Source organism: Flavobacterium sp. PLA-1-15 (genome assembly GCF_049060005.1).
Lineage (GTDB): Bacteria > Bacteroidota > Bacteroidia > Flavobacteriales > Flavobacteriaceae > Flavobacterium.
In genome coordinates this window covers 57,672-108,595 of record NZ_JBMGQS010000009.1, presented here as the reverse complement: position 1 = coordinate 108,595, position 50,924 = coordinate 57,672, and the positions used below count along the sequence as shown (strand labels likewise).

The 50,924-nt window shown below is 38.0% G+C and carries 35 protein-coding genes and 2 tRNA genes (1 of these 37 only partly in view); 7 read left to right on the top strand and 30 right to left on the bottom strand.

Annotation, left to right across the window (positions count from 1 at the left end; translation table 11 throughout):
* Nucleotides 1-203: 203 nt before the first annotated feature.
* Entirely contained in the window at nucleotides 204-992 is a 789-nt protein-coding gene (locus ACI6PS_RS08060) for an alpha/beta fold hydrolase (RefSeq protein WP_421012040.1), read from the top strand.
* Between the two features lies 1 nt (nucleotide 993).
* On the opposite strand, the gene ACI6PS_RS08055 is transcribed toward ACI6PS_RS08060, so the two are convergent.
* The 4 genes from ACI6PS_RS08055 to ACI6PS_RS08040 all read right to left on the bottom strand — a co-directional run bounded on the left by ACI6PS_RS08055 (nucleotide 994) and on the right by ACI6PS_RS08040 (nucleotide 9,772).
* Nucleotides 994-3,753 (bottom strand): PD-(D/E)XK nuclease family protein, encoded by a 2,760-nt coding sequence (locus tag ACI6PS_RS08055; protein WP_421012039.1) that lies wholly within the window; start codon nucleotides 3,751-3,753, stop codon nucleotides 994-996.
* A gap of 64 nt (nucleotides 3,754-3,817) precedes the next feature.
* On the bottom strand, nucleotides 3,818-5,221 hold the full coding sequence (locus ACI6PS_RS08050; protein WP_421012038.1) for an OmpA family protein: 1,404 nt from the start codon (nucleotides 5,219-5,221) through the stop codon (nucleotides 3,818-3,820).
* 104 nt (nucleotides 5,222-5,325) lie between these two features.
* A complete protein-coding gene (gene kbl, locus ACI6PS_RS08045; protein WP_421012037.1) occupies nucleotides 5,326-6,525 on the bottom strand; it encodes a glycine C-acetyltransferase in 1,200 nt (399 codons plus the stop codon).
* A 73-nt stretch (nucleotides 6,526-6,598) separates the two neighbouring features.
* Entirely contained in the window at nucleotides 6,599-9,772 is a 3,174-nt protein-coding gene (locus ACI6PS_RS08040) for a UvrD-helicase domain-containing protein (RefSeq protein WP_421012036.1), read from the bottom strand.
* Between the two features lie 348 nt (nucleotides 9,773-10,120).
* Between ACI6PS_RS08040 and ACI6PS_RS08035 the strand changes: the two genes are divergently transcribed.
* On the top strand, nucleotides 10,121-10,729 hold the full coding sequence (locus ACI6PS_RS08035) for a superoxide dismutase (protein ID WP_421012035.1): 609 nt from the start codon (nucleotides 10,121-10,123) through the stop codon (nucleotides 10,727-10,729).
* Nucleotides 10,730-10,881: 152 nt separating this feature from the next.
* On the opposite strand, the gene ACI6PS_RS08030 is transcribed toward ACI6PS_RS08035, so the two are convergent.
* On the bottom strand, nucleotides 10,882-12,081 hold the full coding sequence (locus tag ACI6PS_RS08030) for an ABC transporter permease (protein ID WP_421012034.1): 1,200 nt from the start codon (nucleotides 12,079-12,081) through the stop codon (nucleotides 10,882-10,884).
* 1 nt (nucleotide 12,082) lies between these two features.
* The gene (gene rbfA / locus ACI6PS_RS08025) at nucleotides 12,083-12,475 is read right to left on the bottom strand and encodes a 30S ribosome-binding factor RbfA (RefSeq protein ID WP_421012033.1); all 393 of its coding nucleotides are present in this window, start codon (nucleotides 12,473-12,475) and stop codon (nucleotides 12,083-12,085) included.
* Between the two features lie 304 nt (nucleotides 12,476-12,779).
* Between rbfA and mce the strand changes: the two genes are divergently transcribed.
* Nucleotides 12,780-13,181, top strand: a complete 402-nt coding sequence (gene mce / locus ACI6PS_RS08020; RefSeq protein ID WP_421012032.1) for a methylmalonyl-CoA epimerase — start codon at nucleotides 12,780-12,782, stop codon at nucleotides 13,179-13,181.
* 128 nt (nucleotides 13,182-13,309) lie between these two features.
* Nucleotides 13,310-13,383 (top strand) — tRNA-Ile (locus tag ACI6PS_RS08015).
* Nucleotides 13,384-13,431: 48 nt separating this feature from the next.
* Here ACI6PS_RS08015 and ACI6PS_RS08010 read toward each other — a convergent pair.
* Together ACI6PS_RS08010 and ACI6PS_RS08005 are read right to left on the bottom strand one after the other, a co-directional pair.
* Entirely contained in the window at nucleotides 13,432-14,202 is a 771-nt protein-coding gene (locus ACI6PS_RS08010) for a TIGR03915 family putative DNA repair protein (RefSeq protein WP_421012031.1), read from the bottom strand.
* Nucleotides 14,202-15,461, bottom strand: coding sequence for a putative DNA modification/repair radical SAM protein (locus ACI6PS_RS08005; protein WP_421012042.1), 1,260 nt, complete (start codon nucleotides 15,459-15,461; stop codon nucleotides 14,202-14,204). The genes ACI6PS_RS08010 and ACI6PS_RS08005 overlap by 1 nt, the downstream gene beginning before the upstream one ends.
* 174 nt (nucleotides 15,462-15,635) lie before the next feature.
* Between ACI6PS_RS08005 and ACI6PS_RS08000 the strand changes: the two genes are divergently transcribed.
* Both ACI6PS_RS08000 and ACI6PS_RS07995 read left to right on the top strand, forming a co-directional pair.
* Nucleotides 15,636-16,208: a helix-turn-helix domain-containing protein gene (locus tag ACI6PS_RS08000; protein WP_421012030.1), complete on the top strand. Its 573-nt coding sequence runs from the start codon at nucleotides 15,636-15,638 to the stop codon at nucleotides 16,206-16,208.
* A 325-nt stretch (nucleotides 16,209-16,533) separates the two neighbouring features.
* Entirely contained in the window at nucleotides 16,534-17,007 is a 474-nt protein-coding gene (locus tag ACI6PS_RS07995) for a hypothetical protein (protein ID WP_421012043.1), read from the top strand.
* A 57-nt stretch (nucleotides 17,008-17,064) separates the two neighbouring features.
* On the opposite strand, the gene ACI6PS_RS07990 is transcribed toward ACI6PS_RS07995, so the two are convergent.
* The 22 genes from ACI6PS_RS07990 to ACI6PS_RS07885 all read right to left on the bottom strand — a co-directional run bounded on the left by ACI6PS_RS07990 (nucleotide 17,065) and on the right by ACI6PS_RS07885 (nucleotide 50,527).
* A tRNA-Ala gene (locus ACI6PS_RS07990) sits at nucleotides 17,065-17,138 on the bottom strand.
* A gap of 298 nt (nucleotides 17,139-17,436) precedes the next feature.
* On the bottom strand, nucleotides 17,437-17,685 hold the full coding sequence (locus ACI6PS_RS07985) for a hypothetical protein (RefSeq protein ID WP_421012029.1): 249 nt from the start codon (nucleotides 17,683-17,685) through the stop codon (nucleotides 17,437-17,439).
* Nucleotides 17,686-17,696: 11 nt separating this feature from the next.
* The gene (locus tag ACI6PS_RS07980) at nucleotides 17,697-18,092 is read right to left on the bottom strand and encodes a DUF5675 family protein (protein WP_421012028.1); all 396 of its coding nucleotides are present in this window, start codon (nucleotides 18,090-18,092) and stop codon (nucleotides 17,697-17,699) included.
* Nucleotides 18,092-18,850 carry a hypothetical protein gene (locus ACI6PS_RS07975; protein ID WP_421012027.1) on the bottom strand — a complete coding sequence of 253 codons (759 nt, stop codon included), beginning with the start codon at nucleotides 18,848-18,850 and terminating at the stop codon, nucleotides 18,092-18,094. Before ACI6PS_RS07975 ends, ACI6PS_RS07980 begins: the two co-directional genes overlap by 1 nt.
* Nucleotides 18,851-19,491: 641 nt before the next feature.
* Nucleotides 19,492-20,628, bottom strand: coding sequence for a type II secretion system F family protein (locus tag ACI6PS_RS07970; RefSeq protein ID WP_421012026.1), 1,137 nt, complete (start codon nucleotides 20,626-20,628; stop codon nucleotides 19,492-19,494).
* Nucleotides 20,618-21,088 carry a PulJ/GspJ family protein gene (locus ACI6PS_RS07965; protein WP_421012025.1) on the bottom strand — a complete coding sequence of 157 codons (471 nt, stop codon included), beginning with the start codon at nucleotides 21,086-21,088 and terminating at the stop codon, nucleotides 20,618-20,620. The genes ACI6PS_RS07970 and ACI6PS_RS07965 overlap by 11 nt, the downstream gene beginning before the upstream one ends.
* Nucleotides 21,078-21,404: a hypothetical protein gene (locus ACI6PS_RS07960; protein WP_421012024.1), complete on the bottom strand. Its 327-nt coding sequence runs from the start codon at nucleotides 21,402-21,404 to the stop codon at nucleotides 21,078-21,080. Before ACI6PS_RS07960 ends, ACI6PS_RS07965 begins: the two co-directional genes overlap by 11 nt.
* Complete coding sequence (locus tag ACI6PS_RS07955; RefSeq protein WP_421012023.1) at nucleotides 21,392-22,666, bottom strand: hypothetical protein; 1,275 nt, start codon at nucleotides 22,664-22,666, stop codon at nucleotides 21,392-21,394. The genes ACI6PS_RS07960 and ACI6PS_RS07955 overlap by 13 nt, the downstream gene beginning before the upstream one ends.
* Complete coding sequence (locus ACI6PS_RS07950) at nucleotides 22,663-23,142, bottom strand: hypothetical protein (protein ID WP_421012022.1); 480 nt, start codon at nucleotides 23,140-23,142, stop codon at nucleotides 22,663-22,665. Before ACI6PS_RS07950 ends, ACI6PS_RS07955 begins: the two co-directional genes overlap by 4 nt.
* A gap of 4 nt (nucleotides 23,143-23,146) precedes the next feature.
* Entirely contained in the window at nucleotides 23,147-24,076 is a 930-nt protein-coding gene (locus tag ACI6PS_RS07945) for a hypothetical protein (protein WP_421012021.1), read from the bottom strand.
* Nucleotides 24,077-24,183: 107 nt separating this feature from the next.
* On the bottom strand, nucleotides 24,184-28,014 hold the full coding sequence (locus ACI6PS_RS07940; RefSeq protein WP_421012020.1) for a hypothetical protein: 3,831 nt from the start codon (nucleotides 28,012-28,014) through the stop codon (nucleotides 24,184-24,186).
* Between the two features lie 151 nt (nucleotides 28,015-28,165).
* Nucleotides 28,166-28,420 carry a hypothetical protein gene (locus ACI6PS_RS07935; RefSeq protein ID WP_421012019.1) on the bottom strand — a complete coding sequence of 85 codons (255 nt, stop codon included), beginning with the start codon at nucleotides 28,418-28,420 and terminating at the stop codon, nucleotides 28,166-28,168.
* 5 nt (nucleotides 28,421-28,425) lie between these two features.
* The gene (locus ACI6PS_RS07930; RefSeq protein ID WP_421012018.1) at nucleotides 28,426-32,529 is read right to left on the bottom strand and encodes a DUF6443 domain-containing protein; all 4,104 of its coding nucleotides are present in this window, start codon (nucleotides 32,527-32,529) and stop codon (nucleotides 28,426-28,428) included.
* Nucleotides 32,530-32,594: 65 nt separating this feature from the next.
* On the bottom strand, nucleotides 32,595-33,320 hold the full coding sequence (locus ACI6PS_RS07925; RefSeq protein WP_421012017.1) for a hypothetical protein: 726 nt from the start codon (nucleotides 33,318-33,320) through the stop codon (nucleotides 32,595-32,597).
* A gap of 274 nt (nucleotides 33,321-33,594) precedes the next feature.
* Nucleotides 33,595-37,062 carry a T9SS type B sorting domain-containing protein gene (locus ACI6PS_RS07920; RefSeq protein WP_421012016.1) on the bottom strand — a complete coding sequence of 1,156 codons (3,468 nt, stop codon included), beginning with the start codon at nucleotides 37,060-37,062 and terminating at the stop codon, nucleotides 33,595-33,597.
* Nucleotides 37,063-37,549: 487 nt separating this feature from the next.
* On the bottom strand, nucleotides 37,550-37,975 hold the full coding sequence (locus ACI6PS_RS07915) for a hypothetical protein (RefSeq protein ID WP_421012015.1): 426 nt from the start codon (nucleotides 37,973-37,975) through the stop codon (nucleotides 37,550-37,552).
* Between the two features lie 22 nt (nucleotides 37,976-37,997).
* On the bottom strand, nucleotides 37,998-38,381 hold the full coding sequence (locus ACI6PS_RS07910; protein WP_421012014.1) for a hypothetical protein: 384 nt from the start codon (nucleotides 38,379-38,381) through the stop codon (nucleotides 37,998-38,000).
* 5 nt (nucleotides 38,382-38,386) lie between these two features.
* Nucleotides 38,387-42,853: a lamin tail domain-containing protein gene (locus ACI6PS_RS07905; protein ID WP_421012013.1), complete on the bottom strand. Its 4,467-nt coding sequence runs from the start codon at nucleotides 42,851-42,853 to the stop codon at nucleotides 38,387-38,389.
* Nucleotides 42,854-42,859: 6 nt separating this feature from the next.
* A complete protein-coding gene (locus ACI6PS_RS07900) occupies nucleotides 42,860-44,359 on the bottom strand; it encodes a hypothetical protein (protein WP_421012012.1) in 1,500 nt (499 codons plus the stop codon).
* Nucleotides 44,360-44,505: 146 nt separating this feature from the next.
* Nucleotides 44,506-49,395 (bottom strand): hypothetical protein, encoded by a 4,890-nt coding sequence (locus ACI6PS_RS07895; RefSeq protein WP_421012011.1) that lies wholly within the window; start codon nucleotides 49,393-49,395, stop codon nucleotides 44,506-44,508.
* A gap of 9 nt (nucleotides 49,396-49,404) precedes the next feature.
* Entirely contained in the window at nucleotides 49,405-50,007 is a 603-nt protein-coding gene (locus ACI6PS_RS07890) for a hypothetical protein (protein ID WP_421012010.1), read from the bottom strand.
* The gene (locus ACI6PS_RS07885; RefSeq protein WP_421012009.1) at nucleotides 49,994-50,527 is read right to left on the bottom strand and encodes an OmpH family outer membrane protein; all 534 of its coding nucleotides are present in this window, start codon (nucleotides 50,525-50,527) and stop codon (nucleotides 49,994-49,996) included. Before ACI6PS_RS07885 ends, ACI6PS_RS07890 begins: the two co-directional genes overlap by 14 nt.
* A 115-nt stretch (nucleotides 50,528-50,642) precedes the next feature.
* On the opposite strand from ACI6PS_RS07885, the gene ACI6PS_RS07880 reads away from it, so the two are divergent.
* Nucleotides 50,643-50,924, top strand: partial view of a prepilin-type N-terminal cleavage/methylation domain-containing protein gene (locus ACI6PS_RS07880; protein WP_421012008.1) — the 5' portion only. 129 nt of this gene lie beyond the right edge of the window; the window shows 282 of its 411 coding nt (coding positions 1-282); its start codon is at nucleotides 50,643-50,645; the stop codon falls past the right edge of the window.

The window sequence follows — 50,924 nt, the reverse complement described above, 5'->3', positions numbered from 1 at the left end:
ATTCCTTATCGTCAAGTAATTACAATGCAATCAAATAATAAAAAGCCCTTCCAATACGGAAGGGCTTTTTTATGATATTACGTTTACAACACTAAGCCAACTATTAGACAATGATATATAAACGAAATAAAAGCTTAAAACATTAGTTATTAGTTTGTATCAAATATTTGTAAATTTGTTGATTAAAACACCGTAAAAAGACTTTGGCAGATAAATTCATTACCCACAGAGGTACACAAGTTTTCTTTTCTGAAAGCGGCAAGGGAACAGCTATCGTATTATTGCATGGTTTTTTGGAAAATCAAACTATGTGGGACGCTTATATAGCTGATTTTTCTAAGAAATATCGTGTTGTTACAATTGATTTGTTAGGTCACGGCAAAACACAACCCCTGGGATACGTGCATTCTATGGAAGACAATGCCGATGTGGTGCACGCCGTTTTATCAGAACTAAAAATCAGGAAAGCAGTTCTTGTGGGGCACTCGATGGGCGGTTATGTGGCTTTGGCTTTCGCCGAATTATACGCAGACAATGTGAAAGGGATTGTGCTTTTGAACTCTACTTCTCGCGCCGATAGCGACGAGCGAAAGGCCAATCGCGACCGTGCAATCAAGGCGGTAAAACAAAGTTACAGTAACTTCGTTAGGCTTTCTATCGCAAATTTATTCAGCGAAAACAATAGGGAAAGACTAGAAGAAGAAATTGAAAATGTAAAAATAGAAGCCCTAAAAACGCCTTTACAGGGAATTGTAGCTTCTCTCGAAGGGATGAAGATCCGCAAGGACAGAGAGGTGATTTTGCATTTTGCTCCCTATCCTATAGTATTGATTTTAGGCAAAAATGATCCCGTCTTGAACTACGAAGAAAGCCTCGAACAGCTGGACGGAACGGCTGTGAAGCTCCTCACTTTTCCAGACGGACACATGAGCCATATTGAAAATCGAGATGATTTAAAGAAAAATCTGCTGGATTTTTTTAAGCAAGTCTAACTTATATTTTTTCTTCAAAAGGAATCGTCACGTCTAGTATTTCCTTCAAAAGCAAGACCAATTGCTCGGTATAATTTTCGGAAATTTCATCGTTTATGATAGACATCGCTTGCTTTTCTTCTACAAAATTAAACGGAAGAAATCCCGATTTTAAATTCTTAAAAGAGATAATACCCACTTCCATTTCATGTCCTTCCAAATGCGGAGCATACATAAAAGCGTATGCCAAAACCTGGATACTCTTGTCGGATTTTATGTCTTCCGTAAGCTTGTGCCAATGTTTTAGGGTAACATCCCGGCCTTCTACTTTTCCAGTTTTATAATCGATGATACGAATTTTGCCGTTTCGGTATTCAATTCGGTCTACATTTCCTTTGATGAGCACCGGATAGGGCAAGGCAGGATGCTCCAACGTTCTTTCATAGGTTTTCTCCAGTGCAATAATCTTTACAGCATCGCCTTCTTCAAGATTTTGAAGTTCAAGCTTTAGGAAATTATAGACATTCCGTTTGGCCACTTCAAAGGCAAGAAGGTTTCTTCCTTTCTTGATTTCGCCCTCTTTATAGATTTCTTTAAACTGTTTTAAAACTTCAGCGTCAATCTCCCTGATGCAGTTTTTGATGTCTTCAATCGTCAGGAATTTATCGATTAGAGGCGTGTACAATGCTTCCAAAGTACCGTGAATGATGGTTCCAAGAGTATTGAGGGCGATGTTTTCCTCCACTTCTTCCACTTCGCTTATGCGTAATATTTTCTGGAAATAGAACTGAATCGGATTTCGGATATAACTCGTCAATGCCGACGGCGAGAAGCCTTTTTCGGCAATTTCTTTCAATCGTTCCATTACCTTATCGGATTTCGGAATTACGATTGGTTCATAGGCAATCAGAGGGACATCACTGCTACGGATTTCGTGTGTAAGAGTATGATTAGGTTGTTTTTCGACCTCGAGTTGGGTAATAAAACGGCTTTTTTCTCCACCGTCGAGACCTTCGCTCTCGGTATTGTAGAGCAGATAAATGTTCTTAGCTCGTTGCAAAAGGTGGTAAAAGTGATAGGTATAGATGGCATCCTTTTCTTTAAAAGTAGGCAATCCCAACTCCCGTTTTACATCATACGGAATAAACGAATTCATCGATTTTCCTGCCGGAAATTTCCCTTCATTCATCGATGTTACAATCACCGTTTCAAAATCCAACACACGGCTTTCAAGCACACCCATAATCTGCAAACCATTCAACGGTTCGCCTTCAAAAGAAACCTCAGCCAGGTCGATTATCTGCTTATAAATGGCATACAACGTTTCGATTTTATCAATATGATGATGCTGTGAATAATAATTAATAAGCTTATTGATGATTTTAAAGACCGAATATACAAAGGCTTTTGCAATTTTTTCTTCCTGATTGTCGTTGCTTAAATTTGACTTTATAATAAGTAACAACTTTGATAACGTTTCGAGAACCGCTACAGAACCATTTTCCCATTTCTGAAACAGTAAAAGAAATAGTTCCGATGGATTTTCGTTCAGCTCGTGTACACGCTTGTGTGTGATAAAAGTATAATTGTTTTGATTGATTAGGTTGACAAGTTTGGAAGTATTGGCATAGGGTTCCACCAACGGATGCGTCAGAATATCCAAAACATCTTTGTAATACAACACATAGCTTTCTCCTTTTCTGGAAACAGCATTGGTGTGCATTTTGAACAATTTGGCAATTAAAATCTGTGCAGGATTGTTCTTTCCTGAGTAGCCCATAGTAATATTCAATGCACCAACGGATGAAGGCAAGGCATATAAAAGTGGAATAAGCAAGCTTTCCTCGCCCAAAACAATGGCCGTTTTATTGAGCGAAACGGTATCGTTTTGAATATGTTTTTCAATAATACTACCCGCAATTTTGGCTTGCCCAATTGTTTTGGGTGTCCCAATGATCTGAATGTTTTTGGATTGCGAAAAGTCGTTTACAATCCATTCAAATGGATTTGACTTGTAGTATTTCCAATTTTCCTTGAATCGTCTGACAAACAAACCTGCATCGTGAAAAGGATCGTTGAGGAAAACTGTATCAACATCCCAATATATCTTAGCAGAGTCGGAAGCGATTAAATGCTGTACTATCTTTTCTTCGGAAGCATTCAGAGCATTAAATCCGGCAAAAAGAAACTGATTCTCTCCAATTGAATTTGAAAAATGATTCAGATTTTCGACTGCCTGTCTGTAAATTAACCCTTGATAACCGAGTCCTTTATTCAACAAATGGCTATAAAGTGATTCGTAATAGTTGGGTAGAAGTTTCCAAAAGTCGATATAATTTTCGAGTAAAGTGGTTTTATTTTCAATCTCAATTCCCCATTTTTTTATGTCTTCAATATCTTTTAAATACGATAAAACATGTTTTGGATCGAGAAGATATCGGTCGATTTCATTAAAGTCCTGAAGCAACGTTTTCGCCCAATTCGCAAAAAGCTCGAAAGTTTGCTGCTGTTGTTTATCTGTGACTGATAAATATACCTCATAAAATTCAAATAAAAGCTCTACACTGTCGATCGAACGTATGCCTGCTATTTCCTGTATAAAATCTTCTATACTTATAATTTGAGGCGAAAAAATGGTGTTTTCTACTTTGCTTTTAAGTGCTTCGATCAAGAACACTTTTGCCCTTTTATTTGGAAGAACTACAACTAAATCAGATAGATTTTCTTTGTAAGAATCTAGTATCGTTTGGGCAATCTTTTCTAAAAAAGTATCATTTGTCATTTTATAAAAATAAAAAAACGCCCCGATAAATCGAGGCGTTTCTTAGATTATTTAAAGGAAGAAATTATTTAACCAATTTCACTTCAACTCTTCTGTTGTTAGCTTTTCCTTTAGCTGTTTTATTAGTATCGATTGGTTTGCTTTCTCCAAAACCTGAAGAAGTCAATCTGTCAGAAGCAATACCATTTTCGATTAGGTAGTTCTTAACTGCACCAGCTCTGTCTTCAGATAATTTTTGGTTCATTGCATCTTTACCATCGCTATCAGTGTGTCCTTCAATACTGAATTTAGAAGAAGGATATTCTTTCAAGATTGCAGTGATTGATTGAAGTACTGCGAAAGTTTCTTGTTTGAAAGTAGATTTACCACTGTTGAACAAGATTGTTTTAGCGTAAGCATTCAATTTTGTGATTTGCTCCTGAGTAATTTCTGGACATCCGTTGTTAGCAACAGTACCTTTTACAGAAGGACATTTGTCATCTTTGTCAAGTACTCCGTCTCCGTCAGTATCTGGCCATGGGCAACCACCGTTTTCTTTAGGACCTGCAACAGTAGGACATTTATCGTTTTTATCTTGAACACCGTCTCCGTCAGTATCAGGACAACCTTGGAATTCTTTCAATCCAGCAACTTCTGGACAAGCATCAGCGCTATCTTGAATACCATCTCCGTCAGTATCAGGACAACCTTGGAATTCAACTAGACCAGCTACGTCAACACAAGCGTCATCTTTGTCAAGTACTCCGTCACCGTCAGTATCAGGACAACCGTTTAATTCTTTAGGACCAGCAACTTCTGGACAAGCGTCGTCTTTATCGTATACACCATCTCCGTCAGTATCTTTTCCTCCAAATTTGAAAGTAAGACCTGCAAAATGTTGAACATGTGAACGAACTCCAGTATTGTTCTTGTCTTCATCAAATGTTTTCTTGTAAGTAGATTGTAGAGACAAACCAACGTTTTCAGTAAACCATAATGTTAAACCTATACCTCCGTTAACGCTACCTGCGCTAGCATCTCCCCACCAAGTGTAACCTCCACCAATATGTGCAGATGGATCAATTACTTTAGAACCTAACATTTCCATGAAGCTATATTTGATGATAGCATCAGCTCCATAATAAGTCAAATCTCCAGGGTTTCTAACTTCATATTCACCACCTTCAGAAAATTGCTGAACTACTTTAGTGATTTTGTTCACAGATCCTGTAATTCCTACAGAGAATCCACTACCAACGCTTCTACTTACCGTTAAGTAAGAAACAGAAGGAAGGATGTTCCAGTTTTCTTTGATTTTAAATGGTTTGTTAAAACGGTCAGCGAAGTCACCGTCAAATGTAGCACTGGCTTGGGTATCAACCGCGTTAGCACCAAAGGTAATAGCCCAAGGATTGTCAGTATCTTGCGCTTGCGAAGTTAGTCCGAAAACCATCAATGCCGCAACAAAAATTTTGTTAAGATGTTTCATACTTGATTTTTTTAGTTACAAAAGTTATTAGGACAAAAGTAATGCCTTAAATCCTAACCACAAAAGAAAATGTTAAAAAAATAACATAATTTTTAGATAAATTATTAGTTGCTTAAAATATTTAACGCTATACCGACCTCGGTAAATGCCCTTATTGCCTTGTCCAGATGCTCTTTTGTATGGGCTGTAGAGAGTTGTACTCTTATTCTTGCTTTTTCCTTAGGTACAACCGGAAAGAAAAATCCTATGACATAAATTCCTTTTTTCAGCAACTCATTGGCCATAGTTTGCGATAATTTTGCATCATAAAGCATCACTGGAACGATAGCAGAGTCGCCATCGATAATATCAAAACCTGCTTTTTTCATTCCTTCTTTGAAATAATTGGTGTTCCATTCTAGTTTATCTCTCAATGAAGTATCTTTTTTCAACAACTCGAAAACTTTGATGGAAGCGCCGACAATTGCCGGTGCCAAAGAATTTGAAAACAGATAAGGCCTTGAACGTTGACGCAGCAACTCTATAATTTCTTTTTTACCAGTCGTATAGCCTCCCATTGCTCCTCCTAGTGCTTTTCCTAATGTACCTGTGATGATGTCAACTCTTCCCATTACACCTTTTGCTTCAAGTGTTCCTTTTCCGGTTGCACCGATGAATCCAGCGGCATGGCATTCATCAACCATTACCATTGCATCGTATTTATCTGCCAAATCACAAATTTTATCCAATGGCGCCACTACTCCATCCATAGAGAAAACACCATCGGTAACAATAATTTTAAAACGAGCTCCGGCTTCATTGGCTTTGATCAATTGCTGCTCCAAATCTTCCATATTGCTGTTTTCGTAGCGATATCGTGCCGCTTTACACAAACGAACACCATCAATAATCGAAGCATGGTTCAAACTATCGGAAATAATAGCATCTTCTTCTCCAAACAATGGTTCAAAAACACCTCCGTTTGCATCAAAAGCGGCGGCATACAAAATTGTATCTTCGGTTCCGTAGAATTCTGCAATTTTCTCTTCTAAAGTTTTATGAATATCCTGTGTGCCACAAATGAAACGAACAGACGACATTCCAAAACCATGTGTATCCAAAGCATCTTTTGCGGCCTGGACCACTTCCGGATGCGAAGACAATCCCAAATAGTTATTGGCACAAAAATTCAAAACCGTTTCTCCTGTCGAAATGGTAATTTCAGCTCCTTGTGGTGAAGTGATGATTCTTTCTTTCTTGAAAATTCCATTGTCTTCAATGGTTTTCAGTTCGTTTTGCAAGTGTTGTTGTATTTTTCCGTACATTTTAAAGGTATAAGATTTTAGGTTTATGGTTCAGGGTTGACTCTTGCCTTTTGGCTTTTCCCTAGTTACTATTTTACAAATTTACTATATTGATTGTTTCTCCTATATAAATCAGTGCTTTTTTTGAAACGCGGAAGCCCATTTTTTCAATAGCATTTTGATAACCCTCCAACTGCGATTGGTATTTCTGATTGTGGATTCCAGTTTTATAATCCAACAAAAGAACTTCATTATTTTTGGTCAAAACCATTCTGTCCGGCTTTACGATTTGTCCTTCTTTCTGGATAATGGTCTGTTCGTTCAAGATTCTATTTCCTTCAGAAAAATAAATCTCAAGCTCTCGATGATTAACAATTTCGTCGATCGTTTGCCGTACAATTTCTTCCTGATTAATAGTAATCAATCCATTTTCGATGGCTTTTTGAATCGCAAGCGGAACATCATTTTTAGTTTTTACAAACGACAAAATCTCATGCAAAACATTTCCATATTCAATCGCTTCCTGCTGGTGCGTTCCCCACATCAAGGCTTCTCGTTGGGCAATTTTTATATTTTTTGGATTTAATGTTTCAGCAACCAATTCGATATTTACAGGTTTTTCAACGATTTCGCTTTCTGGCGACAGCTTGTTTGGATCCCCAAATTCATATTCAAATTTATCTACATTAAAATCCGAAAAATTGTCAAGATAATTAATGAAGAATGTCGCCATATTGTTCTTAGGAATTTCTCCCTTTTTGGAAAGATTCATATTCGAAATAATATACAATTGTTCTTCGGCTCGCGTCAAGGCAACATAAAGCACGTTCACGTTATCGAGCAATTCTTCCTGTTTTTTCTGATTGTAAACAACAGAAGCATCTTCGCCATACCCTTCAACCGCACTGCTGTTATCAATCAAAGCTTTTGGAAGTCCTAGCTCTTCTTCATTGGCATCCAGCCAGAGTTTGCTTCTAGGACTTCGGCTGTAATCTTCCTCAGCAAACGGAAAGATTACCACGGGAAATTCCAATCCCTTTGATTTATGGATGGTCATAATTCGCACCGCATCATCACCTTCCGGAGATGGAATGCTGAATTTTTCTGAGTTCTTATCCCAATAATTCAAAAAGTCGGAAATTCCGGCCTGGTTTCGCATATCGCGTTCCAAGACAATATCCAAGAAATACTGAATGTAGGCGTTGTTTTTTTTAGGATTTATGAATTTCGAAATGATGATTTCAACTGCTTCGTACAATGATTTTTTTCGGATGTTTTGAAACGAAAGCGGACTCAAAACATCAGTTGAAAACTCCAACAGCCATTGTTCAAATTCCGATTCGATTTTGAGTTCCATTCCTTTTGCGATAAAATCGTGAACAGGGAGTTCCTCTTGGATATTTCGGGCGATATATTGCAGGAAATTTGCCTTCGATTCTAAATCACTACTGTTTTTTAAATAACGCAAAAAACTGATGATCAAGCGTACTTCTGTGGCATTGGCAATCATCAACGTTTCGGACGAAAGCAACGGAATATTTTGTTCTGTAAGATAATTGGCAATCGCAATTCCTTGGCCTCTTTTTCGGGTCAGAATTACCATGTCGCGGTATTCAAAACCTTTATTTTTTGCTTTTAAGATGGTATTTAAAGTTGCCAAGACAAATAATTCGGTCTTATCAAGCGCATCTTCTCCCGAAACTTCGGGATCAGAATTTTCTACTCTTGGAATAAAGGAAATATTAACGTAGCCTCCTATTTTGTCGTTGCTTTTTTGATGGCTGTGATTTTCATACAAATCCTTGTAATCTGCATTTTCAAATTCGCCCGAAAGCATCTTGAAAAAACCATTATTAAAGTTGATTATTTGCGAATAACTTCGGTAATTTTTGTCCAGATGTTCCAAATGCTTATCGGGATTATTGAACGGATTCAAGTCCTTGCTCAACTCAATAAACTGTTCGGCCTTACCGCCACGCCAACGATAGATGGATTGTTTTGGATCGCCCACAATCATCAGCGAACCTCTTTCTCCTTGCAAATCTTCGCTTGAAAGTGCATTATCAATAAGTGGAATTAAGTTCTGCCATTGCATTTCGGACGTGTCCTGAAATTCATCGATAAAGAAATGCTTGTAGCGTTCGCCCAATCGTTCGTAAATAAACGGAGCCGGCTGGTTCTGGATTTGTTCGTGAATGATGGCATTAAATTCGGCAATCGAAAGGATGTTTTGTTCCTCTTGAATTTTGGCCAGTTCAGTACTTACAGTATTCAGCAACGACAAAGGCGTGATGTTTTTTAAGAACGCCGTATAAAAATTCTTCTTTTCATAATTCTTGTAAACACACGAAAGAATCGACAACATTTCGGGCAAAATGGTTTCAATTACCGCCCTGTCTTTTGCCGTTTTATTGATTTTGATGTCTTCCTCGGTATGGTATTTTTTATGCGAACTTTTTAATTCATTGTTTAAGATATAATTCAGATGGTTCGGAAAATGTCCGGCCGAAAAAGACTTCGAATCAATCCCGTTTGAGTCAATTAAATTCAAAGCGTTTTTTGCACAATCAACACATTCGTTTTCCAGATTTTTACACGTTTCTTGGATTTTATTCTTGATTTCGAGAAATTCCGAAATGGATTTGTTGTGGAAGTGCGTGATTTCTTCGCGATTGTTTTCGTTCAGGATCAATCTTCCTGTTTCCAGAATTTCGCGTGAGATGTCCCAACTTTTGTCGTCGTCGGTTTTTTCCATCGTAAAATCTACGAGAAGTTTTGTAAGCGTTTCATCTTCACCGGCTTTCGCAATCAAGGCATCGACGGCTTCAATCAAGAGATTTTCCGTATCGAGTGTGACCTCGAAAGTCATTGGAAGTTTCAAATCATGGGCAAAAGCGCGGATAACTTTATGCGTAAATTTATCAATCGTGGAAATATCAAAAGCGGCATAGTTGTGAATGATGTGCTTGATGATACTTTTCGATTTCTGTTTGATTTCGGATAGTGAAAGATTGATATCTGTAGCAATATCCTGCATCAAATCTTGTGCTTTTTTCGAAGGATTTTCCTTTGCAAACTCCGAAAGATTCGTCACGATTCGGGATTTCATTTCGTGGACGGCCTTATTCGTAAAAGTGATGGCGAGGATATTTCTGTAAGCATCATTCTGCTTGGCCGAAAGGATGATTTTGAGGTACTCTTTTACAAGTGCATAGGTTTTTCCGGAACCTGCCGAAGCGTCGTATATTGCGAAAGAGTGTCGTTTCATTTGTTTTATTTTTAGACCTAACAGGTTTTGAAAACCTGTTAGGTCTTGTAACTGTACCTGATGTCAAATTTTAGCACTACTGCCCTAGCCCTGATTGAAGTGGAAAGCCCGGAATGAAAAAACTTTATGTTTCTTTTTTTGAAAAAGCGACCAACGGAAGCTCTTTTCAAAAATTAGAAACATTGGTTTTTTCATGAGGACTTGTAACGGAAAGCAGGATGAGCTTCTAAAAATTACAGTATTATTATTTTTGTTAATACAATTATAACAAAATAGTATTTCCTTTTCCAAAGTTAAATGTTTAATTTTGATTTCAATTATTTTATAAATCATTTAAAACACTATATTATGGCTTTTGAATTACCAAAATTACCGTATGCTTATGATGCATTGGAACCACATATTGATGCTAGAACGATGGAAATTCACCATACAAAACATCATAATGCTTACACAACCAACCTAAATGCTGCAATCGCCGGAACAGAATTGGAGGGTTTGACGATTGAAAATATCCTTATTAATCTTGACAAAAAGAACGCCGCCGTGAGAAATAACGGTGGTGGTTTTTACAATCATAACTTGTTTTGGACGGTAATGTCACCTAACGGTGGCGGACTTCCAACGGGTGAATTGCTTGATGCTATTGAAAAATCTTTCGGGACTTTTGAAGAGTTTAAGGCAAAATTCGCTAAAGCTGGGGCAACTCAATTTGGTTCTGGATGGGCTTGGCTTTGTGTGCATCCTGGTGGAAAATTGGATGTTTGCGGAACGCCAAACCAAGACAATCCTTTGATGCCGGAAGTAGGCTGTGGCGGAACTCCAATCCTAGGAATGGATGTTTGGGAACACGCTTACTACTTGAACTACCAAAACAGAAGACCGGATTATATTGAAGCTTTTTTCAGTGTAATCAACTGGACAGAAGTAGCTAGAAGATTCGCTAACGAGAAATAATCTCTTTTTAGAAGATAGAGAAAAGAGGCAAGAAGAAAGATGTTTGTTCTTTCTCTTGCCTCTTTCTTATTTAAATTCTACAATCTTAATGAACCTTAACTCCTTCATGGTTCAAAAAATCTTTTCTCTTGCTTCTTTCTTCTTTTATCTTCTTACTCCATCAATTTCTTGCTCACCCTGCTTGAAGCAATCAACGACGCAACAAAACCTAAGACAACAACTGTTGCAAGAACGATAAAGATATTTGCTATGGTAATTTTTACTGGATAAGCCAAGGTATCACTGATCATGATCAATTGGAATTGCTGTTGCACAAACACAATAATCAGTCCTAAAACTACACCGATAATTCCGCCTACTACGCAAAGCAATGTACCTTGCAGTAAGAATATTTTACGCAGCTCTTTAATTTCAGTTCCGAGATTGTAAAGGGTTTTGAGGTTTCCTTTTTTCTCCAGAATCATCATGATCAAGGCGCCAATCAAGTTGAAAAGCACAACGATGATCACGAGTGTAAATATCAAATAGACCGCGATATTTTCTGTATTCAGCATTTTGTAAAGCGAATCATTCAGCTGAACTCTATTCTTGATGACGATATTATCGCCTAATATTTCCTGAAGTGAAGTGATGACATTTCCTTCATTCGCTCCCGGTTTCAATTTGAATTCCAATGCCGTGACTTGATTTGGTTTAAAATCCAACAATTCCTGAAGCAGGGCCAGATCACAAAAGACATATTTGGCATCCAGTTCCTCGTTTACAGAATAAATTCCCACAGGAACCAAGACATCTTTCCTAAAAGCATCATCTTGACTGTTGATATCGCCTTTTCCTGCTTTTGGCACAAACACTTCAAGCGGATTATTCACATCCATCAATCCCAACGATAATTTCTGGGCAATTATGCCACCTACAACAACCTGAAGCGTGCCAGGTTCGATCCATTGTCCGCTGAAAGAACCTTCCTGTATCGTGCTGACTTTCGTAAAAACACTGTCAACACCTTTCAAATTGGCGACCTGCTGTTTTTCATCAAACATAAAAAGCAGTTGCTCCTCAGCTACTTTGCTATAAAATGCAACGTCCTTGAGGGCCTTGATTTTGCTTTCCTGATCTGGTGAAATAAGATATGATTTTCCCGTCAACGGCATTGCTTTCAAATCCGGATCAACCGAATTCGAAAACGAAAGACTAAAATCAACCAGCCCACTAAAAACCGACATGATGACAAACATCGCCATACTTCCCACAATAATTCCAATTGTGGCTATCCAGTTGATAATGTTGATCGCATTATTTTTACTGGCGCTTCTGAGGTAGCGTTTGGCTATGTAAAGGGAAAAATTCAAATTACGATTTTCTTCTTCGTTCTAAAAGATCACGGTTTTCAATAGGATTTTCCTTTGCTGAAAGCGCATTGTCAATCTTTTCGATATAATCCAAAGAATCATCTATGTAAAAGCTCAAATTAGGCACTTTACGCAATTGCAAGCGCACTCTCTGTGACAAATCATGCTTGATCAAAGGCGTATTGGTCTTGATGGCCGCCAAAGTTTCGGCCGCTTTTTCTTGTGGAAAAATACTCAGATATACAGTCGCAATCGACAAATCCGTCGTAACGCTCACCTTCGAAACCGAAATCACCAGATTCGAAATTCCGTTTTTTCGCACTTCACCTTGCAGGATATCCACCAAATCTTTTTGGATCACCCCACCTATTTTTTTCTGTCTGTTTGTTTCCATCCTGCAAAAATACGATTTTTCGAGGCAAAGTCAATAAACCCCAAAGTTTTATCTTTTTTTGATGATAATCAGGAGCAAAACGCTCGGGCATTTGTTTAATCCATGTTCCCGCCATCCTTCCAAATCTTTTTTCAATTGCCTCGGGTTGAAACCCAAGGCAATTGAAAAAGGATTTTCCCTCCTGTCGGGGCTAGAATAAAAACTTCAGACATTCTTTAAACTTCGAGACCTTTGCGTGCAAACTTTGTGTGCTTAGTGTTTAATCCCAAAAAACTTTCCGAACTTTGTCACCAAACCACCCGCAATGAGAAAAATAGAACACATCGGTATTGCCGTAAAGGACCTTGAAGTTTCCAACGCACTTTTCGAAAAACTTTTCGGAGCACCACCCTATAAATCAGAAGAAGTAGAAAGCGAAGGCGTAAAGACTTCCTTCTTCATGAACGGTCCCAACAAAATTGAACTTCTAGAAGCTACAACTCCCGAAAGCCCAATAGCAAAATTCTTGGAAAAGAAAGGCGAAGGCATCCATCATATTGCCTTTGATGTAGAAGATATTGTTTCCGAAATCGAACGATTAAAATCAGAAGGATTTACCGTTTTAAACGAAACACCTAAAAAAGGTGCTGATAACAAACTAGTAGCGTTCCTACATCCAAAAGGAACAAACGGCGTCCTGATTGAACTTTGCCAGGAAATAAAATAAAGCTGATTTTTAGAATATTAGAATTATTTCAATTCTGATAGAAGTTCAAAAACCAAAAAAACAGCAAATCAATAGGCTAAATAGTTGCAACGAAACGAAAATAGTAGTAATATTGCATCCTCATAATTGGTCCTATAGCTCATTCGGTTAGAGCAACTGACTCATAATCAGTAGGTGCTTGGTTCGATTCCAAGTGGGACCACCTTCAAAAGGCTTTACATATGTAGAGCCTTTTTTTGTTTTAAAACTTTTATGATTGCTTCTCCGTCAAATACTTCCAATACCTTTTCGGAACATGCTGGATATGCAATTTCATATTCTTTCTAGCAGGGATATTGGTGCTTTTGAAATAATCATTCCAAAGCAAAGCATATAATTCTTCCTTGTCGTTCAAAACATCAGAAGGCAAATGGACACTGCTTTTCTTCACTTCAGGAACATAATCGAATATAATTTCTTCCACTTTCTCCAAATCATAGAACAAGCCGTATTTTCGTTTCAAATCATAGATAATCCATTTCTGGTCGGCATATCGGTTTTTGAAAAAAGAAGCAATCAACGGAAGTACATTATAATCGGGTTCAATTGGAGCATAAAAAATACCATCGCCAGTTTCTTGAAATCTTATAAAGGCCTTCATTCGGTGCTTTTCGCGGTTCACACTTTTGTCCATTTTTGAAAGCGCAATTACTGATGGATGTCCGAAATTGTCTTCGGCACCTTTCGGATTATCAAAAATATAGCAGGCAAAATCAAACAGATGCTGGAAGATTTCAGGTGTTTCGGAGAGATAGCATTTGTAGAAACGGCTTCGCCAATCGGGACTGATTTTTTTACATAAACCCGTCCAAACTCTTTTCGCTTTGGCCTCATCATTTATCACCTCCAAGGTTTCCTCTAAAAAAACGGGTTCAAAATGAGCCTGACTGACCAATTTTACTTTCCCTGGTTTTCGCTCATAAAACTCAAAAACTGCAGTCAGCAAACCTTCCAGACTTCCATCGAAAATATAAATGACCATCAGAAAAGGCTTAATTGGTTTTGGGGAACCTTCAAGTATTTGCTGTTACTTTCGGATAAGATCAGGTTCTTAACGGTGAAAGCTTCAGGTGTGTTCAATTGGAAAATGCTGTCAGCACATCTTATAAAATACTTCGCCCGATTATAGGCAATTCCAATCTTCTTCAATTGGTCGGAACGAAGTTTCCCAAACTTTCGAGCCTGAACAATCTTATTCGCCGAACCTACTCCAATTCCGGGAACACGTAAAATCATCTTATAATCGGCCGTATTGATATCAATCGGGAATTGCTCCATATTTCGGAGTGCCCAACTCAATTTCGGGTCGATATCTACATCCAAATGAGGATTTTTGACATTTAAAATTTCGTGCACATCAAAACCATAAAAACGCATCAGCCAATCGGTTTGATACAGTCGATTTTCACGCAAAAGTGGCGGTTGGCTTCCAATCATTGGCATACGATTATCATAACTGATTGGAATATAACCCGAATAATAGACCCGCTTCAAATCGTAATTCTTGTAGTATTCGTTGGCACTGTACATGATTTCCATATCGGTTTCGGGAGTGGCTCCAATCACCATTTGGGTACTCTGCCCTGCCGGAACAAATTTTGGCGTACTCTTTATTATTTTCTTCTCGTCCTTGAATTGGATGATGCTGTCCTTGATAAACGACAACGGCATTTTCACATCATCATGCGATTTATCGGGAGCTAGCAATTTCAGTCCGGCTTCGGTTGGCATTTCCAGATTGATGCTCATCCTGTCGGCATACAACCCTGCTTCAGTGAGCAATTCCTGGCTTGCTCCCGGAATGGTTTTCAAATGGATATAGCCGTTGAAATTATTTTCAAGACGTAATTTTTTAGCAATCCTTACAAGGCGTTCCATCGTATAATCGGCATTCTTGAAAATTCCTGAACTCAGGAACAGGCCTTCGATGTAATTTCTTCGGTAGAAACTCATGGTCAATTCCACCACTTCCTCAACAGTAAAGGCGGCCCTTTTCACATCATTGCTTTTTCGGGAAACACAAAACGCACAATCAAAAATACAATGGTTGGTCAGCAGTATTTTCAGAAGCGAAACACAACGTCCGTCTTCGGTATAGGTATGGCAGATTCCCGAAGAACTCGCATCTCCCAAACCCTTGGTATCATTTTTTCTGTTGCTTCCGCTGGACGAGCAGGAAACATCATACTTGGCGGCATCTGCCAAAATGGTCAATTTTTCACGTATTCTATCGGACATAATCGTTTCTTTTTGTGTAAAATAATAGAGGATAAAGCGCTTCTGGAAAGATGCTTTTGAAGTTGCTTGTGGAGACAAATCTAGTCATTTAGAATGTGCAACATTTGTTAATTAACATTGTTGAAATAGTCAATTTCCTTATTTTTATGGAATGAAAATGCCCCCTAATTTCATAAGATGAAAACAAAAAATACCCCACTCCTCATAAAAAACATGGTTTGCCCGAGATGCATCCTTTCGGTAGAGAATATTTTCAACAATTTGGAAATTCCAATTCAAAAAATAGAATTGGGAGAAGCACATCTTTCCGAAGAATTACAGCCTGAAAAGAGAAATCTTTTGGAAACCGAATTAAAAAAAGTAGGATTCGAACTGATTGAAACCCGTATCAACAAGATTGTGGAAGACATCAAGAAAAGAATCCTTGCCTACTTGGACGATCCTGAAAGGCAAAAAAAGAATCTTTCAACCTATATCACTTCAAAAATTCATTATGACTACAGTTACCTAAGTGATTTGTTTTCCTCTATTGAAGGTAAATCCATCGAGCAATTCTTCATCATTCAAAGAATTGAAAAAGTAAAGGAGTTTTTGGTCTATGATCAGCTTTCTTTAACCGAAATTGCTTTCAAGATGGGTTTCAGCAGCGTACATCATCTGTCGGCGCAATTCAAAAAAACAACCGGACTCACACCTTCCCTTTTTAAAAAAATAGGAAAGGAAAAACGGAAATCAATTGACAACCTTTAAAATCCAAAAATTATATACATCCTTCCCTCTTTTGCATAAGGCAGGACATTACCTGTTAGTTAACTTTGTAGTAGTAATAATTTAAATACTAGAAATCATGAAATCATCAGGAAATAATGGATGCGACAATCCAAACTGCAAATGTGAAAACTGTAACTGCGGAAGCAACTGTACCTGCGGAACAGAAGTATAATCGAAAATTAAGGGCTGAGAAATCAGCCTCTTTTTTTTGCTCGCTGTTTTTAACGTACTATTTTATGTTAATGTATATCGATAAGTAGTTTAATGTTTTATATTTGGGTTTCGTTAATTAAAAACATCCCTTATGAATAGAAAAATAATTTTGAGTTTGGCATTTGTGGCCACGCTTTTCATTACTTCTTGCAAGAAAGAATTGGAGCCACAGCCAAGTTCTGAAACTCCATTAGAAACTGTTGTAGCACCTGAAAATGTTACTGAAGTAACACCTCAAGCGGCACCAACTTCAACTGCGGCACCAGCACAGCCAGTACAGCAAAACAATTCTGCAGCACCTACGGCCGCTGGAATGAATCCGCCACACGGACAGCCGGGTCACCGTTGTGACATTGCCGTTGGAGCGCCTCTAAATTCCCCAAAAGCACCTTCAGTGGCTCCTCACAATGCCCCTAATCCAAATACTTTGGAAAAAGTGGCACCAAAAACAGTTCCTTCACAGCCTGTTGCAACCCAGCCAACACCTCCAGGAATGAATCCGCCACACGGACAACCAGGTCACAAATGCGAAATTGCCGTTGGAGCTCCTTTGCCAACAGAATAATACTTACTTTTTTATAAATAAAAAACCGTCTCGTTTAAAAACGAGACGGTTTTTTTGTGGAGAATACCGGATTCGAACCGGTCACCTCTTGCCTGCCAGGCAAGCGCTCTAGCCAAATGAGCTAATCCCCCATTCGGGGGCAAATATAAGATTTTTAATTTCCAAAAAACAAGCGTTCAGTAAAAAAAGATAGGCTTAGGCACAAATACGATATAGAAAGAAAAATCCCGGCTGTTCACCGGGATTCAACTTGCCTACATTATTTTTTTTTTGCCTCGTAAGTAATAAAGATACTTTAAGAACGAAGAAACAGCTAGGCTTACCATTGCTCCAACTGCGGCCAGGATAGCCGTCCGTAAAAGATCCTCAGAAGCAATGTTGGGAATGATGCTCGCAAAAGTACCACCCGCCACTGCGGTCAGATGCTGATTACTGTGCATCATCGACGTCTTTCGAGATTCCCTTTTCAACAGCAACATCGTCAACCGTAATCTGACTGACGGCGGAAAGCACACCACCGGCAACAACCAGATAGCCTCCTGCACTCACTAAGAATACAGGTAATGAGAGCGGAGCGGTCAACAATACACCGCCAGTAGAAGCCAGCACCAGTCCTATAGCGCGTAATATTCTAAAAAATTTCGGTGTGGGTGCCTGCACCCTTTTGGATAAATTCATAAGCATGGTTTTTAAGAATGAATATAAACAGAAACCTCCTCGCCTGCCGACAATGCGGTATAAACCAACCGCTTCAGCTTTTCAAAGGCCTTTACCGATTCCATCCCGATGCCTGCACCGGAAAGTTTCGTGACGGGGGCAATACAGCCCCTGAGCTCCTTATTGGCATGGTTGGCAGGATGGAACAAGATAAGCTGTCGGGTTCCTGTTCCCATCAAAAGGATATGCCATCCATGTCTTCGACTGTAGCGTTTCGCTAGCAGATACTTACCTTCGGGAATACACGATACGCCACGCTGATTTTGCTTCCACGGAAGCTCTATGCTATGGCAGATGATCCTGCCCTGATGGTAGAGCGTACCATTGGTCCCGTTCGAAAAATAGGACCGTGTAAGAAAAAGCACCATTATACGCCTCCATCAATCCGCACCAGTGAAAGCGGGTTATGGGCTCCGTTCTTAAGCGGATACATCTGCCCGTTTACTTCTTGGTAAAATTCCACACCCACAGCCCCAAACAAGGGCTTGGTACTTCCCGCTGTGACATTGTTGTTGTGCGCAATGGCAACCGTCTCCTCACTATTCCACGGCAGTAAAGCAGTCTCCGTCTGGCGGGTTACGAAAGTTTCCGCCTCAAAATCAACTTCAACTGCACCAGAGAGGATTTTATAGTGTGTAGTGCCCGCAGGTGCCGCCAGCATCGTGGTCGGCACAAACGGCGGTACGCTCATCGAGATCATACCTCCTGCTCGGTCAATTTCCACAGTAAACGGAGCAAAGAGCGTAGTACTCAATTTGCCCCTGATGTTGAACTCAAAGCCAAGTAATAACTCCGTCTCTCCGTCAATAACGTTTCGAAGTCCTCTGATACTGGTTTTGTCCGCTTGAATCACCTTCATCATCCACTGCGTCATGCGGCTACACATTCGTGCATCTGCCGACTGCAGATAGAGGGTGCGCAGCGAATTGCGCAATAGCTTTCCAGCCTTTCCGGCTCTTCCAAATTCTGAATTATTCTCCCTTGTACGCTGAAACGCTGGGTCGGTTGCAATCCTGCTCGCTTCGACGCCTCCTTTTTCCCTTGCCATATAGCCATCCTTAGTCTTATAGAAGGTGATGTCTCCTAGTGTACCGTTAATCTTGATAATGCCTTTTTGTCTTGCCATGTCTTGAAAATTTAAAAAGTTAAAACTTGAGTGAAGTCTTTCTGGTTTCGTTGCAACTGTTCCGAATCGACACTGCAAATTTTCAGTCAATTAAAATTCATTTCAAAACGGCCATGTCGCTAATGACCTAAAACAGCCCAACAAGGTCCTTTTTTACCACATTCTTTAGAAACTTACCAACGAAAATGCTACTAAAAAACAACACGTCACTTAGGTTGATACACAAAAAATCGACAGCTTTTTTTGTGTATCGTATCGAGAAGCACATTACACAAACGAGCACATTTTTTCACTCACAACTTGGGAATACCTTGTGAAGGACTTAAAAAACGCCAAAGCATATTTGTGCTCTAAAAAATAAATAAGATGGTAAAAAACGATTTGATGAAGGCCTGCATCTATCCGAAGGATATACAACGTATATTGGGAAAAACCTACAGGCAGGCAAGACTCTATTTGGCAAAAATACGCAAACATTTGGGCAAGGAGTCCCATCAATTGGTATCCATAGAAGAGTTCTGCGAGTACTCGGGACTGCAGATGGAGCACATAATGAGATGCATTCAGGAGTAACTGTCTTGGCTGATTGTTTAAGTAAACTAATAACCACTTAAACAGCCTGCAATTAAAATGGAGCCAAATCAACCGATGGCACTACTCAACTGGAACATAGGCAAATACATAGCAACGAGTAAAATGGCAACGATACCTCCAATTACAAGTATTATGAAGGGTTCAAGTACGGTTGACATCACTTTTGATTGTTGAAGTACCTCTTGGCTGTATTGAATATTCAATTGCTTGAACACATATTCTGTCTGATTAGTCTCCTCAGCAACTTTTACTAATGCAATAATCCTGCTGTCAAAAATTTTGTTTCCTTTGAGGCCTTCGCTCAGGCTTTTTCCCTTAAGGATACTATTTTCAATTTCTTCCAGTGCCTCCTGGAGGGGTACAAATCCAATCATCTTTTTTACCATCTGGATACTGCTCAGCATTGGTACCTTTGCGGTCGTGAGCAATGCTACCGCTTGGGTAAATTGTGCCAAATAAACTTTGGTAATAAACGGGCCGAAAATCGGTACTCTTAGCATCACTGAATGAAGTATGCGCTTGTACTGTACATTATCTTTAAAGATCCTTGCCATAATGAAAATACATAGGATACCCAATATACAATAAATCCAATATGTTTTTGTAAGGTTTGAGAGTTGTATGATGCCTCTTGTAATCAAAGGAAGTTCAATATTGTTCTGCTTAAAAATATCTTGAAACATGGGTACTACATACGCTAACATAAATACAACTACAAAAAATGCAGTGGACAGCACTATGGCAGGATAGGTTAATGCGGCTATAACGATTCTCTTCTGTTCATTCTTCCTTTCATAAAAAAGACCCAATTCACTACTGACCTGCCCAATTGTTCCAGTTTCTTCCCCTATCTTTAAGGAATAATATTCATATTCAGAAAAAGATCCCGTAGCAAAGACAGCGTCGGAAAAGGATTTTCCATTAACCACGTCGTTTAGAACTTTCTGTATCAATTCTTTATCCGGCACTTTCTTTAACGATTCTACAATAAGGGTGAGGCCTTCCTTGATGGTGATACCTGCCTTAAGTAAAACCGAAAGTTCAGTATAAAAAGCCTGTTTCTTTTTGTTATTGAAGCTCTTACCGAATAATACGATTTCTTTTTTTAGAAGATCCTCTAAACTATTACGACCGCCTGTTGAAAGAGATTCTTTCTTACTGGGATTGTCTAATTTAAATGCCATCTGTATTCATCAATAAAGTTGCGTCATTTTTTTTTGAAACGAAGAGCTTATAACCCGGAAATTCTTTTTCTCCAGAAATAGAAACAGCATCAATTTCTCCTTCAACAGTTTCAAGACCTTCATAAAAGACAGTTTCAAGTGCTATCTTTAATTTAATAGTATCCGTATTTCTCATTACATATTCCTCATTAAAATTGTAGAGTACAGAATCCATTTCCGATTTCATTACCAAAATATTGTCTTTCCTATTGAATTCTATATGATGAAATTCATTAAAATCTTGCCATAATTTTTGCTCAAAAAGGGATAAGTCAGCACTCTTATCTAGATTCTTATGGATAAGACGAACCTGTTTCTGAATCATATGCAGTACGGAGAATGCCATTCCTACTACAATAGCAGTGATGATCATTACAACCAACAGCTCCGCAAGTGTAAACGATTTTACCTTATTCTGCATAAATTCTTTTTCTTAAAATTTTTCTTTCTTCCTGATCGAAAGCTAAAATAATTACAGTCTTGACAGTGTTATTTTTCTCAATGGAAATGTCCCAACCTTCAAACTGCTCGACATAGGGCAGATCTAGCTTATGGTTTTGAATTGCGTATTCCAATTCATTCATCCTGTAGCTAATCTTATGCGTATTCTTTACAAAAGTATTGAGCAAAATCGTATTCAATACTAAACTCGCAATTACAAAAACGATGACAATCAAAACAGTTGCTATCAAAGCTTCCATCAATGTGGCCGATCTAATCTTTCTTAATAAAGCCATTTTATAAGCGTTTTATCCTGTTTTTCAAGCAATATACCTCCATAGTGATCAGGTATGTTTTCATTTTCAATTATTCCACCATAGATATGGTTCATATAAATAGACCCTGACTGGTTTGCAATAAATTGCTTGGAAATAACAGTCCCTGATACCTTCCCTCTCAACTCAAAGTTACCCATGCAATATACCTGCCCCTTGATCCATGCCGTCTTCTCAACAACTATTTGTGGAAAAAAATCATCCGACCTTCCCTTCCTTAAATAGCAGATGCTCCCTTTAATAGCTGTTCCTTCATCAATAAAGATTTTATTGTCAAACCTATTTTTTGTTTGCAAAACTAGAAGATCTTCCTGAGCCAGAACAATTGCTGAAGGATAATTCAATCTGCAATTTTTTCCAATAGTAATCCTTTGTGATGCAACTACCTGAAAAACACCTACAACTCCGTCTTCAATCTCTACCACAGGGGCAATCAAAATCAAATCCTTTATTGTTGCCGATTTTTTCACTACAATCAAACTGTCCGATTTAATAATAATATTGCCGGTCATCCAAACATCTTCCAGTACAACCTCTCTTTTAGAATAAATGCTTTTTGTGTGCTCTTTAAAGGAATGTACCATTTTTTTACTGCTTGAAATAGCAAAATCGGTATCCACTCTTTTGAATTCTTTGCTATAAAGATACAATTGATCCACACAGAGTTTATCCAAATCAGGCAATTTATCGCTACTTGGTCTGCTGCTGCCATATATCAAACTACTGCCATAATAACTCTCACCAGCAATGTAGCCTGACCTGACTCCCTGTAAAGGCACCAAAACATTTCCTCTGATCTTAGTATTACCAACCAACGTCAAGGGATTGTTTGTCTCCTGAAGGTAGAGTGTTGGGGACTCTGAGTCTATTATCGAACCTATTATCGCAGTTTTCACAAAACGCTTCTTTCGGTGACGGGTTTCAACAAACGCTTTTTGAAATATCCCCCACTGCGAAATATGCCCCTTTATGATTTGACTGTCGCCGTTGTTCAGGTCCAATAACAGTGTGTCGGAAATTACTTCCTTACTTTGGATCATATGAGCAATTCCAGAATCGGAAAGACAGATGTTTTCAATCGTTGCTTTTGATTGCTCCTTGACAAAGACAAAACTATAGGCATATAGAACTAGCCCTGACAATAGCAACGCAACCAAGACTGCAATAAAAACAACAAACTGCAATGCTCCCGATCTTAGTTTGTATCTGAATCCTAATTTCATCCGTTGAGTAAGATAATATTGAGATGGCCTTTGTATTTTACATAGATGGACTCCCTATTGCCTTCCTTCAAAAAAACATCATTTTCAACATCCCCTCTTTTCATCAAAAAAGTCCGACCATTTATGATCAGCATAAATACTTTTGTCTTGTCCTTACTGTCTGAAACAATCCCTTTATAAACAATCGATGGCCACACAATCGATTCTTCTTTCTTGATCTGTCTTTTACCAGTGCTCTTCTTATTAATTTTGTTGGACGTTGAGGGGTAGATTTTTCCTAGAAACGGATCTCTATAGTCAACATCAATAGAAAAGGTGTCACGCGGCTTTATGGATAATGGTTTTGGATTAAAAGTACCGGAAGAAACAGAGACCATTTCTCCATTATCGGAATACGAAAAAAACTGATACAGGACGGCACCCCATATAAACAATACTACAGGTAATAAAACATATAGGTTCTTCTTGTTCTTCATTCTTCTAATTGTCTACAATAAGACTATAAACAGTACTTTGATTGCTGACATTTCCTGCTAGGTCAAACGCTCTCACGTACCAATAATAAGTACCCGATTCAAGTGTTGTAAGAAATGGAGAGGTCGACTCTTCTTTAAGATGAAGGAGAGACAATGCACTATTTGTATAAATGTAGATACTGTCTGTTTCTGCACTGCCTTGTTGCGTTTGCCTTGTCCATTGAAAACTCAAATCGCTTTCCAAACTCGTACTTCCGTTTACAGGAGCAGTCAAAATTGGGGTGTTCGGCACCGTTGTATCTATTAAAAGACTTCTGGAAGTATATAACGTATACATGCTTCCGTTCGATGCCCTTACCCGCCAGCTGAAATTACCTTCCTGAAAGGTATAAGATAAATTTGCAACTGTAATAACCTCTTCATGAACCACCGTTCCATTCACATCAAGAACTTGAAACTCGTAACTTGTTGCCCCAATAACCGACTGCCACATGATGTTCAAGGAAGCATTCTTGGTAATCAAATTACTTGCCGGAGAAATTAAAACAACGGTATTGTTCTCAAATTCTTCATTATTAACAATCGTAAAGAACCTGTTTTCATAGTCGGTTTCATAGGTACTATTAACGCCACTCACCCTCCATTCATACGCACCTACATTCAGCTGGAAAGAAAAGGAATTAGAAGCGACCACAGTATCCAGAACAATCTGAAGAGGATTTTCGAAATTAGGACGGGCAATCTGAAGATGATAGTAGTCTGCATCTTTCAATTCTTCCCAAGCAAAGGATACCCCAGTTGAAAAAAATTGCGCATTATTGGCAGGTGCAACCAATACTATCTTTTCTTCTGAAATATCTTCTTCCAAAAGAATCTCTTCGCAGGAGCTGCATAAAGCCGCAATAAAAAAAAAGAAACCGATATATTTTTTCATAAATTTTAAAATGGACTACTTTTTCATGCTACAAATTGTTCAAATATATAATAACTAAGGCTATCAATTAAAAAAATCACCACATTGTTGGTGATTTTTTTAATTATCTAGTTCTTATAATGATACTTTTTGTGCTGTATGATATGATTAGACTTGTCCGTTACATATTTGAGTCTATAGAATTCATCATAGATATAATTTACTTCATTCTTTCTTTCATCTATCGAAGTAACAATATTTCCATTCGCATCATAAATATCAATCTTAATCATAGCCTTCTTTGATAGGTTAACATGATTATATAATTTAAGTAATTCAAGCTTTAAATTTGCAACACTCAGACCTTGAAGGGCTGCATAACTGATATCCAATGCGGCGATTGCGTCTGCTTGGGTCACATTTGTTATCGTGGCAACAGGATACTTGTAATTATAGCCCATCAATATCGATTTATGCAAACCTTTGCCGTTTGAAGTCTGGACAATATTTCCATAATTATCTACAACTTCAATTTTGTCGTTAGTACGCAACAAATTATCGTTGATACCTGATAAATTTTCATTTATATAAACTTTATCTCCATTCTGTGTCCATTTTATTTGCTCAGCAGACACTACAGTATTCCCCACCCTATTGATCTTCATATACGGAAATCCAATAAAATTTTTATTGGCCACAAACGAAAAATAATTCTCAGCATACATAATCTCTGTAGTTTGCAATTTACCTTCACTGTTCAACTTGGAAGTAAAAAACAGATTTCCATTAGGATCAAACCTTGATTCTACATTGGTAACAATTGTGCCACTCCCTATAAAATTAGCCCGTTCCTCTACATTAGTTTTCTGCCAAACAGTCACATAATGAGTTACACCGTTTGAAGCATTTGATGACCAGACAGGAAAATCAAATTTAGTGTAAGTATTGATAATCTCTTTTGCTTTGAAGTTGGAAGCGTCCCAATATTCCTCACGGTCAAGAAGCCCCGCTTTAGTCCAATCCAATACGCCGTTGTTATAATATTTTTTTATGGCTCCATTATTGCCTGTTCCGTTACCTATTTCCTTTATCGTTACTGTACCATATACTACCGTGGCATCGTCTGGTGAGGAGTTTGAATTTTCATACGTATAGCTCGTATTTACAACTAGTCCATTTCCATTATCTGCAGCTATCTGACTAATTACTATATCAGTGATTACATTTCCATACTTATTATCGATTATCCTGCGTCCTTCAAAATTTCTTCTTGCATAAAACGGAAATTTCCCTCCAAATTGCTCGGCAAACATGTTTCGATTTAGATTGTCATTTACATAGGAACTATGTACAATCTGGTTTTTCAGCAATCCGTCCTTTTTATCAATATAAAAATATTTAGTCTCACCAGTGGGATTACCTCCATTAAATACAGGATCCTTTGTCCAAAAAGCCGCATAAATATAATCTCCACCACTGTTTGCAAAACTAGTATAATCATGAGATGTAACTTGTCCCAAATTTGAAAAAGTATTGTTATTTTCTTTATACATATTCAAACCTGCTATAAAAATATCATTCCCGAAGGCATACGAATGGGAATAATGATTATTGTGCTCCTTGGGAGGAAAAGTTAAATTGTAGGTTTCCCAAACATTCGTATTTGGGTTAAACTTTCTCAAATCATGACTGTAATCATTAACTACACCATTCCATCTTGATCCCAAAAGCTTATTATTTCCAAAACCTTGGAAAGTCTGCATATTTACCTCAGGAGTTGCAAACTCACTAAACCCACTAATCGCTGCTGCCTTGAAAATATAAGGCTTTCCTATGTCGCCACACCTCCAACCTGCAAATATATTATTCCCTACGCTAAGAAATGGATAATTATCGTTATGAGCCCCTAGAATATCGTCAGCGACACTTATTAGATCGTAATTAGGACTCCATCTTATAAGAAGTTCGGGATTGTCAGCCGCAACAAAGGAAGACATTGAATTGTTTGGATAAAAATAGGACTTTCCTGAAATATTGCCAATGTTTGTCGTTGCGAAACTTGACCATGATTTGGTCATCCACTTTTTTTCTGAATCCAAATAATGTATATAATAGCGATCATAATATTGTTGGGTGGTAGTATTCCCCATAATTGGCATATCTACACCGGTTTTCAAATTCATAGCAAGTACAAAATTGTTTTTTGCTGCATAGTAGTATTCACCATCTCCTTGATCTATCGTTTTTCTTTTCCATATTAAATTATTCCAGACATACGTAAACAACTTGCCTCTTATGGTTCCAATCGAAACAAAACCGTCACTGGAGAGCAGAACCGGATCTGCATCTGCATTATTCTTATTACCGCTTCCGTCTGTATCAATATTTGCAATCTGTTCATAGCGCCATGTACCGTCTTCCTTTAAATGAAACAGATGCAATTCTCCCTTTCTAGTTACCCGATCAAAGCAAAGGGCAGCAAAAAAATTATCTTCGAAGACAAACTTAATATTATCTACCCGATAGGAACCATTCCAATCTGTAAGAACACGTACCTTTTGGGGCATAAATGTTCTGGACATACTCCAATTACGTCCATTCCAAACACTATAGTCAATATACATACCTACATTACCCTCCCCTACAGTAAAGGCTGGCAGGAGATTGTCCTCATGGGTACATAGAGCAAGACTATAGTTGTTTCCATAATAACGGGCAAATTGTCTTGAATTAGGAAGACCAGTCAACCCATTATAATTTGTATTATTGGTAGCGTTAGTAAACAGGGTCTTTTCTTCATAGGTATAAGTTACGGAACCACCTTGAGGGTTAGTCTTCTTTTTCAAAGCCCCAGCAAAAACACCTGTTGTGAAATACTCATATCGCTGGGGTGGAAGGCTTTGCCCGATAGTATTGGTCTTGGTTACCTGTGTCATATACCTTTTCCTGTTATCATTGCCCGAAGCACTTGCGATTGTATACCCAAAAGAGGTGGTGAGCACAACCGTATTGGCACTATTGTACACCTTAATGTTATTCAGATAATATTTTTCATATCTTTCTTGATAGGCATCGGGTTCTGGAGCCTCAGTATGGGGTTCATAATATTCATAGCTGTTCTTCAAAGAATAGGAAAGAACTATCTTCTCACCCGTTCCAGAGGTAACCTGGCTCAGATAGGAAGCTTCGGTATGAAATAGGCCTGTTGTATTCACACGCTGCTCTGTCTTTAAATAAGAAAAGTTAAGCTGGTTGTTCCATTGATCTTTTATCTGCGAAAGGTTCCACGCTACCGTATGTTTGGACTCCAGACCCGTAATAAGCTTTGAATCTCCAATCCAGTTGCCCCAGGCGATAACATTCTCCCTAGTATTATCTGTATTTCCATAAACGTAAATGCGGCCTTTTTCGTCAATAACTTCCCAATAATCCAAAACCTGTTCCTGATAGGTCCCTCCAACGATTCCTCCTGAATATTCAAAATATCGTATACGGTAAGGCATTTGTTTCTTGGGCTTAAACTCCCATATCTGCACACCGTTGGCATAGAAAGTACGTAAAGGTCTTTTGACACATACCAACTCCACCCCGTTCAGATAAAAAGTATCATCATCCCGGGCGGCCGTTTCCTTGATGTCGGCAACAATCTTGGGAACTCCCATGCTCCATCCCACTCCCATTATCCCGGTTGGAAAATACCGGTTTTGGTATTGTGCCTGCTTAAAAATGTTCGTTCCATCATAACTTACAGCAAACGGATAGGACAAAGTTCTGCACTTGATTTCTGCCACAGGCAATGACTCACTCAATTTCCCTGTAGATTCATTTATATTGGCCCCAATTCCTACCGAAGAACCTCCATTACCTTTTGATGTGTTTACATCTTCCTTTTGAAGAACATCACTCTGCGAGAAAACAGATATGGAGAATAACAGAAACAGGTAAAAGATTTTTTTCATTTTATACACGCTTATTTTATTATAATTTATTTCAGGATTAAAAAACAATAGCTACTATTCAATTAAACAATTAATACACAGCCAGCTAAATTTATTCTCTTAATTTCATTGTAAACGAACTTAAAATATAGCTTAAATTCAAAAAAACTTATCAATTTGATAAATCTAAACCATATTTTAAGTTCTTTTCCAAGGAACTTATAAGATGTAGTAATGCTTCCTCTTCAGTTTTAAATACTCTCTCATTAATTCTTTCACCCCTTTCAAGATAAAAAAGGGCATACTCACCATTAAACATTCTCTCAATGTTATAAGCATTTTCTTTAATGTCAAAGCCAATTGAATAAAATTTAGGATGGATATTAAGCCTAATAAGTTTTTTTAATAGATCCTCTATCTTTACCATCTAAACTACTTTTTAATTATAATTATTCCTCTTTTTAATAATACCTCTATCGGAACCGGAGTTCTAAATTGTATTCCTCCTCCATATTGTCCCTTCAAAAACCCATGGGTTGATGTTGATTGCTCCACTTGGAAAGGCTTAACAACTGTAAATTCAGTTTTTGGTGTTAAACCAGGAGGTATTGACCTAGCACTATAAGGAACTCCTGGAAAAGAAAGCCATTTTCCATCAATAGGTCCATATCTATCCACAGTCTGCCCTGGCATTAAGTACTCTAAACTTTTAGACCCCTTTACTTCAGCAGTAGTTGGATATGAAGGTACCAGATCGGTTCCTTTTTGGGCCTCCTGCGGTGCAATTGACAATCCTTTATTCTTACTTTCAAGTGCAAAGAATTCCTCCTGCTCAGCATTCTGTTTAACTTTTTGTTGCTCTGTTTTGGGTTTATAGGCACCTTTTAGGTAATCTCCAGAAAAACTAATTGAGGTAGTCACAACACTCACCCTAGCCGCATCCAAACCAACATTCAACGATTGTTCAAAGCTGTTTCCTTGCATCAAACTTGCACCAGTACCCAATGTAAAACCGGTTGCCGAAGAAGTTGTAACCTGGGTAAGGTATTGTTTTGCTAGCTCATTAGGAACCTTAGAATACAAGTTGCTGATGGGGCCCGTTAATTTTGCGCCAAGAGCTCCTCCCACATAAGAAGTCACCCCAGAAATAGCAGTAGCCTGCAAAGCTTCGCCAGGATTGAAGTTGTCAAAACTGTATCCGCCTGCCTTGTACTGCCCGTATATATTATTTCCTGCCCCCAGCATCATGGAGCCACCCACAACATCTCCTGTCCCAGCAATATAAGCGCCAGAAACTGCTCCTGTACCAAAATATGCCAAACCATCACCGAAATCACCAATATTATCCCAATTAGTGGCTACATTTATTACTCCTCCTACCACTGCACCTACTACTATATGTACCCACTCTCCATCGGGGTCCACGTGAAAAACAGGATTATTCCCCATCGCTACATAAGGGCTGGCAAACTGGTTTTGAGGATCAGTAGAAAACCACCTTCCCACGGCAGGATCATACATACGGGATCCAAAATCGTACATGTTCAAGCTATTCTCGGCATTGTATTCCTTCCCTTGAAATTTATACAGATAATTGGTGGCCAAACTGTTTGTAATGCTTCCAGAATGCATGCCTCCTAGAGCATAGTAGTCGTTTATTGACTGGATCTCTGATGTCGAGATATACCCATTGTTATCGGCATCCGAATAACTTAGACGGTTATTCCCTAAATGGTCACTGTAGATGTATACATACTTAAACTCTGTTCCTACCTTTGCTGCATATCCTTCAGATGTTGAGAAGTGCTGCATTCCATTTTCGCCATACTGGAATCTTCCCATATACATTGTTGAAGAAGAGTTAACACCATCGTATACACTTTTAGATATTTTCCTGCCTGTGGCATCATAGGTAAATACTATGTTCCTGCCATCTGTAAAGTGTATCTCTTCGATTAGGTCGAGGTGATTATACGTAATGATATCTATTCCTTTATTGCGATCCCTTATGAGGTTTCCATTCGCATCATATTCATAAATATTGCCCACACTTCCCGTCAGGTAGCTCTTATAGCCTTCGTAATCATGTCCCGTCTCAGTCATTCCAACCAACTGGTTTCCATCATATTTATAGGACAGAACATCTAACCATTCCATAAGTGGATCTGCAATTACATTCCCTGTTCGGTACAAAGAAGTAATATTCCCATTCTTATCATAGGCAAGCCTCTCAAGAAAACTCTTGGTATGAGTGCTATTATTGGAGTTTCTAAAATTGGCTTCAGTAAGCCTGTTTAGTTTGTCGTAAGAATAATTATACGTCTTGAGTCCAGATGCCGGAATTGCTGTTTTCCATTGTACCTGGCTGATATTGCCCGTATACAAAGGAGTAGATAAAGCTGTTGGGTTATTATATTTGATTTCATAAGCAAAAAGGCTTGTACCCATCAGTGTCGGGTTGTTCAATTTTGTAAGCCATCCCCTTATATTATAGGCATATTTGACAGTCTGTAAAGGAGTTGTAGCAGTTGCAATTCCTCCCACCTTCTTCTCAACCATTGTTCCAACATCATCATAAACGTACCTAACTATCGCATGTTCTGGCTGGCTGTTTATTTTCTGATATTCTCCAAGCAATCTTTCGGCGTGGTCGTATTCAAACCTTTCTTCTATAGTGGTAATCCTATTTGGCCTACCTCTTTCTGTATGGGTCGTGAGCGTCTTTAGTACATTTCCTCTAAAATCGTACTGATGCTGTACATCAGTGCGCAAGCTCTGGATAATATCAGTGGCACATACGACCCTCGCTTTTTCATTATAATATAAATAATTACCATTAAAATGAGAGCTAGCAGCATAGCTTGCTGTCAATAGTCCTCTAGTGTTAGTGCTTATTATTTCTCCTCCGTACTGTTGAGGAGTTTCGGGAAGAACTCCATAAAAACCAATGTCTTCAAAATTATAATCATCATAATAATTGACCGTCAAGACATCCAACTCTGTTGTCGGAAAAGCATTATTTGAATAATTTAATCCTGTCGAATAACCAATCATTACCTGTGAAGAAACCCTTTCTTCTACATTACTTTGATTAGATGTATTCGCTGCGATATAGGCATCTGCCGCAACCTGTAATTCTGCCCTCGAAAAAGTGCTTCGATGTTTTCCTGTATAGACAACCCTCCCAAAAGCATCATATTTTGTGTAGAGCCAGTAATTATTAGCCTTTAAATTCTGATCCTGGGTAAGGATAGGCCTGTCCAGCTGGTCAAACACATTGTACTCCCAGCCTTTTCCAGGTGTTTTTTGCTCAATCTTTCTATTGTAGTCATCATATTTATATTGAAACGCATATTTATCAAGCAATTGCTGATTCGAGAGAAAGGTTATATCTCCAACCGTTGCGGTGTAGGTTCCGGAAAAACCAGTCGTGGAAATCGGGTAGGTGTTTATTGCAATACAAAGGAAACCATTTTCAACATACAGCCTGTAATTTCCACTGCAGGAAGTACAGGATAGATTTCCCAAGCTTACATTTGGTATCCTTTCATCTAAATAAACAATTGGTCCGGTTTTTAATACCGAACTATTGAATCCCCCACTAAAAGTAACTGACAAAACCCCGTTGGTTATTCCTGCACTTACACTTCCTCCCCCAGAAGGGTTTTCACTTGAAATGAATCTAGTAAAATTCCAACTTAATCTTCCTGTGGCAACGCTGAAAGATTGGAAATCGTGATTCATTGCCCTGGGAGGCAATACATATCTCAAAAGACCACGCTCATCATATACATATTGTGTAATAAGCTTCTCTACGGCTGTACCTTGTTGTCCATAACTTACTTCTGCAATTTTCTTACCATCTACATCGGTATATACTTCAACAGAATTCAAGTTTCCATCAGCTGTAACCCAATTTTCATTCTTTACTATACTCTTGAATAATTTGCGAATGGGATAATAAGAAGAATTATTGATCAAACCGTTGGCATCAACCGTGTAAATTTTTATTTCATTGGCTTGGTTTAACCCATAAGAATATTTTTCAGTCTTATCGGCATCACTTGTAGGCAGCATCTTCCAAACATCTCCCACATTAGACTTTTCAACTACCCTGTTCAATGGAGAATTGTCAAGCCTTACTTCCGTAAAAGGTGTCAGATCATTGAATTTAGTCTGATAATAGGCTTTTTGAATATTCTTTGCATCTGTTAGATACAATGGAAGGGTTTGGTCTGAAAAAAACGGAAGGTACTGTTTGCTTTGACGCCCAAAGTCATCGTATTCTGAAAAGCTGACTAGATCTTTCTGATTAGGATTGGCTTTAACGGATACGGATTGCAATACCCTATTAAACCCATCCACATACTCAAATGAACGGAGCACATAGGTACTGGGGTCATAAATGCCGGCTTCGTAATCAGCCACAGTAACGGGCATCTTTGGCTCCGAAGTACCATAATAGTTTTGGTCGGTAGATTGGGAATGAACTAAAGAAGAAAGACATACGGCAACAATAGAAAATAAATACCTCATAAGTCAATTATTTAAAGTGCAATATTAAGAAAAAAATGTAGGAAAAATATAAGTGAACATTATCGTTACAACTTAAAAATATTTTTTTCCTTTTTTGAAGAAGGACGGGACGTAGTATTTCCATTACAACTGTCGTTTTTATCAACAATATCTTCTATACGCCATTTTCTTTTTATTTCGGACCAACAAAATTTACCAAGACCATACCCCAAAACCTCAGCAGAAGCTATATTTAAAACTTCTATTTTTTTCCCTTGCTTATATAGGGAGAGGGTATAAAATTTTTGCTGTGCATTATTTAAGTAATAAGAATCTGCCTGCCTAATTTTAACTAGATCTTCATTTGACAATGCAATTGCAATACTGGATACAACCTGTAAATTTCGGGTATTGAATAATAACTCTCTTATATCTTTATTATAAACTGCATTTAATTCGCTTACAAATCCTGTGATGTCCAAAATCCTCAATATTGCTAATTCAGGCTTCACCGAAAGGCTATCCACATAGTTGATATCCGGTTGGCTCTGATTGAATTCTAATTTTGAATTATACATCTTAGCTAGCCTTTTATTAAATGGAATAATATCAATTGATAACCTTATTTCATTTTCTAGTTTTGGCAAGGCCTTTGTCTTGAAATCATTCTGCAAACTTAATAATGAAGTTGATTCTCCTATACTCCCCAATTCAACGGCTGTTGTTGAAATCTTAAAATTATGGTTTTTTATTTTTGTGGTTTGACAAGCAGAAAAAACCAGTAGTAACATTAGGAAAAGACTATTCTTCATTTCTTTAAATTTTTGGTTAAAAATAGGCAATTCGTTTTAGATAACATTCATTACACAAATCTTTTGAAATTATTAATTTAAACAGATATGTTTGAACTCAAGAATTATTTTCGTTATTTAATGCCTAGAACAATCCTTATATATAATAACACCACTAAACAAAAAATATTCGATTTATTGTATCTAAAATTATCGTTAAACTCAAATGTCAAAAATATTAAATCTCTTAAAAAAACATCAATGCTAACAGTTTTGGATTACTTGTTTTAAATATTTATCGCTTCAACGAAAAATGCCCCCTGAATTCCTTTCCATCTTCCCTTTTCGCAACAAACCAATAATCATCTGAAAGCAACAGCTGACCATTATAGGTTCCATCCCAACCATCACTCCCTCCATTTAACGAAATGATAAATTTTCCATATCGATCAAATACGTTTACTTTTAAAGTAGGTTCATACGACGAGAAATCTATTTGCCACTTGTCATTGTATCCATCTCCATTTGGGGTAAAGAATTTCGGATACATCAACAAGTACACTTGTTCCTTTGCAATTCCACATTCGTTCTTATCCCTCACATAGACAGTATAGACTCCATTGTTCAGGCCATTAAATTGAGGACTGTCCTGATAATGTTCACCATCAATGGAATACTCGTAGTCTCCATCACCTTCTACCAGGACAAGAATTGCATTCTGGCTCGAAGTCCAATCAGAAGTTTCAACACTTACTATTGTGGCCACATTCGAATTCACTACGGTAATATTCTTTACAGTCTCACAAATTATATCGCCATAATCTTTGGTCACCCTTACCCAATAATTGCCTGCTGTTGGCACCATAATAGACGGTGATGTTGCTCCTGTTGACCATTCATAGCGGTCAAAACCGGCATCTGCTGTCAGCTTCTTTGGAACCCCTTCACAAATACTGTAAGTATCCTGCAGGGTCAAATCTGGCTTTTCCCTAACCCATAGATCAAACGAGGTTATGTCATAACATGCGCTATTATCCCTATTGCTGACCCTCGCATATAGGGTCTGAGGATTGGTGGTATTCATAAAATCATCCTGCAACGGGGCTGCATTGTTTTGGGCATTTGCCCATGTAGTATGATAGGAAACGGCAAATAGGGCAGCAGATTGCCCGTTCAGGACAGAAGGATTGTTAACTGTAAGGTCAAAAGATTCTTTCCCATCGTTTTCTGTTCCATCACAAGTGATCATATCCGGCACCGGATAGGCTTTTGGAAGACGATCAGCCCTTATTTCAAAGGATGTTGTAGAAAAGCATTGCGAATTTTCAGCATTTTCCACCCTCACATAAATAACCTGAGGATTTGTAGCGTTCTCATAATTAAAAGATAGCGGTAAAATTCTCCCATCTGCATTAATCTGGCTTTCATGATACGTCAACCTGATTTCCGATGTGAGCTGATTTCCCAGAATTGAATTGTAATTGTCCTGGAGGTTGAAAACAAACTTCCCGTCATTGCTGTCATCGTCGCAAACAGCAAGGCGATTAGCTGAGTTTGCAATTGGAAGACGATCTACTTTCAGATTGAAACTGCCTATAGCCTTGCAGTTGCTGTTTCCTATTGCAGTGATGCTATAATATATGGTTTGGTTATTGGAAGAATTGGTAATAGGAACCATTATCGCATCAGTGCCGTCAACAGCTTGGGGATAGGACAAGAAATATTTCACTTCAAATACGGAAGGAGATTGCCCATCCAATAGTTCTGCTGTCTTATCAGTAAGATCGAAGATTGCAGTACCGTCGTTAGTGGCATCATCACACATCCTGAAAGCAGTTACAGGGACAATAATGGGTTGCTGGACTACCTTTAATGGAAAAGTTACGATATCAAAACAATCCGGATTCAAATTGTTCTCAATCCTTGCATATACAGGTTCTATGGCATTGGTGTTCGTGTAAAGCAAGGGAAGATCATCAATTCCAGCATCGGCATCAGCTTGCGAATCATGGTAGCTTATGGTAAACTCCAAGGCATTTTGCCCATTCAAAATCTCATTATTCTTGCTCAATAGGTCAAATTGCTCCTTGTTGTCATAAGGTTGGCTCTCACAAATCACATAATCTGATGGTTGATTTGCTTGAGGCTGTTTAAAAAGATGAATCGTGAAGCTCGTAATCGAATAGCATGATGTATTAGCCATATTCTGCACCCTCGCATAAATGGTCGTAATCCCTAGAGGAAGATTGTAACTGCCCGTCAATGGGCTCATATTGTCATCTGCATCACTTGGGCTTAAAAAATAGGAAACACCAAACACTGTCGAAGACTGACCACCAAGAATAGTATTAGTGTGTTGCGAAAGGCTGTATGCCATTCCCTCGGTTCCACAAACGACTTGATTGGCTACCGTATTGGCAATGGGCATTGCATAGATCGTGACTTGCCTGCTCTTGCTTATAGCTCCATTGGTACCTATGGCGTCCAAAGTAACCGTATAAGTTCCAGGAGAAGTATAAGTGTGGATGGGATGGATGTCCGTCGAAGCATTGCCATCTCCAAAATCCCACAAAGCAGAGGTGATACTCTGGTTCGCCATTAGCGAAAAAGTCGTTGCTTGTCCCTGGCAATTATTTTCAAATGCAATACCTAGATTGAAATACGATTGCATGAATTGCGGCAGACCATTTTGAGACAACGCCCCGCCAAGGAAAAGGCTTTCCATTTGCAGATTGCAACCCGTTCCAAGGACATCCGGATTTTGAATAACACTAAGAGCCGGTTTTTTATTCCTTGCCACATAGATTTTACCATCTGCCGCCAGTTGCAACGCACCAAAAATATAATCTACATCCTCTATGCCCATTTCATATAACAACAAGGCACTATTTGGTATATCAGAGGCTGTAAGATCAAACTGATAGAGCTGCAAGCTTGTGGTGTAGTCCGTACCCGTACTAATGTAAGCCAATTCACCAGATGGTGAAAACTCAACGCCATAACTTCCTATTTTTGGCGTTATAAGCTTTGGATTACTTACCACACCCGTAGCTGTACTGAAGTTAAACAATTCTACATTCACGTTCCTATTGCAGCTGATAAGTTTTGAACCATCCAATGAGAACTTCAAGTAGCCTAGTGTCTTATAGATGTTATTGTCAATACTGATCCCTACACTGCTGATAACTGGTGTCATATTGACCCCTGTGGCAGTAATAGAATAGCTCCTAAAATTATTGGTACCATATTCATGGCCCACCATCCAATAGCCATCCTCAGCCGCATTCTTGACTGCGGCAAGTTTTTCACAGGCAGGAGCAAACAGCAGTATGTTTTTATGAGCAGTCACATCCCCCAAACCACCATTCAAGGTCATATCGACTTCCGAATATCGAACACCATCGGGATTTGCTATATCCGTACAGGTAAAGATGTAATAGATTGCTGGGGAACCAGGTTTTGGAACAATTATGGCCGATTGGCTACTCGAAAAATGCCCCTTCAAATTGGTGCCGTTTGGCATTATTTGATGGTTCTTGTTGTAAACCGTTACACCGTCCGTATAAAAGAGCAATTGTCCATTGGAGTCGGATATAGTGGCACAGCCTTCTACGGTATTCAATTGACCATTAGTGAGTACAACTGGAACACCACTGTTAAAATCGAGTCCTGCATTGTTACCGAAATACCAAATATTACCCTCGCCTTGGGCGAAATTTTGAGAAAAAAACAACAGAAAGAAAAAAATTATTATACTTTTCATAAAAACAAAACTTTTACTCTCTAATATAGAAGTTATTATGAATTATTATTCAATAAAATTCAAGTAGTCAATTTTTTACTATTCTAAAAATTGATGTTTAAATATTTGCACTAATTCATTCATCAGTTGTATTACAAGTATTAAAAAGAATACCTTTTGAATTGAAATATTTTAGGCTTTGAAACAAATAAGATACATAGTCCTCGCCAAAATCATCAAAGATAGATATACATCTATGGGAATTTTCTAAATTCATAAAAATCTCTCCCAATGCCTGTATCTGAGCTTCAACATATGTATTCTTACTTAATAATTCCTGAAATATATCTGTAATTACCTTTCTTTCACAATTATTTATTAGTATAAATTCTTGTATCAATAATAATAAGTTCAATTCTCCCAATATTGAGGCATAATTAGTATTATCTATATTACTTATTACCGCTATCAATTTCGACTTAAATTCCTCAGGGCACATTTTAAAGTATTAGGTTATTGTATTTAACTTCATATTTACTTCCGAATATCGAACACCATCGGGTTTTGATATATCCGTACAGGTAAAGATGTAATAAATTGCCGTGGAGCCGGGTTTTGGAACAATTATGGCCGATTGGCTACTCAAAAAATGCCTCTTCAAATTGGTGCCGTTTGGCATTATTTGATGGTTCTTGTTGTAAACTGTTACATCATCCTTATAAAAGAGCAGTTGCTCATTGGAATCGGAGATGGTGGCACAGCCTTCTAAAGCATTCAATTGACCGTTTATAAGCACAAGTGGAATACCACTATTAAAATCTAGGCCTGCATTGTTTCCGAAATACCAAATATTTCCTTGACTTAGGAAAAAAACTAAGATAGTAATGAGATAAAAAATAATAAATTTTTCATTTTCTTTTAAATTATCTTCCAAAATAATCGAACTATATCAACACTTATTTTGATCTAATTGCAGACATATGCCTTTCATTTAATAATTTAATTTTTTCACAAAAAAAATAATTGAAATATAAATTCCCTTGGTGCCCCATTTCATCATAGACTATTTTTTTCTCATCTATCCTTAAAATTTTGTTTAAAGGAATCTTCTGTTCTTCATAATATACAAATTCATCATCAAAATAAAGATTTTTAAACCTTATAGTATTCCTGAAAAATTTAATAAAATGCATAACAGCAAAAAATGTGCATAATATCAAGGCCACCCAATTTAATGTTAATAAACTATATAGTAAAAAACCCATAATACCTATTCCCATTACATTACTTGTTAAAACAAAAAACTGTCCTAATTCTGAAGTCAATGAATATTTTTTCATATTTATTATTTTTTTGGAGGTAAACCGTGATGCATTTTTGTTAAGCAAAAGAATTCAATCTCAACAATGATTCCTCCCGATACTTTAACCCCATGCTGAGTATAAAATCCATTTCTTTCGGGTTCCTTATTTCCCCAATCATATCCAGCTTGTGCGAATTCGGTATATCCTCCTTGAATATGTCCTGAAAAATTTTGATGAGCTAATCCTTGATTCTTAGGACCCGACACATTAAATCCAAATTCTCCACTAAATCCACCAATTGCAATTCCCGCACTTAGAAAATCCATACTTGACTCGTTTTCATTTGCTATGTTATACCATCCCTTATAAGCATCCCATTCAATCATTTTTACTGCAAATAACTTTAAATCAATCGAAATTGTTTTACTGAGATTAAATCCACCTTGAGCCCCGGCTGTCACTCTAAATCCAATCGCATCATCAAAAGCTAGATCATCTACATTCCTAAATCTATGAAAATAAACCTCGTCACCTTTGCTGTAAGAAACAGTGTGAAAACCTTTGGAATCTGTTGGAGTTTTTGAAAACAATGAAATATAATCTGTTATTCCTTGTGATTTTAAAAAATCCCTCCCTTCATTACTTATATAACCGTTTCCTCTAACATAATTAAATATCTCTTCCCAAAACCCGCCATCACGATCGATTCCTCCAATTGGGTTATTTCCCATCCCAAGATAAGGAGAACTATATTGCCTGTAAGGATCAGGACTCAACCATCTACCAATCCTACCATCCCAAAGCCGCAATTGAAAAGCTTCCATTCCTGTCTCGGTATCCAATTCCTGCCCTTGGAAGGCGTAGCGATAATTCCCGAAAAGATTTCGAACAGGAAGTTTTTCTCCAAAAGGATAATAGTCGGCAAAGGAGGGCATGCTCAAATTAGAACCTGTCTTTCTGATAACGGCCCGTACATTCCCCAGATGATCCGTAATTTCATAATTACTGGCACCATCAGCTTTAAAGAAAACACCCAGTCTCTTCAGTCCATAAATAGGCAGTTCTTTCTGCTTCAAGGCATCATTATACGGCTTGGTATAGATCGACATCACATTGCCCGAAACATCCAACACATAATAATCAGTGCTCTGAAGTTGGAAATCTGTAGTATTGAAAGTTCTTTTCCTAATACGCTGGCCCCTTTCATTGTAATCAAATGCAACCAAGGGCTTGCCTGCGCTGTTGAGGACTGCCGTAACCAGATTTTGTGTATTATACTCATACTTTAGGCCTTCCAGGATATTGTCTCTAAGGCGCCCTATTGCATCATATCGATAATTATCAAGCGATTGGTTTTCTATATCTGTAAGATCCGCAGTAACGGCAGCATTTTCTGTTATGTAATTTAGCCTATTACTCCCCATATAGTTATAGCTCAGTCGGTCCACCAGGGTGCCCTGATGATTGGTTCTGCTCAAGCTTTGGATATTTCCATTGGGATCATAGCCAATGCCTCCTTCGCCATATCTGGGAGAAGGGGCTATAAGGGATCCATTGACATCACCGAAATTTGCATCCGACAGCCAATTGTTGCGGTTGTAGTTGTAGAGGTAGGCCTTCTGTTTAATGCCTCCCAACTCAAGGTCAATTTGCTTGTTCGCCCATCTAACGGCCTTTATGTTTCCGTTGTATTGATCCTTATTGTAGCCACTTACCGTTGCATAGGAGGTAACATTGGTTCCGGCGCGCGTATAATCCCCCGCATAATAATCCAGGGTCATCCCAAATAAATCATTTGCATCGCCTCCAGGATCCTTGGACTGTTCCAGGCTAGGGTGATTAATACTCTTCAGCATCCCTCCTAGCGTATAGACATAATCGGTACCCTGGACTCCTTGTGCCGTGTTGACCCTCTTCAGCTCTCCTGAGATGTAATAGGAATAATCCGCATGAGTGGTAAAAGCGGTATTGTTAACCGAAGTTTCCACTTTCTTCAACACATTGTTGAGGTCATAGGTATACCGATGGGCAAATAATTCCTGTGATTGGTTTTTTTGATACAGCACCTTGGTTACATTCCCTTTATAATCGTATTCATAATTTATAGTCTTGGCCCCTACGTCCTGATGATATTGCACCATCCATTCTACCCTTCCATAGATGTCATAGCTGTACCAGGTAATGGCAGGAAATGCAGTGCCATCCTTTTTGAACGACATTGCTACATTGCCTGCCAAATTGTTCTGCTTGTAATACTGAATATTTGCTCCCAACAGCGTGGCAAGGCTCTGACTAGCCGGAATTGAGACCAAGGGAGTCATCGTGAAGTTATCCGCATAATCGTATATGCTGAATACCTGTTCTGTCCTTGTACCAGCCAAAAGGACACCATCAGGGTCAGCCGTTGCATTAGCCCATGTATTCTGAAGAACGCCACTTTCTATAGGCCTTCCATAGGCATCATAATCTGTATACGAAACCCTCGTATTGTTCTGGAACGCACTTTGTGAATAACGGATCTGTCCATCGTTGCGGTAGACAAATTTACTGGTTCCTTCATCAGGACTGGTGGATTCAACAACCTGTCCTAGGGCATTATACTTGTAGGTTTGTGCAAAACTTGTTGCTCCTGCAGCCATATGTGCGGGAGTGGCCTTGATGGAAGTATTGGCTTGATAGCCATTGGGTTGTACATACTTGACGAGTTGCCCTACTTTATCATAAATATTAACAGAATAGTCATAGTAGTTAACCCTGTAGGATATGCCCCTTGCTCCGGTATCGTAAGAAAGAACCCCATTAGTTGCATTCGTAACATACACCTTAGGATCAGTGAGAGGAGTAATCTTTGCTTGCACCCTATAGGCATTTCCTCCTATGAGGCTAGTAGTAGGAACGGCTAACCCTGTTTTCAGGTCATAAACATCATACAGGGCTCCGCCTCCAATCAAGGTTATCTGCGCTGCTGTTATCCCTTTTGGTATGTGCACGTCGATATATCCCTGGGAACCTATAAGAGAATGTACAGGATACGTAGTGCCTCCCGTCCTCGCCGTAGCCAAGACTTTTCCTTCCCCGTCACTGAATACGACATTTTCCTCGCCATTGGCATCAACAGTTACGGTCTTGAAAAATTTGGTAATAATTTCTTCCTTTCCAGCCACAACTGGACCGTCATAATAGCCGTAGCCATACACATAATACATCTCTTGTGCGGCTGGAACTGTAAACGTGTAGTCCGTTTTCCATTGACCGTTGACCATATTGCCCCCCACCGCATTAATGACATTCCCAGGGTTGAGCTTGTCATAATTTATTGTGGAATAAGGATGTGTTGCAGTCGCTTGGTAGGGCTCATAATTGTTATTATTGCTATAGTATGTGAGTAGAAAATCATAATGCGCACTCTGTTCAGTCATAAAATTTACCTTCTCCATCCCAAAACAAGTCACAGCTGGAAAGGAAGTGCTGGACTGCCTGCCAAAAGCATCATAGGTTGTTTCCGACCCCCAGGTGAAGCCGGTTTCAAAATCTTTGTTCAGGGAAACCGTAGGCTTTCCCAACTCATCAAAATAACTTACGGAATGCCCAACTAAGGATCCTGACTTTATATCATAATGCATCTCTTCTGTCAAATTCTCGTCTGATGGGGAGGCCAAAAACAACCGTGGATCAGGTTCTTTCAACGGGATGGGAAAAGGTAATGAAAACGGAGTGGTGACCGCATTCTGAAAGGCCTTTCCTCCATTCGTATAATAATTTGCCGGTTGAGACCTATAGATGGCCTGTATGTAGGAATTGTTCATTGCCAATACAGCATGACCCTGTGCATCCAGAATTGGCTGTCTTGTAATGGGATTATAAGTAGGCGCCATTCCCATCTGTCCATTGAACACACCTCCGTCATCGTTTCCAATCCAAGGGGTAACTACATACGTATAGTCTGTTATACCCATATACTCCAAAGCCGTGGGAGTCGGATTAAAATAAGGATTATTCATATAGGAGACCTCATCAACAAGCCTGCCTCTTGAATTGTATAACGAAACTTTATCGGTATAATTAAACAATACCATGGTGTTTTGCAAGATGATGTCCTCATCATGCCCAATGGCTTGTGGAAACAACTCCTTGAACTTGTTTCTCCCGCCAATTACACTTGGATTACCCGCTGAAGGATAGGCCGGATTCGCATAAAATCCGTTATAGGTGATGATTTTATAACCTCCGGGTTTGATTATGACATCTGGATTAAAAGTATTTACCGTAAACTTAAATTGCGTATGGTTGTCCTTGATGACCCAGTCTGTCAAATCAATAGGCTCGTTGGATGAATTGTACAATTCGATATACTCCCCAAAGGAATGGTATTTGGAAGTGATATCCTCCGTATAATGGGTATCGAAGTATATTTCCGATATGACGATACTTCCGTAATCATCACATTGGGCGTTTGACTTCAAAAACACAAATAATAGCACTACAAGCAATTTGAATTTACCAGCCATAATCTCTTATTTTCTTGTTAATACAAACCTGTCTTTTGGATCTTCTATTCTGAGTTTTTCTAGAACAGCATAAGCTTGTTCTTTTTCATTCAAGGCACTATACGTACTGTGCAATAAATAGAGAAGAATGGTCTTATCAGCAAGGGTCTCTTGTTCCTTGCCGTTTGCAATAGTTTGCAAAAATTGAAGGTCATCTTCTGTTCGCTCTTGTTCTTGTAAGGCAATAAGCAGAATCTTTTTAGCCTGTTCGTACTGACGTTCTTCAAAAAAAATCTTTGCATAGCGGTACATCATCTTATTGGTAACAGCTGGGGAAGTAGTATGGAATCGCAACAGACTTGCCTTGGTTATTGCTTTTGCCTCGGTATAGTTGGATTGAAGCACCATCACTTTTGCAAGCTTATCCACAACATCGACTTCTGTCCTGGGAATCAACATCCAGTTCGTCATCAATTCCTTCCCTATTGAATGGGCTCGATCCAGATAGTCGGCGCCTACCTGCCCCTTTTTATAAGCCTGCTCTATTGCATCCATTACACCTAAGAAGGAAAAGAGCGATTGCTTCTTTGCGGCAAATTGTTCCCTGGCTTGGATAAGCTCGCGGAATTTTCCACTCTTATAGTATTCCTTCTTTAAAATCCTTAAGGAGCGGGTATCGCCATTATCGAGTTCAAAAAGTCTTTCCGCATAGTGGATGGTTTCATTGTCCATCAATTTCCTAGACAACAGCAACCTGTAGTATTTCTTTTGTTGTTGCAATATGTGTCGCTCCTGTTGTTGCACTTCTTTCGCAACATAGAGTTTCGTTCTTTTTTTGGAAGCGGTCTTTTCAATCAGTATTTCTATGTCTCGATTAGTCTTGTTATCAAAATGGCTTTTTAAAAGTGTCTTCCGCTGTTTTTTTCTAGCTTTTTGCTCCTTTTTCTGGGAGACATCCTTTTGCATACTGGAATTTTTCATCTTTTCACTGATCTTGTCCAATCCAATTCTCAAATAGGCTTTTTTTGCATCTATTTCAAGAGCTTTGAGATACAGGGATTCGGCATCCTTAAGGAGAGACGCGGAACTTATCTTCTGCTGGTAATTTCTTGCCAGAAGCTTCCTGCCAGTTTCCAACCTCAACAAAGATCGGGCGGCCCTGTCATAAAACGAGACGATGGTCGGGTTAGCAAGCAGTCCTTTCCTATAAAGTTCTACACTTGCCAAAACTTCTCCCTGAGCGCCATATACATTGTCCAGATTGTCATAGAAACGGATAGCTCTTGGCGCAAGTTTGATACAGTCGAGGTACAATGTTTCTGCTCTTGCGAAATCCTTTTTATAAAAGGCATCCTTGGCCGTCTTGGCAAGCGCAAGGGCTTTTATATAATCATCATTGGCAGGGATAATATTGGTGGTCGTATCAAAAACAGCAGCTATCGCCGTTATTCTGCCAACCGGCAACATTGTTGCCATAAAAGACCATGCTGTAAGTTTTAGAAAATCTTTCCTATCGAGGTTGCCCATAGAAGTCAGTATTCAGGAAAGAAAAGGAGAAGGGCCGAGAAAAACAACCATAGCATACACGCAACGCATACCCTCTTTATCAAAATTAAGATACTTCTCCTTATGCTTTCAAAATTAATATTTATTTTTAATTATCCAACTATTTACTACAAATTCTTATAGTTAATCTTATTTTCCTTTGCCAATTTAAATCCGCCTATTACACCATTTGCCGGGTCATCCGCCACTTCAACATAAGTTTTGACCAATCTGCCTGCCGCATCATATTCAAAGCGCGTTGCCAAACCATTGTTGCCGATGATGTGGGTCAACTCGTCGTACTCATTATACACATAGCCATTGATAGAAGAAGCTATTGGACGGATCATCAGGTCATCAAAATAGACCGTAGTAGTATCCACTGAATTTACATACCAGAAGGCAACCGCATTGTCCATAAAAGAAAGATCGGTGTAGTGATTCAGCAACACCCAATCTCCAGCAAATACTTTTTCTCCATTAAAAGGAAAAGTATTACCAGCATCATTGTTAAACCATCGAAGCCTTGCCTTGAGATGATTGTCCTTATGCACCCAAACCGATATCTTATACTTCCCTTTACGATGTCCATTCCGCATTAATACACCAAATTGGGATGCACTGGTCGTGGCTATTGAGTATTTACCAGTGTGTACTTTTGCAGTAGTCCTTGTGCCGCTTGAATTACGGACTTCTTGGCCAACCCAATAGCCCCAATCAGTAAAAATTTCAGCACCGGAATAATACATTTCGTTGTAAGCCGCATTACCGCTTGCCTCAACCTTTTCATTTAAGGCATCCATTTTGGTTGCGCTTTTGTTATTGTTGATATCTTTAACTTCTAAAGGCATGGAATAATGATCATACAATGTGATTTCAGAAGTCTGCTTCCATTTCGAATTTGTCTGCGGTTGCCCGACACCCCAAACAAAACCATCCTCATTGGTATCGTTATACCCTGAGAAGATTCCATTGGCATCTTTGACACCATTCCATACATACGATTTGTGCTGTCTCCAAATTTTTTCCTTATCGGCTGTTGGGGAAGAAACATCTCCAACAATATTTTGATAGCTCCATATATTACTCCAAGTAGTTATTCCTACTCCAGTTACTTTCCAACTGCCCGCATCTTGTATATAGGAATAAGTCGTGGCAGTCTGTGATAGCATATTCCGATTGTTAATATTATCAACCTTGCTTCCCATTTGAGGATACTTTGTATAAGCAGGGACTTGTTTGGTTTTGAATGTTCTACCATCGCTGGTTGTATGAACTTGCTCTTTTGAAATACCTGAAACTAAATCATAATCATTGTAATGAGTGGTATACGTATAGCTATTACTTTGATTAGACGATGATTTTAATATACTTGGATAAGTAATTCTTGTTGAAGAATTTATAAGCCACTTCTCTGCCGAAGCATAATCAGTGTATTGAATCTCTTTATATTGCTGGTATGATTCTTGGAAAATTCCGATGTTATCTGGAATCTGATTTATTCCATAATAATTGTTACTAATTTTCGAAATAATATGATTTTCAGAATTAAACTTTGTAATTTCTAACAATTGTCCTAAACTTGACAAATTATCCTTAATAATGTAATTACCAACGTTTACATTTTTATATCCATTCGCCATAGATGAACATTGACAATTCGCATAGTTCAAAATTTGGGTATTAGTTTTAATAATTTCAAAAAAATCACCAAATTTAATCTGGTCTTCAGATTTATCTTTTAAAATATTAAATCTATACATTATTCTATCAAGAGTCGAATTAAGCGAATTTTTAGAATAAACATTAACAAATTCATACATTGCTCGGGGTGCTGGAAGTTCAGAGCTGTATGGTAGCTCTTTTGTTAAGTTTTGAGCATAGGGCACATAACTAACATACCCTATTCCGTCTTCATTACTTCCGTATTTATAAGAAGTTTTAAAGTTTTGATTAACATTTCTGACCTCTATAGCTGACACCCTAATTCCTGCATCATAAATTAAACCTCCGAGATCCACGTTTACATTAATCTTATTTTCGATTACTTGCGAGTCGACATAACTAGGATACGTGTTTACAATCGAGAAGTTTACATCATTATAAAAAGTAACTTCAAATTTATTTGTACTTATTACATTAGATATATAACCTGTGCCGTTATAAAAAAACTTCTTATGAATTGATGCTGGTTGATTGTTATCAATACGTTCATTTAAATAATCAATCTTTACAATTTGATTTAAGTATATTGGATAATTGTCCGTATTACCAACATCTATGATAACTTTCTTATTACTAAAATCATTACTATTGGCATATACAGGAAGTGTTGAGGTAAAATTAGTTAGATTTTTGTTTGTAAATACTAATTTATTATCGACTACACTTTTTACTTTATTTTTTTCATAATCTATTTTAATTCTTGCCCCCTCTGGTGTAGTAATTTGTCTCAAACTGTAAGCTTTAGGATCACTCGCTAAAAATCCCCAACTATCCTGATTATCTATGTTGAAATTAATATCAGAACTGTAGTAATCAAACTTATACGGAGGTAACACTTTACTTTCTGATTTTCCATTAAACTCAACATTTTTTAGAGTCAGCCTATTATCACCTCTTACTAATGAATAATCATAATTAAAATTAATTATCTTAACTGAATTATTAATTGTATTATCTAAATTATCGCTTGAATCAATTATATTGTCAAAAGCATTATAAGGAGAATAATAAGGTACTTTAGTGTGACCATCTCGATCACTTGTGTAAGTTAGCATTATACCACCATAATCAATATAAGCTGAACTTGAGCTATCATTCCCAAAAGACTTATTAGAATTATCAAAATTGTTTTTCAGTAATATTATTTTATCTAATTTTAGTTGCTTCTGAGATGGAATATGGAATTTAAATTCATAAGGATTAGTATAGGAAAATCCTGGGATATATTCTGCGTGTCGCGTAGAAGAAAATGACCAATCTTGTCCTTTGGAATCATTCCTTTCACTTTTAACAAATATTGCAGTATGTGTTCTTGTTTTGACTTTATCTAAATAATAAATTTGCTTTCTACCCCTAATCCAAGTCTTTATCTCAGGATTTTCGTCATCAATTATATAATCCTTTTTAAAGGGAGCCTTCCATACAAAGCAATCGGACCATAGACCATAATCAAAAGAGACCCAATAACCAAGATCATTCTCACCAACAATACCATCTCCATTATCAATAAAGTCAGGTCCTGTTATGGCAGTCAATAACCAATGGGTTGCATAGGACTGCAATTGAAACTTCTCAAAATGTGAATCTTGTTCTGGCTTATTATTTATTCCAAAACTTCTTGTAACAATTTCATGATTATACACCGGTAGTGAATAATGATAAGTTTTACCATCAATAGCTGTTATTTTAAATGCACCTATACCATCTCTAACAGCTACACTTCTATCAAATCCCGACGAATTAGTATCTACAAAACCTTTGCTTTTTATATTCTCATTATCATTCATGATCTCCCTATTCGAGAAATATTCAATATATGAAGCTCTTTTTCTTCTTGGTTTTGCATTTTCCTCGACACCATTTTGATAGTACGAGAACATATTCAGATTATTGTTATTCGAATTAAAATTTGCATTATTTACACTAGAATCTAAATAATTGCTAATTTCATGATTAAAATAAAAAAATGGCTTGCTGTCAAACTTGGCTAAAGGAGCAACATTATGACCATAAGCATTATTACTATTTCTTACTTTATAGCCCTTATCATTAAATCCTCTATCAGCAGTCCCATATAAAAGTGCATTTTCAAATAAAATCGGCATCATCTTCCCTGAAATTCCTTGACCCTGTACATTATAAGTGTCGTATGCTGGAAAAGCAGGATTATTCATTTCGTAGTCCGTTTCTACTCCCAAATCATTACCTTCTAATGGAACCTCGTATATATCCATTGAATAATAATTTTTTGGATATTGATGATCAGCATCTTGCCAACCTTGTAAAGTTGTACCTGCATTCGCATAATAATTAAAATGAATGGGGCCGTTAATTACTCCTCCTTTATTTTTTCCCATTTGATAACGTATCCTTTGTTTGCCATATGAAAAACTAAAAACCCCAATGGGAGTAGGCACGTACAAACCGGTATTTGAACTAGTTATTTCACTTCCATAATCATTAACCGAGGCGTTACTGCTAAATTTAGAATATGAAACACCAATACCTCCTGCTTTAATACCTGTACCTGCTGAAGTTGAAGAAGAAATTGAAAAGCCTGTTGAATTCCCAGAGTTTATTATCAATTCCAAATCATCATTTTGAAGACTTATATTAATACCTGCTCCATTGCTATTAAAACCTGCATTAAATCCAACACCTCCTTTGCTAATATTCGCTCCAATGCTTAAACCACCTTGAAAGGTTGCTCCCAAACCAACAGAACTCCCTGAAGTACCAATAGACGCATTTGCACCAACACTACTTCCTCCTCCAACATCAAAACCTAAGCCTAAGTTTACTTGTCCTCCTAAAGCCTGATTACTCCCCCAATTAAATCCTACTCCTACAGAAGCCATACCTACTGAATAACCTACTGAAAGATATTTGGCCCATTCCACTCCTCCATTATCATAGAAATATTCATTAACATACTCAGCTTTATAATCATCAGGATAACCATTTATGCCTCTATCAATTGCTCCTGGGTTTAAATTCCACCCTAAACCTGTCCAAGAAGCTTGCTGATCTAAAGCAATACCTGCATGATAAGATAAAGCTAATGGATAACCTCCTTCGGGCGATGGTATATTAAGTAGTGGTAAAACATAACTATATTGGCCCGTAATTAAATTTACCATATCTGTCGCATCAACAGGCTCAAAAGAAGCAGCCTCTGGCGCTTTAGGGCCATTATTAGATGCATACATCAAATTAATAGGCAACAATGATGGTAAAAATATGGCTAGTAAAACAATAGCTATTCTTCTTTGAAAGGGCTTTGGATTTTGCATAGGTTTATCTTAAAATCTTAATGTCGGTTGGTTTCTTAAAGATTGTGTAGCAACTTTGAATTTTACTTCTCCGGTGTTTAGTCCTAAATCTTGTATCGAAAAATTTAAATATTGTTCGCCTAAATGCTTTTCATCCCTTGGATAGACAACCATTATGGTGGTCGAATTCGTCATACCATACATACGCGGGTACACAAAATCAACCATTGACAAGGTGTCTTTTTGGGAACTGACCAGATGAATCTTTTGGTCCATCTCAAAAGCCAAATCTTGGACCATAGAACCGAATCTTTGCTTGTCATGTACAACACCGCTTAACAATTCCTTATTGTTTTTTGACATGGAAAGAGTAAAGTACAAATACCGTCCATACTTCTGCCTCAACTTTTCAATCTTATCTTCAGCAAGAGTATCTCCCACTTCCTGCAGCACCATCAAATCTGTAGGCTTATATTGCAACACATAATCCACTCCATTAACCATCTTGGAATACCTGTAGCCATTATCTTCCTCTTCAAGATAGGCGGTCATTTCTTCCACTGTTTCAAATGAATTCTGGCAAGAGCACAGTAACGCCAAAAACACTACAAGGAATAGTTTATTTTTTATCATATTCCGCATTGAGCCCTTTTAATATTGCTGTTGTCAGATCAGACGATTCATCCGCATACATGATGTTACCGCCACCACTTGCGCCAAAAATAATTTTGTAACCATTGTCTTTACCATATTCCTTCACATAATCATTGATGTCATTGATCACCGTCTGGGTAATCTTCTTGTCCTCTTCCTGGATCTGTTTCTGGATGGCTTCCTGATAACCATTGATCTGTTCCTGCTTGTGGGAAAGCAATTCCTGCTTCAGCTTTAGCTCGTTTGCTGAAAGGCTCCCCCTTTCCTTTTCATACGCTTGCAACTCTTTTTGCCAATTGCCCAATAGCGAATCAATGTTGCCCTTTAGCAGAGTCGCTTTCTTTTCAAAATCTGCCTTGGCAACCTTAGTTCTACTGTATCCTTCAATAAGCTTGTTTACATCTACATATACCAATTCAGAACCCGAATGCGCAAAATATAATGCAACGCCACTAACAACAACAGCAAAAACAGCTAAAAACAAAGGAACTTTTCTCATTTTTTTCTTACTAATAATTTTTAACAATACTAAACATTTATTTTTATTTAACAAAAAAAATTGTTAATTTTTTTTTATAATATTAATTATTATATTTGTCTGAAATTACCTAATCATGAATAAGATAGCATCGAAAAGACTACCATCTTTTAACCTACAAGAAATGTTGATTGTCCTTGCCATCATAGGTATATTGTTACTAATAGCTTTGCCAAATTTAATGCCGCTAATTGCCAAGGCAAAAAGCGTGGAAGCACAGATACAACTTAAGGCAATCTACAATGCGGAAAAGCAGCACTACTTCATGTATTCCAAATACAGCACCGACTTCAACGAACTGGACTTTGAAATACCGAAGACCGTAGCGGAAAATGGAAGTGCCAACTATACCTATGAA

Coding starts and splice junctions, on each gene's coding strand:
- ACI6PS_RS08055 (WP_421012039.1), bottom strand. CDS start 3,753: ATGACAAATGATACTTTTTTAGAAAAGATTGCCCAAACGATACTAGAT.
- ACI6PS_RS08050 (WP_421012038.1), bottom strand. CDS start 5,221: ATGAAACATCTTAACAAAATTTTTGTTGCGGCATTGATGGTTTTCGGA.
- kbl (WP_421012037.1), bottom strand. CDS start 6,525: ATGTACGGAAAAATACAACAACACTTGCAAAACGAACTGAAAACCATT.
- ACI6PS_RS08040 (WP_421012036.1), bottom strand. CDS start 9,772: ATGAAACGACACTCTTTCGCAATATACGACGCTTCGGCAGGTTCCGGA.
- ACI6PS_RS08035 (WP_421012035.1), top strand. CDS start 10,121: ATGGCTTTTGAATTACCAAAATTACCGTATGCTTATGATGCATTGGAA.
- rbfA (WP_421012033.1), bottom strand. CDS start 12,475: ATGGAAACAAACAGACAGAAAAAAATAGGTGGGGTGATCCAAAAAGAT.
- mce (WP_421012032.1), top strand. CDS start 12,780: ATGAGAAAAATAGAACACATCGGTATTGCCGTAAAGGACCTTGAAGTT.
- ACI6PS_RS08010 (WP_421012031.1), bottom strand. CDS start 14,202: ATGGTCATTTATATTTTCGATGGAAGTCTGGAAGGTTTGCTGACTGCA.
- ACI6PS_RS08000 (WP_421012030.1), top strand. CDS start 15,636: ATGAAAACAAAAAATACCCCACTCCTCATAAAAAACATGGTTTGCCCG.
- ACI6PS_RS07995 (WP_421012043.1), top strand. CDS start 16,534: ATGAATAGAAAAATAATTTTGAGTTTGGCATTTGTGGCCACGCTTTTC.
- ACI6PS_RS07985 (WP_421012029.1), bottom strand. CDS start 17,685: ATGAATTTATCCAAAAGGGTGCAGGCACCCACACCGAAATTTTTTAGA.
- ACI6PS_RS07980 (WP_421012028.1), bottom strand. CDS start 18,092: ATGGTGCTTTTTCTTACACGGTCCTATTTTTCGAACGGGACCAATGGT.
- ACI6PS_RS07975 (WP_421012027.1), bottom strand. CDS start 18,850: ATGGCAAGACAAAAAGGCATTATCAAGATTAACGGTACACTAGGAGAC.
- ACI6PS_RS07970 (WP_421012026.1), bottom strand. CDS start 20,628: ATGGCATTTAAATTAGACAATCCCAGTAAGAAAGAATCTCTTTCAACA.
- ACI6PS_RS07965 (WP_421012025.1), bottom strand. CDS start 21,088: ATGCAGAATAAGGTAAAATCGTTTACACTTGCGGAGCTGTTGGTTGTA.
- ACI6PS_RS07960 (WP_421012024.1), bottom strand. CDS start 21,404: ATGGCTTTATTAAGAAAGATTAGATCGGCCACATTGATGGAAGCTTTG.
- ACI6PS_RS07955 (WP_421012023.1), bottom strand. CDS start 22,666: ATGAAATTAGGATTCAGATACAAACTAAGATCGGGAGCATTGCAGTTT.
- ACI6PS_RS07950 (WP_421012022.1), bottom strand. CDS start 23,142: ATGAAGAACAAGAAGAACCTATATGTTTTATTACCTGTAGTATTGTTT.
- ACI6PS_RS07945 (WP_421012021.1), bottom strand. CDS start 24,076: ATGAAAAAATATATCGGTTTCTTTTTTTTTATTGCGGCTTTATGCAGC.
- ACI6PS_RS07940 (WP_421012020.1), bottom strand. CDS start 28,014: ATGAAAAAAATCTTTTACCTGTTTCTGTTATTCTCCATATCTGTTTTC.
- ACI6PS_RS07935 (WP_421012019.1), bottom strand. CDS start 28,420: ATGGTAAAGATAGAGGATCTATTAAAAAAACTTATTAGGCTTAATATC.
- ACI6PS_RS07930 (WP_421012018.1), bottom strand. CDS start 32,529: ATGAGGTATTTATTTTCTATTGTTGCCGTATGTCTTTCTTCTTTAGTT.
- ACI6PS_RS07925 (WP_421012017.1), bottom strand. CDS start 33,320: ATGAAGAATAGTCTTTTCCTAATGTTACTACTGGTTTTTTCTGCTTGT.
- ACI6PS_RS07920 (WP_421012016.1), bottom strand. CDS start 37,062: ATGAAAAGTATAATAATTTTTTTCTTTCTGTTGTTTTTTTCTCAAAAT.
- ACI6PS_RS07910 (WP_421012014.1), bottom strand. CDS start 38,381: ATGAAAAAATATTCATTGACTTCAGAATTAGGACAGTTTTTTGTTTTA.
- ACI6PS_RS07905 (WP_421012013.1), bottom strand. CDS start 42,853: ATGGCTGGTAAATTCAAATTGCTTGTAGTGCTATTATTTGTGTTTTTG.
- ACI6PS_RS07900 (WP_421012012.1), bottom strand. CDS start 44,359: ATGGGCAACCTCGATAGGAAAGATTTTCTAAAACTTACAGCATGGTCT.
- ACI6PS_RS07895 (WP_421012011.1), bottom strand. CDS start 49,395: ATGCAAAATCCAAAGCCCTTTCAAAGAAGAATAGCTATTGTTTTACTA.
- ACI6PS_RS07890 (WP_421012010.1), bottom strand. CDS start 50,007: ATGATAAAAAATAAACTATTCCTTGTAGTGTTTTTGGCGTTACTGTGC.
- ACI6PS_RS07885 (WP_421012009.1), bottom strand. CDS start 50,527: ATGAGAAAAGTTCCTTTGTTTTTAGCTGTTTTTGCTGTTGTTGTTAGT.